At 69.2% G+C, this 56,532-nt stretch carries 55 protein-coding genes (1 of these 55 only partly in view); 31 read left to right on the top strand and 24 right to left on the bottom strand.

Features of this window, described 5'->3' with window-relative positions:
- The 3 genes from AC0662_RS12555 to AC0662_RS12545 form a co-directional block, all read left to right on the top strand.
- Nucleotides 1–842: the 3' portion of a phosphotransferase family protein gene (locus AC0662_RS12555; protein WP_452204148.1), read on the top strand. 115 nt of this gene lie to the left of the window's left edge; 842 of the gene's 957 nt are visible here — the last part of the coding sequence; its start codon lies off the left edge, out of view; the stop codon is at nt 840–842.
- 304 nt (nt 843–1,146) lie between these two features.
- Complete coding sequence (mgrA, locus tag AC0662_RS12550; protein WP_478300424.1) at nt 1,147–2,184, top strand: L-glyceraldehyde 3-phosphate reductase; 1,038 nt, start codon at nt 1,147–1,149, stop codon at nt 2,182–2,184.
- Nucleotides 2,185–2,376: 192 nt separating this feature from the next.
- Nucleotides 2,377–3,030 (top strand): hypothetical protein, encoded by a 654-nt coding sequence (locus AC0662_RS12545; RefSeq protein ID WP_452204150.1) that lies wholly within the window; start codon nt 2,377–2,379, stop codon nt 3,028–3,030.
- Between the two features lie 226 nt (nt 3,031–3,256).
- Here the strand turns inward: AC0662_RS12545 and AC0662_RS12540 are convergent, their stop codons facing one another.
- On the bottom strand, nt 3,257–4,234 hold the full coding sequence (locus AC0662_RS12540) for a TAXI family TRAP transporter solute-binding subunit (RefSeq protein WP_478300422.1): 978 nt from the start codon (nt 4,232–4,234) through the stop codon (nt 3,257–3,259).
- Nucleotides 4,231–6,231 (bottom strand): TRAP transporter permease, encoded by a 2,001-nt coding sequence (locus tag AC0662_RS12535; protein WP_452204152.1) that lies wholly within the window; start codon nt 6,229–6,231, stop codon nt 4,231–4,233. The genes AC0662_RS12540 and AC0662_RS12535 overlap by 4 nt, the downstream gene beginning before the upstream one ends.
- Nucleotides 6,232–6,349: 118 nt before the next feature.
- Here AC0662_RS12535 and AC0662_RS12530 point away from each other — a divergent pair, with 118 nt between their 5' ends.
- Nucleotides 6,350–7,015 carry a response regulator transcription factor gene (locus AC0662_RS12530; RefSeq protein ID WP_012918592.1) on the top strand — a complete coding sequence of 222 codons (666 nt, stop codon included), beginning with the start codon at nt 6,350–6,352 and terminating at the stop codon, nt 7,013–7,015.
- Between the two features lie 36 nt (nt 7,016–7,051).
- Nucleotides 7,052–8,392, top strand: a complete 1,341-nt coding sequence (locus AC0662_RS12525) for a sensor histidine kinase (RefSeq protein WP_478300418.1) — start codon at nt 7,052–7,054, stop codon at nt 8,390–8,392.
- A gap of 22 nt (nt 8,393–8,414) precedes the next feature.
- Here AC0662_RS12525 and AC0662_RS12520 read toward each other — a convergent pair whose 3' ends face one another.
- Nucleotides 8,415–9,455 (bottom strand): TAXI family TRAP transporter solute-binding subunit, encoded by a 1,041-nt coding sequence (locus AC0662_RS12520; protein WP_478300416.1) that lies wholly within the window; start codon nt 9,453–9,455, stop codon nt 8,415–8,417.
- Between the two features lie 192 nt (nt 9,456–9,647).
- Here AC0662_RS12520 and AC0662_RS12515 point away from each other — a divergent pair, with 192 nt between their 5' ends.
- A complete protein-coding gene (locus AC0662_RS12515; RefSeq protein ID WP_478300414.1) occupies nt 9,648–12,662 on the top strand; it encodes an alpha-mannosidase in 3,015 nt (1,004 codons plus the stop codon).
- A gap of 63 nt (nt 12,663–12,725) precedes the next feature.
- Here the strand turns inward: AC0662_RS12515 and AC0662_RS12510 are convergent, their stop codons facing one another.
- Entirely contained in the window at nt 12,726–13,529 is an 804-nt protein-coding gene (locus tag AC0662_RS12510) for an SGNH/GDSL hydrolase family protein (RefSeq protein WP_478301913.1), read from the bottom strand.
- A gap of 131 nt (nt 13,530–13,660) precedes the next feature.
- Between AC0662_RS12510 and AC0662_RS12505 the strand changes: the two genes are divergently transcribed.
- From AC0662_RS12505 to AC0662_RS12495, 3 genes are read left to right on the top strand one after another with little or no spacing between them, the layout of a single operon-like run.
- Nucleotides 13,661–14,530 carry an RsbRD N-terminal domain-containing protein gene (locus AC0662_RS12505; RefSeq protein WP_478300412.1) on the top strand — a complete coding sequence of 290 codons (870 nt, stop codon included), beginning with the start codon at nt 13,661–13,663 and terminating at the stop codon, nt 14,528–14,530.
- Entirely contained in the window at nt 14,523–14,879 is a 357-nt protein-coding gene (locus AC0662_RS12500) for a PucR family transcriptional regulator (RefSeq protein ID WP_478300410.1), read from the top strand. Before AC0662_RS12505 ends, AC0662_RS12500 begins: the two co-directional genes overlap by 8 nt.
- 14 nt (nt 14,880–14,893) lie before the next feature.
- Nucleotides 14,894–16,219 (top strand): cytochrome P450, encoded by a 1,326-nt coding sequence (locus tag AC0662_RS12495; protein ID WP_452204158.1) that lies wholly within the window; start codon nt 14,894–14,896, stop codon nt 16,217–16,219.
- Nucleotides 16,220–16,275: 56 nt separating this feature from the next.
- Here the strand turns inward: AC0662_RS12495 and AC0662_RS12490 are convergent, their stop codons facing one another.
- Nucleotides 16,276–16,779 carry a DUF5709 domain-containing protein gene (locus AC0662_RS12490; RefSeq protein ID WP_452204159.1) on the bottom strand — a complete coding sequence of 168 codons (504 nt, stop codon included), beginning with the start codon at nt 16,777–16,779 and terminating at the stop codon, nt 16,276–16,278.
- A 57-nt stretch (nt 16,780–16,836) separates the two neighbouring features.
- Between AC0662_RS12490 and AC0662_RS12485 the strand changes: the two genes are divergently transcribed.
- Entirely contained in the window at nt 16,837–17,991 is a 1,155-nt protein-coding gene (locus AC0662_RS12485) for an FUSC family protein (protein ID WP_478300408.1), read from the top strand.
- A 59-nt stretch (nt 17,992–18,050) separates the two neighbouring features.
- Nucleotides 18,051–18,173: a hypothetical protein gene (locus tag AC0662_RS12480; RefSeq protein ID WP_452204161.1), complete on the top strand. Its 123-nt coding sequence runs from the start codon at nt 18,051–18,053 to the stop codon at nt 18,171–18,173.
- A 221-nt stretch (nt 18,174–18,394) separates the two neighbouring features.
- Here AC0662_RS12480 and AC0662_RS12475 read toward each other — a convergent pair whose 3' ends face one another.
- Both AC0662_RS12475 and AC0662_RS12470 read right to left on the bottom strand, forming a co-directional pair.
- Nucleotides 18,395–18,844: an OsmC family protein gene (locus tag AC0662_RS12475; RefSeq protein ID WP_452197362.1), complete on the bottom strand. Its 450-nt coding sequence runs from the start codon at nt 18,842–18,844 to the stop codon at nt 18,395–18,397.
- Nucleotides 18,845–18,847: 3 nt separating this feature from the next.
- Nucleotides 18,848–19,996: a phosphatidylinositol-specific phospholipase C1-like protein gene (locus AC0662_RS12470; protein WP_478300406.1), complete on the bottom strand. Its 1,149-nt coding sequence runs from the start codon at nt 19,994–19,996 to the stop codon at nt 18,848–18,850.
- A gap of 84 nt (nt 19,997–20,080) precedes the next feature.
- On the opposite strand from AC0662_RS12470, the gene AC0662_RS12465 reads away from it, so the two are divergent.
- Nucleotides 20,081–20,698, top strand: a complete 618-nt coding sequence (locus AC0662_RS12465) for a TetR/AcrR family transcriptional regulator (protein ID WP_452197360.1) — start codon at nt 20,081–20,083, stop codon at nt 20,696–20,698.
- A 29-nt stretch (nt 20,699–20,727) separates the two neighbouring features.
- Here AC0662_RS12465 and AC0662_RS12460 read toward each other — a convergent pair whose 3' ends face one another.
- Nucleotides 20,728–21,126: a hypothetical protein gene (locus tag AC0662_RS12460; protein ID WP_452197359.1), complete on the bottom strand. Its 399-nt coding sequence runs from the start codon at nt 21,124–21,126 to the stop codon at nt 20,728–20,730.
- Nucleotides 21,127–21,318: 192 nt separating this feature from the next.
- Nucleotides 21,319–23,193 (bottom strand): DUF5107 domain-containing protein, encoded by a 1,875-nt coding sequence (locus AC0662_RS12455; RefSeq protein ID WP_478300404.1) that lies wholly within the window; start codon nt 23,191–23,193, stop codon nt 21,319–21,321.
- Between the two features lie 36 nt (nt 23,194–23,229).
- Between AC0662_RS12455 and AC0662_RS12450 the strand changes: the two genes are divergently transcribed.
- A complete protein-coding gene (locus AC0662_RS12450) occupies nt 23,230–24,885 on the top strand; it encodes an FAD-binding dehydrogenase (RefSeq protein WP_478300401.1) in 1,656 nt (551 codons plus the stop codon).
- A 75-nt stretch (nt 24,886–24,960) separates the two neighbouring features.
- A complete protein-coding gene (locus AC0662_RS12445) occupies nt 24,961–26,139 on the top strand; it encodes an alpha/beta hydrolase family protein (RefSeq protein ID WP_478300399.1) in 1,179 nt (392 codons plus the stop codon).
- On the opposite strand, the gene AC0662_RS12440 is transcribed toward AC0662_RS12445, so the two are convergent.
- The gene (locus AC0662_RS12440) at nt 26,123–27,046 is read right to left on the bottom strand and encodes a serine protein kinase RIO (protein WP_452197355.1); all 924 of its coding nucleotides are present in this window, start codon (nt 27,044–27,046) and stop codon (nt 26,123–26,125) included. The two genes, AC0662_RS12445 and AC0662_RS12440, sit on opposite strands and share 17 nt — an antisense overlap.
- A gap of 149 nt (nt 27,047–27,195) precedes the next feature.
- Nucleotides 27,196–27,909: an NIPSNAP family protein gene (locus AC0662_RS12435; protein ID WP_452197354.1), complete on the bottom strand. Its 714-nt coding sequence runs from the start codon at nt 27,907–27,909 to the stop codon at nt 27,196–27,198.
- A gap of 167 nt (nt 27,910–28,076) precedes the next feature.
- Here AC0662_RS12435 and AC0662_RS12430 point away from each other — a divergent pair, with 167 nt between their 5' ends.
- The 3 genes from AC0662_RS12430 to AC0662_RS12420 all read left to right on the top strand — a co-directional run bounded on the left by AC0662_RS12430 (nt 28,077) and on the right by AC0662_RS12420 (nt 30,559).
- Nucleotides 28,077–28,865 (top strand): sigma-70 family RNA polymerase sigma factor, encoded by a 789-nt coding sequence (locus AC0662_RS12430; RefSeq protein ID WP_478300397.1) that lies wholly within the window; start codon nt 28,077–28,079, stop codon nt 28,863–28,865.
- A gap of 86 nt (nt 28,866–28,951) precedes the next feature.
- The gene (locus tag AC0662_RS12425; RefSeq protein ID WP_478300395.1) at nt 28,952–29,809 is read left to right on the top strand and encodes a hypothetical protein; all 858 of its coding nucleotides are present in this window, start codon (nt 28,952–28,954) and stop codon (nt 29,807–29,809) included.
- Between the two features lie 24 nt (nt 29,810–29,833).
- Entirely contained in the window at nt 29,834–30,559 is a 726-nt protein-coding gene (locus tag AC0662_RS12420; RefSeq protein ID WP_452197351.1) for a TSUP family transporter, read from the top strand.
- Here the strand turns inward: AC0662_RS12420 and AC0662_RS12415 are convergent.
- Nucleotides 30,528–31,193, bottom strand: coding sequence for a hypothetical protein (locus tag AC0662_RS12415; protein ID WP_478300393.1), 666 nt, complete (start codon nt 31,191–31,193; stop codon nt 30,528–30,530). The genes AC0662_RS12420 and AC0662_RS12415 overlap by 32 nt on opposite strands.
- Nucleotides 31,194–31,365: 172 nt before the next feature.
- Between AC0662_RS12415 and AC0662_RS12410 the strand changes: the two genes are divergently transcribed.
- The gene (locus tag AC0662_RS12410; RefSeq protein WP_478300391.1) at nt 31,366–33,456 is read left to right on the top strand and encodes a thiamine pyrophosphate-dependent enzyme; all 2,091 of its coding nucleotides are present in this window, start codon (nt 31,366–31,368) and stop codon (nt 33,454–33,456) included.
- Here the strand turns inward: AC0662_RS12410 and AC0662_RS12405 are convergent.
- Complete coding sequence (locus tag AC0662_RS12405) at nt 33,449–33,928, bottom strand: DnaJ family domain-containing protein (RefSeq protein WP_478300389.1); 480 nt, start codon at nt 33,926–33,928, stop codon at nt 33,449–33,451. The genes AC0662_RS12410 and AC0662_RS12405 overlap by 8 nt on opposite strands.
- A gap of 88 nt (nt 33,929–34,016) precedes the next feature.
- Between AC0662_RS12405 and AC0662_RS12400 the strand changes: the two genes are divergently transcribed.
- The 4 genes from AC0662_RS12400 to AC0662_RS12385 are packed head-to-tail and all read left to right on the top strand — an operon-like array spanning nt 34,017 to nt 38,349.
- Nucleotides 34,017–34,598, top strand: a complete 582-nt coding sequence (locus tag AC0662_RS12400; protein ID WP_452197347.1) for a hypothetical protein — start codon at nt 34,017–34,019, stop codon at nt 34,596–34,598.
- A 60-nt stretch (nt 34,599–34,658) separates the two neighbouring features.
- Nucleotides 34,659–36,203, top strand: coding sequence for an aldehyde dehydrogenase family protein (locus AC0662_RS12395; RefSeq protein ID WP_478300387.1), 1,545 nt, complete (start codon nt 34,659–34,661; stop codon nt 36,201–36,203).
- Nucleotides 36,203–37,369: an NAD(P)/FAD-dependent oxidoreductase gene (locus AC0662_RS12390; RefSeq protein WP_478300385.1), complete on the top strand. Its 1,167-nt coding sequence runs from the start codon at nt 36,203–36,205 to the stop codon at nt 37,367–37,369. Before AC0662_RS12395 ends, AC0662_RS12390 begins: the two co-directional genes overlap by 1 nt.
- Nucleotides 37,369–38,349, top strand: coding sequence for an ornithine cyclodeaminase family protein (locus AC0662_RS12385; RefSeq protein WP_478300383.1), 981 nt, complete (start codon nt 37,369–37,371; stop codon nt 38,347–38,349). The genes AC0662_RS12390 and AC0662_RS12385 overlap by 1 nt, the downstream gene beginning before the upstream one ends.
- 54 nt (nt 38,350–38,403) lie before the next feature.
- Here the strand turns inward: AC0662_RS12385 and AC0662_RS12380 are convergent, their stop codons facing one another.
- The 4 genes from AC0662_RS12380 to AC0662_RS12365 are packed head-to-tail and all read right to left on the bottom strand — an operon-like array spanning nt 38,404 to nt 40,644.
- Nucleotides 38,404–39,147: an SDR family NAD(P)-dependent oxidoreductase gene (locus AC0662_RS12380; RefSeq protein WP_452197343.1), complete on the bottom strand. Its 744-nt coding sequence runs from the start codon at nt 39,145–39,147 to the stop codon at nt 38,404–38,406.
- The gene (locus AC0662_RS12375; RefSeq protein ID WP_452197342.1) at nt 39,147–39,623 is read right to left on the bottom strand and encodes an SRPBCC domain-containing protein; all 477 of its coding nucleotides are present in this window, start codon (nt 39,621–39,623) and stop codon (nt 39,147–39,149) included. Before AC0662_RS12375 ends, AC0662_RS12380 begins: the two co-directional genes overlap by 1 nt.
- Entirely contained in the window at nt 39,620–39,967 is a 348-nt protein-coding gene (locus AC0662_RS12370; protein ID WP_478300381.1) for an ArsR/SmtB family transcription factor, read from the bottom strand. Before AC0662_RS12370 ends, AC0662_RS12375 begins: the two co-directional genes overlap by 4 nt.
- Nucleotides 39,968–40,011: 44 nt before the next feature.
- The gene (locus tag AC0662_RS12365) at nt 40,012–40,644 is read right to left on the bottom strand and encodes a hypothetical protein (protein ID WP_478300379.1); all 633 of its coding nucleotides are present in this window, start codon (nt 40,642–40,644) and stop codon (nt 40,012–40,014) included.
- 205 nt (nt 40,645–40,849) lie between these two features.
- Between AC0662_RS12365 and AC0662_RS12360 the strand changes: the two genes are divergently transcribed.
- On the top strand, nt 40,850–41,896 hold the full coding sequence (locus tag AC0662_RS12360) for an iron-siderophore ABC transporter substrate-binding protein (RefSeq protein ID WP_478300377.1): 1,047 nt from the start codon (nt 40,850–40,852) through the stop codon (nt 41,894–41,896).
- On the opposite strand, the gene AC0662_RS12355 is transcribed toward AC0662_RS12360, so the two are convergent.
- Together AC0662_RS12355 and AC0662_RS12350 are read right to left on the bottom strand one after the other, a co-directional pair.
- On the bottom strand, nt 41,893–43,227 hold the full coding sequence (locus AC0662_RS12355; RefSeq protein WP_478300375.1) for an aromatic amino acid lyase: 1,335 nt from the start codon (nt 43,225–43,227) through the stop codon (nt 41,893–41,895). The genes AC0662_RS12360 and AC0662_RS12355 overlap by 4 nt on opposite strands.
- Entirely contained in the window at nt 43,227–44,240 is a 1,014-nt protein-coding gene (locus AC0662_RS12350) for an ornithine cyclodeaminase family protein (protein WP_478300373.1), read from the bottom strand. Before AC0662_RS12350 ends, AC0662_RS12355 begins: the two co-directional genes overlap by 1 nt.
- A 63-nt stretch (nt 44,241–44,303) precedes the next feature.
- On the opposite strand from AC0662_RS12350, the gene AC0662_RS12345 reads away from it, so the two are divergent.
- Nucleotides 44,304–45,011 carry a YqeB family protein gene (locus AC0662_RS12345; RefSeq protein WP_478300371.1) on the top strand — a complete coding sequence of 236 codons (708 nt, stop codon included), beginning with the start codon at nt 44,304–44,306 and terminating at the stop codon, nt 45,009–45,011.
- Here the strand turns inward: AC0662_RS12345 and AC0662_RS12340 are convergent.
- The 3 genes from AC0662_RS12340 to AC0662_RS12330 all read right to left on the bottom strand — a co-directional run bounded on the left by AC0662_RS12340 (nt 45,008) and on the right by AC0662_RS12330 (nt 46,671).
- Entirely contained in the window at nt 45,008–45,394 is a 387-nt protein-coding gene (locus tag AC0662_RS12340; RefSeq protein WP_452197335.1) for a pilus assembly protein CpaE, read from the bottom strand. The two genes, AC0662_RS12345 and AC0662_RS12340, sit on opposite strands and share 4 nt — an antisense overlap.
- Before the next feature lie 152 nt (nt 45,395–45,546).
- The gene (locus AC0662_RS12335; RefSeq protein ID WP_452197334.1) at nt 45,547–45,921 is read right to left on the bottom strand and encodes a hypothetical protein; all 375 of its coding nucleotides are present in this window, start codon (nt 45,919–45,921) and stop codon (nt 45,547–45,549) included.
- An 18-nt stretch (nt 45,922–45,939) separates the two neighbouring features.
- Complete coding sequence (locus AC0662_RS12330; RefSeq protein WP_452197333.1) at nt 45,940–46,671, bottom strand: M15 family metallopeptidase; 732 nt, start codon at nt 46,669–46,671, stop codon at nt 45,940–45,942.
- Nucleotides 46,672–46,848: 177 nt separating this feature from the next.
- On the opposite strand from AC0662_RS12330, the gene AC0662_RS12325 reads away from it, so the two are divergent.
- Both AC0662_RS12325 and AC0662_RS12320 read left to right on the top strand, forming a co-directional pair.
- A complete protein-coding gene (locus AC0662_RS12325) occupies nt 46,849–48,207 on the top strand; it encodes a sensor histidine kinase (RefSeq protein WP_452197332.1) in 1,359 nt (452 codons plus the stop codon).
- Nucleotides 48,186–48,980, top strand: coding sequence for a response regulator (locus AC0662_RS12320; protein ID WP_452197331.1), 795 nt, complete (start codon nt 48,186–48,188; stop codon nt 48,978–48,980). The genes AC0662_RS12325 and AC0662_RS12320 overlap by 22 nt, the downstream gene beginning before the upstream one ends.
- Before the next feature lie 253 nt (nt 48,981–49,233).
- Here the strand turns inward: AC0662_RS12320 and AC0662_RS12315 are convergent, their stop codons facing one another.
- Nucleotides 49,234–49,575: an MmcQ/YjbR family DNA-binding protein gene (locus AC0662_RS12315; protein ID WP_452197330.1), complete on the bottom strand. Its 342-nt coding sequence runs from the start codon at nt 49,573–49,575 to the stop codon at nt 49,234–49,236.
- Nucleotides 49,576–49,639: 64 nt separating this feature from the next.
- On the opposite strand from AC0662_RS12315, the gene AC0662_RS12310 reads away from it, so the two are divergent.
- The 5 genes from AC0662_RS12310 (at nt 49,640) to AC0662_RS12290 (ending at nt 55,941) form a co-directional block, all read left to right on the top strand.
- Nucleotides 49,640–50,716: an alpha/beta hydrolase gene (locus AC0662_RS12310; RefSeq protein WP_478300369.1), complete on the top strand. Its 1,077-nt coding sequence runs from the start codon at nt 49,640–49,642 to the stop codon at nt 50,714–50,716.
- Nucleotides 50,676–51,422: an esterase family protein gene (locus AC0662_RS12305; RefSeq protein WP_452197328.1), complete on the top strand. Its 747-nt coding sequence runs from the start codon at nt 50,676–50,678 to the stop codon at nt 51,420–51,422. Before AC0662_RS12310 ends, AC0662_RS12305 begins: the two co-directional genes overlap by 41 nt.
- 8 nt (nt 51,423–51,430) lie before the next feature.
- Entirely contained in the window at nt 51,431–52,666 is a 1,236-nt protein-coding gene (locus AC0662_RS12300) for an ATP-grasp domain-containing protein (protein ID WP_478300367.1), read from the top strand.
- A 5-nt stretch (nt 52,667–52,671) separates the two neighbouring features.
- Entirely contained in the window at nt 52,672–53,538 is an 867-nt protein-coding gene (locus AC0662_RS12295; protein WP_478300365.1) for an amidohydrolase family protein, read from the top strand.
- A gap of 99 nt (nt 53,539–53,637) precedes the next feature.
- Complete coding sequence (locus AC0662_RS12290; protein WP_478300363.1) at nt 53,638–55,941, top strand: HNH endonuclease; 2,304 nt, start codon at nt 53,638–53,640, stop codon at nt 55,939–55,941.
- Nucleotides 55,942–56,134: 193 nt separating this feature from the next.
- On the opposite strand, the gene AC0662_RS12285 is transcribed toward AC0662_RS12290, so the two are convergent.
- On the bottom strand, nt 56,135–56,532 hold a 398-nt coding region (locus AC0662_RS12285; RefSeq protein WP_478300361.1), incomplete at its 5' end, for a hypothetical protein.

Below are 56,532 nucleotides of genomic sequence, written 5' to 3'. Positions count from 1 at the left end.
TCGGCGAGGAGCTGTTCCTGCGGGTGTCGCGGCCGGGATACGAGGCCGATCTGCTGAAGGAGACCCACGTCGTACCAGCCGCCCGTTCCGTCGGGGTACTGACCCCGGCGATCATCGAGTACGACGACAGCAGGCGCCTCGTCGACTCGCGATACGTGGTGATGGAGCGCGTACACGGCACCGAGCCCACCGACGCACCAACCGGGCTGGCCGAACAACTCGCCCGACTGCACCAGATCGAGCGGAAGCCGGCAGCGGACGGCAGGGCTCGGCGCCCAGCGGAGATCCCAGGACCGGCAGCAGACGGCGGTGCCCGGCTCGCGGCGGAGATCCCGGGGGTGCCGGAGGACGGCTGGGGTGATCCTTGGCGGACGGTCGACGAGCTGGCGACCGGTGGGTATGTGGATGCGGGGACGGCGAAGTGGCTGAGCGGATGGTTCAGTCGGCTCGCGGAGCGGATCGACGACAGCGAGCCGAAGGTGCTGATCCACGGGGACGTTGCCGGCCACAACCTTCTCGCCGGACCGGCGAACGAGCTCCGCGCGTTGATCGACTGGGGTGACGCCGCGTGGGCGCCGCGCGCGATGGAGTTCGCCAAGCTGCCGCTGATCCAGGTCGCCGGGCTCGTCCCGGAGTACGTCGGGCACGCAGCGTCACGCGAGTCGGAGGAGCAGCTGTGCGCCGCTGTCCTCTGGTTCCACCTCGCCTGGGCCGTCGGGAAGGTCACCGCCGACCCGTGGCCCGGTCAGCGGCACTGGACGGCCCCGCCCGCCAGCCGGCTGCTCAGCATCCTGCACTTCTTCACCACCAACCCGCCGGCGCCCTGGTCCGGCCTCACCTAGCGAGCCGGCGATCTCACCCGAACCGGGGATCACGCTCGAGCCGGGGACCGCACCCGAGCCGGGATCTCGCCCAAGCCGGGATCTCGCTCGAGCTGGGGATCTCACCCGGGGCCGGGTGATCTCGCCCCGGGCCGGGCATCTCACCCGAGCCGGGAACCTCGCCCGAGCCGGGAACCTCGCTCGGGCCGGGGATGCCGACCGCGCCCCGGATCAAGAAGGTCAGGCTCTTGGTGTCAGTGCTGGGGTTTCTGCTGGAAAACAAGGGGGTTTGCACTTGTTGTGACATGCGGCAGACTGGGGTTCCGTGACTGATTATGTGGCGGCTGAGAACCGGTACGACGACCAGATGAGCTACCGGCGGACCGGGCGGAGCGGGCTGAAACTGCCGGCGATCTCGCTCGGGCTGTGGCACAACTTCGGCGACGACAAGCCGTTCGCGACGCAGCGCGACATCCTGCGGCGGGCGTTCGACCTCGGCGTCACGCACTTCGACCTGGCGAACAACTACGGCCCGCCGTACGGGTCGGCCGAGACGAACTTCGGGACGCACTTCGCGCGCGATTTCAAGCCGTACCGCGACGAGCTGATCATCTCGAGCAAGGCCGGGTACGACATGTGGCCGGGCCCGTACGGTCAGGGCGGCGGCTCGCGGAAGTACGTGCTCGCCTCGCTCGACCAGTCGCTGAGCCGGATGGGCCTGGACTACGTCGACATCTTCTACTCGCACCGTTTCGACCCCGACACCCCGCTCGAGGAGACGATGGGTGCGCTCGACACGGCGGTCCGCTCGGGCAAGGCGCTGTACGCCGGCATCTCGTCGTACTCCGCCGATCGGACCCGGGAGGCGGCGCGGATCCTGGCGGAGATGGGTACGCCGCTGCTCATCCACCAGCCGTCGTACTCGATGCTGAACCGGTGGATCGAGGAGGACCTGCTGGACGCCGTCGGTGACCTCGGCGTCGGCGTGATCGCGTTCTCGCCGCTGGCGCAGGGCGTGCTCACCAACCGGTACCTGGACGGCAGCATCCCGGCCGACTCGCGGGCCGCGCAGGGCAAGTCGCTGAACCCGGACTCGCTCACCGAGGACACCCTCAAGCACGTCCGCGCGCTGGCCGAGATCGCGAAGCAGCGCGGCCAGTCCGTGGCGCAGCTTGCGCTCGCCTGGACGCTGCGCGACGACCGCGTGACCAGCGCGCTGATCGGCGCCTCCAGCGTCGCCCAGCTCGAGGACAACCTGGCCACGGTCCGGAACCTGAAGTTCTCCGAGGAGGAGCTCGAGGCCATCGACGCCGACGCGGTCGAGGCCGGGATCAACCTCTGGAAGAAGAGCTCGGACAGCTGACCCGCACGCACCCGCCGTTCTGAGGCGCCCGCCACGACCTGTGGCGGGCGCCTCCGCGTCTGCGGGGCCATGACCGCCTGCGGGGCCATGACCGTCTGCGGGCTATGACCGGAGGATTACGGAGCGCGGTGAGGTGGTTGCGGACCGCCCGGGATGGGCACACGCTGGGAATAACCCCAGGAGGTGGTTGCCATGACCGCTTCGACGCTCGAACTGGCCCTGACTTACGAACACGCCCGGATCCGCGAGCTGGCCGGGCCGGCGCACCACCCGGATGCCGTGCATCCCGCTCAGCGGCATCAGACCGACTGGTTCTACGCCATCGCCGCGCAGCACCTGGCCGCCGCGGAAGACGTGCTCCTCCCGCACGTCCGGCACCTCCCCGACGGCGAGTTCCTGGTCACCAGGTACGTCGGCAACGCCAAGGAACTGGAACGCCTGCTGCGCTACCTCAAGGGACGGCAGTACGGCGACAGCAGGTTCCTGCATCTCCATCACGCCGACCTGTGGCAGCACATCGACAAGCTGCTCGCCGAGCACGAGACGATGGAAGCGGCGTACAGCCGGGACATCTCCGAGCAGCTCGACGGCTCCGACGTGAACGCGCTGACCGAGGACCTGCTGGAGGCCGAGGAGATCGCGCCGACCCGCACGCACCCGTCCTCACCGCACACCGGCATGGCCGGTCGGATGGCGCACCGGATGTGGCGGATGGCCGACAACGCCTGGGACAGCGCCGAGGGACGCGTCGTACCGATCAAGTACCACGCGCACCCGAAGCGGGACTCCGCACTGTCGCACTACCTGTACGGCACCCCGATGCCGCGCGAGGAGGAACCGCACTAGACAAGGACTCGGCCCCGGCGGATGCCTCCGCCGGGGCCGGGCCCGTTCTGCCGGCTCTCACTGCGCCTGGATGTGGGGCCGGCGTGGGTCCCGCCGCCGCTGCGCCTGGTGTGCGGAGGCGGGCCCTTCGTCCTCCCCCGCTGCGCCTGGTGTGCGAGAGAGGACGGTCTGGGTGCTGGTCACCGATCGGCCCGTTTACCCGGTACCCATGCGATAACCCTGTCGATCAGCGCAAGCCGTCGATCGCCTTCTTCGCGCCCGGGTGCAACGGCACCGGATCGGTCTGGTCGGCATTCTCCAGCGTGATGCCCTTCGCGGCCGCGTTCACCGCGACCAGAGCGTCCTTGTTGTCGTAGATGGTCTTCGTCAACTGCTCCGCCAGCTCGTCCTTCATGTCCTTGCGGACCAGCAGGACGTTCGGCACGACGATCGTCGCGACATCGGCCGGCTGCTTGTACGTCGCCGCCGGGATCGGTGCCTGGGCATAGATCGTGCCGTACCTCTCCTGCATTTTGGGCAGCAGATCGGCGAGCGGCAAGAGTTTCACGCCCTTGCCCATGCTGGTGACCAGGTCGGTGATGCCGCCGGTCGGCAGCCCGCCGGACCAGACCAGCGCGTCGATCGAGCCGGACTTCATCGCGTCCACCGACTCCGGCAGCCCGAGCCGCTGCGCCGTCACGTCCTTCGCCGGGTCCAGTCCCGCCGACTCGAGCAGCCGGTGCGCGATCACCTCGGTGCCGGAGTTCGGCGAACCGGTCGAGACCCGTTTGCCCTTCAGGTCCGCGATCGAGTTGATCCCGGCGGACGTCCGGACCGCGACCTGCGTGTAGTTGTTGTACAGCCGGGTCAGCGCCACCACGTCCTGCTTCGCCTTGAAGCTGTTCTCACCCTTGACCGCGTCCGAGGCCGAGTCGCCGAGCGAGAACGCGATGTCGTAGTTGCCCGCGACCAGTCCTTGGATGTTCTGCACCGAGGCACCGGTCTCGCTGGCCGTCGCGCGGTACCCGGAGACCTTCTGCGAGATCACCGAGGCCAGCGCGCCGCCGAGCTGGTAGTACACGCCGGTCGTGTTGCCGGTGGCGATCGTCAGCCGGCCACCGGAGGCCGATCCGGATCCGGACGGTTCGCGCTGACCACCACAGGCGGTCAGGGCGGCGACGGCGACGAGCGCCACCGCGGCGGTCGGGAGGCGACGGAATCTCATCCAGCGGTTCCTTCCTCGGCAACGGTCTGGCGTTGCCGCCGGACCAGGTTGATGACGACGGCGACAAGTAGCAAACAGATTCCGGCCGTGATGGTTACGGGCGCGAGGTAGAGCAGCAACGCGGCGGCCGGTACGCAGACCGCGCGTTCGACCCAGGTCGCCCGGACGAAGACCCAGCCACCGGTCACCACGGCGAGCGCGGCGACGGCCAGCATCGACACCAGCGTCGTCCACACCATCCCGACGAACGATCCCTGACCGAGCAGGTGCGACCCGTTGTCGGTGAGCACGAACGCGAACGGCACCAGGAACGCGGGCAGCGTGTACTTCCACGCTTGCCACATCGTCGGCATCACCTTGCCACCAGTGATCGCGGCAGTCGCGACCGCGGCCAGCGCGGTCGGCGGCGACACCTCGGACAGCACGGCGTAGTAGAAGATGAACATGTACGCCTCGGGCTGCGTGACCCCGAGGTTCACCAGCGCCGGCGAGATGATCACCGCCGCGATGATGAACGAGGCGGTCACCGGCACCGCGAGTCCGAGGATCAGCACCGCGAGCGCGGACAGCACCACGGTCAGGATCAGCACCACGGTGTGGTTGTCGGTCAGCCCCTTCGCCGCGTTGACGATGATCTCGGCGAGGTTCAGCCCGAGCCCGGTCTGCGTGGTGACCGCGACGATCACGCCCGCGGTCGCGCAGGTCGCGGCCACCGGCAGCACCGAACGGGTGCCCTGGGCAAGCGCCTTGAACAGCGGCCGGCCGGTCAGCCGGTGCTCCTTGTCCAGGAACGACAGACCGAACTGGATGATCACCGCGTAGACGACGGCCTTGAACGGCGGTACGTCGACCGCCATGAACGCGATGATCACGAACAGCGAGAGGAAGTGGTACCCGAACCGCACGAACAACCGCCACGCGGACTGCTGCGAGGTCTCCGCCGACGTCGTCCCGTGCTTGCGGGCGTCGATCTCGATCGCGAGCAGGATCCCGAGGTAGTAGAGGATCGTCGGGATCACCGCGAACCCGAGGACCTTCAGGTACGACACCTGCAGGAACTCCGCGATGATGAACGCAGCCGCGCCGAGCGTCGGCGGCGACAGGATCGCCCCGATCCCGGACGCGGCAAGCATTCCGCCTGCCGGTTCGGGCGGATAGCCTGCGCGGCGCAGGATCGGCCACGACACGGTGCCGAGCGACACCGCGGTCGCCGTACCGGATCCCGACACGCTGCCGAGCAGGAAGCCCGCCAGCGTGACCGTCCGGCCGGGCGCCGTACGGCTGCGTTTGAAGGCCGCGAACGACAGTTCGATGAAGAACTTGCCGGCGCCCGAGTAGTCGAGCACCGCGCCGTAGATGGTGAACAGCACGATGTACGACGCCGCAACGCTCAACGGTGTCCCGTAGAACCCCGCCGTACCCATCGTGAACTGGGCGATGATCGCGTCGAAGTTGAACCCTTGGTGGGCCAGCGACCAGGTGTAGGGCAGGTAGCCGCCGTAGTACGCGTACGCGATGAACACCAGGCTGAACACCGGCAAGACCCAGCCAGTGGTGCGACGGCATGCCTCGAGCAGCAGGACGAGCAGGATCGCCCCCGCGACGACGTCCAACGCGGTCGGGGCCTGCCGGCGCTCGAGAAAGCCGTCGAAGTCGAACAGCGGGTAGACGCACACCGCCAGCGCGAGCGCGGCGAGGACCCAGTCGAGGACGCCCGGATCGTCATGGGCGCGCCGGCGGCCCGGGATACCGCGATAGCACAGCAAGGTGATCGGCAGAACCGCTGCGAGAAAGATCACCAGGTAGAACTGGGTGCCTTGTGGTAATGGGAAAAACACCTGCGCGAGGACGCCGACGCTGATGATTGCGCACCAGACCGAAATCACCAGGTCCAGGGCAGGCCGAAGCCGCCGAGCGGGCCGTTCCTGCTCGTACTCGGCCAGCTCTTCCTCGGAGGGCGCGGCTGCACCACCCCCGCCATCAACACCCACAGTCATCTAGCGGTTCCCTCCTGTGTCCGGAAGGCTAATGATGCCGAACACTGGGTGGAGTCGTGTGATTACGTCTTTACCAAGATCTGACACATCTGGTCGTGACCTGGCCTACGATCACCGCATGAGTGGCGCGGTGCGGATTCTGCTGGTCGAGGACGATCTCGATATCGCCAATGCCCTGATACCCGCCTTGCGGCGCTACGGCCTGATGGTCACGCACGTCAGGACGGCCGCGGACGCCCTGGCGGCGGACCCCGGCGACCTGGTCCTGCTGGACCTCGGGCTGCCGGACGGGGACGGCATCAACGTGTGCCGGCAGATCCGTACGGTGTCCGACGTCCCGGTGATCGCGGTGACCGCGCGGGGCGAGGCGGCCGACCGGGTGCGCGGGCTGCGCAGCGGCGCCGACGACTACGTGGTGAAACCGTTCGCGATTTCCGAGCTGCTGGCCCGCATCGATGCTGTACTTCGTCGTACCGGTCTCCTCCAACCCCGCCCCCGGGTGACTGTCGGCGACCTGACCGTCGATATCGAGGCCCGGACGGTGCAGGTGGCGGACAAGCCCATCAGCCTGACCCGCAAGGAGTTCGACGTGCTCGCAGTGCTGGCCGCTCACCACGGCCGGGTGGTCCCCCGTGAACAGGTCGCGCTGTACGCCTGGCAGTCGGTCTTCGAGGCGTCCTCGCGCACCATGGACGTCCACGTCGCCAGCCTGCGGGCCAAGCTCGGCCGCCCCGAACTGGTGCAGACCATCCGCGGCGTCGGCTACCGCCTCGGTTCGGACTGACCGTTGCGCCGTCGACTACTGCAGCCCCTCGTCCCGATGGTCGTCGCCCTGGCGATCGTCGCCGTGATCCCGCTGGCGAACTTCATCGCCACGAGTACGTCGCGAACCCTCTTCCTGTCCCGCAGCAACGACGCGGACTGGTTCGCCACGATGGCGGAGTCCCCGTTGCAGACCGGCGACATCGCGAACCTGCGTGAGCTCGCGGTCCGGTACCAGGAGCTCTACAACACCCCTGTCTTCGTCGTCGACGTCGACTCCCGCGTCATCGCCACCTCGGTGTCCGGTGTCGACGTCAAGGAAGAGGACATCGCCGCGGCCCTGCACAGCACGCTGGCCGGCCGGCTGCCACCCGAGCCGCCGGCGCTGTGGCCGTGGCGCTCGGGCGAGATGATCGTCTCCCGCCCGGTCGTGAACAACGGCAGCGTGCTCGGTGCCGCCGTACTGCGGGTGCCGACGGACAGCGCCCGCGACCAGGTGCAGCGGGGCCTACTGCTGCTGCTGGGCGGCCTGCTGATCAGCATCGGCGCGATCATCGTCGGTATCGTCCGGCCGATCACCCGCTGGGTGCTGCGGCCGCTGCAGGACCTCGACAACGCCACCCACCAGATCACCCGCGGCGCCCTCGACACCCGGGTGTCGACCGACGGCCGCGCGCCGGAGCTGCGCCGGCTCGGCGACAGCTTCAACTCGATGGCGCTCAGCCTGCACCAGGCCCGGCAGCGTGAGCGGGAGTTCGTCGCGGACGCGTCGCACCAGCTGCGGACGCCGCTGACCTCGGCCCGGATCCACATCGAGGGCCTGTCCCGGCTGTCGCCGACCGCGCGGTTCGCGCTCAGCGACATCGACCGGCTGGGCCGGATCGTCCAGCGGCTGTCCCGGCTGGCCGGCTCGGACCGCCCGTCGGCCGATGCCGAAGGCAACGAAGCGCCGCTGGACCTCGCGCAGGCGGTCAAGGAGCGGCTGGTCGGCTGGAAGGCCGTGTACGCCGCCGACGACCTGGAGCTGATCATCGGCGAGATGGTCCCGGGTGGGGTCGCGCCCGAGCTCGAGGTCGACGACATCCTCGATGTACTGCTCGACAACGCGTCCAAGTACGGCGCGCCGCCGGTGGAGGTCTCGGTCACCCGGGACGGCACCGAAGTGGTGATGTCGGTGCGCGACCACGGTCTGGGACTCGGCTCGCGGGACCTGAAGAAGGTCGGCGAGCGGTTCTGGCGCAGCGCGCACCACCGGGAGATGCCGGGCACCGGTCTCGGGCTCGCGATCGTCCGCTCGGAGGCCGCGCGGGTCGGCGGCCGGGTGGTGGCCCGCCCACCGATCGGTGGCGGCCTGGTGATCGAGGTCCGCGTCCCGCTGATCGACGACTACGACGTCTGAGCGGCGGGTCCCCGGACCCGCTTCAGATGTGGTTCTGGCGGTACCAGCGTGCCGCCGCGGGGTGCAGCGGGACCGGCATCGTGGCGATCGCCGACCGCGGGTCCAGCGCACCCGCTTCCGGGTGGTCCTTGATCAGGTCGTTCTGCCGGCGGAACAGGGTGTTGACCGTCCACCAGGCCCACGAGTCCGACAACTTCGGCGTCGCGATCAGATAGTTCGGCACCGCCAGCGTCGGCACCGAGCTGGCCAGCCCGTACTGCGACGGCGGGATCGACGACACCACGAACCCGCCGAACTCCTTCAGCGCGATCTTCTGGGCCACGTTCCCGATGTCCAGCAACCGGAACCCGATCGTGCTCTGCAGCGCGGCGATCGGCTTGGTCGGGATGCCGCCGCTCCAGATGAACGCGTCGATCGCGCCACGGGTGGCGCCCTCCTTGGGGATCAGCGCGGCCACCGACTGCTCCAGCGTCAGGTTGACGCGTTTCACGTCCACCCCGGCGGTGTCCAGGATCCGGTCCGCGACGACCTGCGTCCCGGAGTGCGGCGGTCCGACGCTGACGACCATCTTCTGGCCGGTCTGGTCCTTCGGGTCCGGGTTCAGGTCCGAGAGGCTCTTCGCCTTCGACGCCATCGGGACCACGACGTGCACGTAGTTGTCGTACACCCGGGCCAGCGCGGTGAACTTCCGCGGTCCGTTGCTGAACGCGCCGCTGCCCTCGTACGCCGCCAGCGCGGTGTCCGACGTACAGAAGCCGAGGTCCGCGGCGCCGGCGGCGACCTTCACCAGGTTGTCCACCGAGCCGTTGCTGGCCACTGGCTTCAGCTCCATGCCCGTGACTTCGCTCACCAGCCCGCACAGCGCCGTACCGAACTCGTCGTAGACGCCGTTCAGGTTGCCGGTCACGAAGGTGCCGGCGGCGGCCGGAGCGGGCTCGTCGGCGCGGCCACGGGAGCAGCCGGGCAGCAGCAGGCCGGACGTCGCGGCGGCACCGAGACCGAGGATGCTGCGCCGCGTCATCCCGGTCGTCCGGGCAGGGGTCAGCAGGCGGGGGCGTTCCATGCAGGACAACCTAGACAACAACCGGGCCTCGGGGGTAGCCGCGCGGGCAGCCCGCAATCGAACCGCTACCCACAGGTAAGGCCCGGGATCATGGTGAAACTGCGTCTGGACGGGTGTGGGGTCGGTGTGACAGCGTTGTCATCCGTGCGGCCGTAGCGGCCGCGTGAGGAACCTTTCCCGGAGGATGATTTCGTGCACGACGACCGTCAACTCATCGAGGAGCGGCTCAAGCGCGCCCTGCGGGAGCGGCTCCGCCCCGCGATCTACGGCGCGGCCGTCCCGCTGGACATCGAGGTGTGGCACGCACCCGGTGAGCCGGTGTCCCCCGCCGAGGCCCTGTCCCAGACCTTCGAGAAGGCCGAGATCGGCCTGCCGTGGGGTCCGGCCTGGGGTACCGCGTGGTTCAAGTTCAGCGGCCAGGTGCCGGCCGAGTGGGCAGGTCGCGAGATCGAGGCCGTCATCGACCTCGGCTTCAGCGGCGGCCCGGGCTTCTCCGCCGAGGGCCTGGTGCACACCACCTCCGGCAAGCCGCTGAAGGGCCTGCACCCGCGGCAGACCTACGCCCCGCTGTCGATCCTCGGCCCGGACGGTACGGCGGCCACGCCGGGCGACCGGATCGAGTTCTACGTCGAGGGCGCGGCGAACCCGGAGATCCCGCTCGACAACGCCTACGCCAAGGTCGACATCGGCGCCAAGCTCGGTGAGACCCCGATCTACCAGCTCACCCGCGCCGACCTGGCGGTCTTCAACGCCGAGGTGTGGGACCTGATCCTGGACCTCGAGTCGCTCGACGGCCTGCAGAAGGAGCTGTCCCCGCAGGAGCCGCGCCGCCGCGAGATCCTCCGCGCGCTGAGCCGCGCGCTGGACGCCCTGGACTACGAGAACGTGGCCGGCACCGCCGCGGACGCCCGCGCGCAGCTGACCGACGTACTCAGCCGTCCGGCGCACGCCAGCGCGCACCAGCTGTCCGCGGTCGGGCACGCGCACATCGACTCGGCGTGGCTGTGGCCGCTGCGCGAGACCCGCCGCAAGGTGGCCCGCACGGTGTCGAACGTCGCCACCCTGGCCGAGGAGTACCCGGAGCTGGTCTTCGCGTTCTCGCAGGCCCAGCAGCACGCCTGGGTGAAGGACAACTACCCGGAGGTCTGGGAGCGGCTGAAGAAGGCCGTCGCCGAGGGCACCATCGTCCCGGTGGGCGGCATGTGGGTCGAGTCCGACACCAACCTGCCCGGCAGCGAGGCGCTGGCCCGGCAGTTCGTGCACGGCAAGAAGTTCTTCCTGGACGAGTACGGGATCGACACCCAGGAAGTCTGGCTGCCGGACTCGTTCGGCTACACCGCGGCGCTGCCGCAGCTGGTGAAGCTGTCCGGCTCGAAGTGGTTCCTGACCCAGAAGATCTCCTGGAACAAGGAGAACAAGTTCCCGCACCACACGTTCTGGTGGGAGGGTCTCGACGGCACCCGGGTGTTCACGCACTTCCCGCCGATCGACACCTACAACTCCGACCTGTCGGGTCGTGAGCTGGCGCACGCGCAGCGGAACTTCCAGGAGAACGGCGCCGCGACCCGCTCGCTGGTCCCGTTCGGGTACGGCGACGGCGGTGGCGGCCCCACCCGCGAGTTCGTCGCGACCGCCCGCCGAGTGGCGAACCTGGAGTCCTCGCCGAAGGTGACCATCGAGTCCCCGACCGAGTTCTTCAGCGCCGCCGAGGAGGAGTACAGCGAGCACGCGCCGGTCTGGTCCGGTGAGCTGTACCTGGAGATCCACCGGGCGACGTACACCTCGCAGGCCAAGACCAAGCAGGGCAACCGGCGCACCGAGCACCTGCTCCGCGAGGCCGAGCTGTGGAGCGCCGCGGCGGTCGTCGCGGGCAAGCTCGACGCCTACCCGTACGAGGACCTGGACCGGCTGTGGAAGGTGGCGCTGCTGCACCAGTTCCACGACATCCTGCCGGGCTCCTCGATCTCGTGGGTGCACCGCGAGGCGGAGCGGACGTACGCGAAGATCGCCGACGAACTGGACGCGATCATCTCCCGCGCACAGCAGGCGCTGGCCGGCGAGGGCTCGGAGCAGATCGTCTTCAACGCCGCGCCGCACGGCCGCAACGGCATCGCCGGTCTCGGCGCGGGCGTCGCGACCACCGCGGGCCAGGCGGTCACCGTCGAGAACGGCGTCATCGACAACGGCCTGATCCGGGTCACCATCGACGAGCGCGGTCTGATCACCTCGCTGTACGACGTCGAGGCGCAGCGCGAGGTCATCGCACCAGGTGCCGCGGGCAACCTTCTGCAGCTGCACGTGGACACCCCGAACCACTGGGACGCGTGGGACGTCGACTCGTTCTACAAGAACAACGTCCGCGACGTCACCGAGGTCGACAGCGTCGACTTCAGCACCGCTGACGACGAGGCGGTCGTGGTGGTGAAGCGGTCCTTCGGCCGGTCCACCGTCACGCAGACGCTGCGGGTGCTTCCGGGCACCAAGCGGGTCGACATCGAGACCGAGATGGACTGGCACGAGACCGAGAAGTTCCTCAAGGCGGCGTACCCGGTCGACGTGCACGCGGACCGTTCGGCGTCCGAGACGCAGTTCGGGCACATCTTCCGGCCGACCCACCAGAACACCTCGTGGGACGCGGCGAAGTTCGAGATCGCGGCGCACCGCTGGGTGCACGTCGCCGAGGCGGGGTACGGCGTGGCCGTGGTCAACGACTCGACGTACGGGCACGACATCAACCGGACCGCGCGCGAGGACGGTGGCACCACGACCACCATCCGCACGTCGCTGATCCGGGCGCCGCGGTTCCCCGACCCGCAGACCGACCAGGGCGTGCACGTGGTGAACCACGCGCTCGTCGTCGGTGCCGGGATCGGCGAGGCGATCGAGGAGGGCTACCGGATCAACCTGCCGGAGCGCCTCGTCACCGGTGCCGAGGGCGTCGCGCCGATCGTTGCTGTCGACAACGACAACGTGATCGTCGAGGCGCTGAAGCTGGCCGACGACCAGTCGGGTGACGTCGTCGTCCGCCTGTACGAGTCGAGCGGCGGCCGCTCCCGCGCCACCGTCACGCCGTCCTTCCAGGCGGCGTCGGTGACCGAGGTCGACCTGCTCGAGCGGCAGCTGGCCGACCGTGAGCTGACGGACAACGGTGTGAGCTTCGAGCTCCGGCCGTTCCAGATCCTGACGCTGCGGTTCAAGCGCTCCTGATACACCCACCGAGGACCTCGGACAGGCAATTGCCTGTCCGAGGTCCTCGTCTGTTGTTAGGGGTCAGCGAGCTGCGGAGGCCACGAGGGCGCCGAAGGCCTGCATGCCGCGGGCGCTGGGGTGGAGTGGCGCGGCGGCCGAGGTGGGGACCAGACCTTCCAGCCAGCGTTGGCTGATCGGGGCGCAGGCGTCATGGCCGACGCTCGGGGAGCGAAGGTCGACGTACTGCGCACCGTGTGCGGCCGCCTGGGTGGCGAGCATGGTGTTGAGGCGGTCGATGGTGGACTGCAGGTAGTTGGCGTCGACCGGCCAGACGGGGATCTGCGGGTAGCAGCCGTTCGGGCGGATGTAGGTGCCGTAGCCGGTCACCAGGACGCGCGCATGCGGCGCCAGTTCGCGGATCCGGTCCAGCGCCTGACCGAACGTCGCGGCGGTCGCGTCGATGCGAGCAGCCAACTGGTCCTGCCCGCCGGCCGTGAACCGTGCCTTGCAGGACGTGCCGGCCGGTGGCGGGAGCAGGTTGAGACAACTCAGCGCCGCGGACACCAGCCCGGTGTCGTTCCCGCCGATGGCGACCGTCACCAGGTCGGTCGTCGGCTTCAGAGCGTCGTACTGCGGTGGCTCGAACCCGAACTGCTTCCCGGTGAAGTCCGGGATGACCGCACCGGAGCAGGTCACGTCCGAGAGCCGGGCACCGAGCTGCGCGGCCGCGATGTGTGGATAGTTCACGCCGGAACGCAGGCACGGTACGTCGACCTGCGGCGGGATCAGTGGCCCGGCCGCGGACGAGTCGCCGAGTGCGACGTACTCCAACGGCCCGTCTGCCTGCGCCGTGGCCGGGCCGCTCACCAACCCTGTCAAGAGCACCCCTAGTGCCAGCAGGACACCTCGTCTCATCCGTCATTACCCTTCGCTGCCGATCGGTCACTACCTTTGAGTAGTAATGTTCGGCCCCAAAGCACCTGCCGGTCGCTAGGGCGAGGCCCAGACTTCGAGGGGTGATCGTTGTGACGGATCACAAGGAGCTGCGATCCGGCGGTGTTCCGGTGCACCAGATCCTGCGCGCCGACCTCGGTCCGCTGGTCGACGCCGTACTGCGCCGGCTGGTCGCGGACATCCCGCTCTACGCGCAATTGCCCGACGAAGAGCTGCAGGGCGACATCCGGCGGATCACCGAGCGGACGCTGCGCGCGTTCGGAGAGACCTTCCGGACCGGTGTGGTTCCGACCGGAGACGCGCTTGATCCGTTGCGGGAGTCGGCGACGCGGCGGGCCGAGGAAGGCGTTCCGCTGGAGGCGTTGCTCGCGGCGTACCACCTGGGCGGGCGGGTCTGCGCGGATCACGTGGCGACGACGTTCCGGCCGGACGAACTGGCGGACGCGATCGCACTCAACCGGCTGATCCTGGACTTCCTGCAGCGCGTCACCGCCGTGGTGTCGGCCAGCTATTTCGAGGAACGCCAGTCGATCGCGGGCGAGGACCAGGCCACCCGCCAGTCAGTCCTCGCGGCGTTGCTAGACGGTCGCCCGATCGACGAGTCCGCCGGGCTCGCGGGCGTGCGACTACCACCGGAGTACGTCGTCCTCGGTCTCGCGATCGGGCCGCATCCCGATGAGAGCCGCCCCGGCGTCGACCCTCAGATCGTTGCCCGCCGCAAGCTCCGGCGGATCCGGATGGAAACTGGACCGCCTCGCCGGCGCCCTGTCGACGCTGTCTCCCGACGGCGGTGTGGCGCTGCTACCGACAACCTCTGCAAACCTGGACGATCTGCGTGGGCGGTTGAGTCGGGTGGCCGGTGTCGACATCACGGTCGCCGCGACGAACGTCGTACCTCGCGAGGTGCCTGCAGGCGTCGGGCTGGTGCGTGAACTGCTGGACGTCGTACGGACGCATCGACGCCCGCCTGGGGTGTACGAGCTGGACGATCTCTTGCTGGAGTACCAACTGAGCCGCCCCGGCCCGGCGCGCGACCGGTTGGCGACCATGCTCGCGCCGCTCGCGGATCGCCAGGACCTGATGGCCACGCTGCGGTGCTACCTCGGGAACGCACGCAACCGCCGGCAGACTGCCGCCGACCTGCACGTCCACACCAACACCGTCGACTACCGGCTCCGTCAGGTCGGCCGGCTGACCGGGCTCGATCCGGTGCGCGATGACCAGCTGCCGCGGATCGTCGCGGCCCTTGTCGCGTTCGATGCCCGGTGTTCACCCGGCTGACGTAGCGTGCGGACATGGCTCCGACACCTTTGCTCGGTTCCCGGACGCTGGACCGGCAGACGGCGCGCACGCTGCCGCCCGGGCCGAAGCTCCCGACGCTCGCCCAGACGGTGCTGTTCGCGAGTCACCGCCGGACGTTCTTCCCCCGGATGCGGGAGAAGTACGGCGACGTGTTCACGATCCGTCTGGTGCCGTCGAGTCGCGTGTGCGTCGTGCTGAGCCGGCCGGACCACATCCGCGAGGTGTTCGGCAGCCCGCCGGCGGTGATGCACGCCGGTGAGGGCAACACGGTGCTGGAGCCGATCATGGGCTCGCACTCGTTGCTGCTGCTCGACGACGAGGACCACGTCCGGATGCGCAAGCAGCTGATGCCGGCGTTCTCCGGCGCGGCCCTGCGTGGGTACGCCGGGATGGTGCACGAACTCGCCCGCGCCGAGGTGGCGAAGTGGCCGGTCAACGAACCGTTCAAGGTGCACGAGCGGATGCGGAACCTGACGCTGGAGATCATCCTGCAGGTGATCTTCGGCGTCACCGACGCCGACCGGCTGAACACCCTGCGCCCGCTGCTGGACAAGATCGTCTCGGTGTCACCGGTGATCATGCTCGGCGGCTTCTACCCGGCGCTGCTCCGGGTCCGGCCGTGGAAGACGTACCTGGACACCCAGCGCAAGGTCGACGAGATCCTGTACGACGAGATCGCGCAACGCCGCGAGACGTTTGCCGGACGCAACGACGTACTGTCGCGACTGCTTGCTGCTGGCAACTGGTCGGACGTGGAGCTACGGGACCAGCTGGTCACGTTGCTGCTGGCGGGCCACGAGACGACGGCGACGGGGCTGGCGTGGGCGTTCCACGAGCTGGCGCGACGGCCGGCGGACCTGGAGTTCGGGCAGCGTGCGGCGGACGCCGGGGCGGACGAGGAGCTTGAGGCGATCGTCAAGGAGGCGCTGCGCCTGCACCCGGTCGTGTACCAGGTCGGTCGTCGGCTGACCGAGACGGCCGACGTCGCCGGGTATCGCCTGCCGCGCGGTACGACGATCATGGCGGCGATCGGACTCGTCCATCGCGACGGTGAGCACTTCCCGCTGCCGACGGAGTTCCGCCCGCAGCGGTTCCTGTCCGACGATCCGCCGGCCCCCGGCACGTGGATGCCGTTCGGCGGTGGCGCCCGGCGGTGCATCGGCGCGGGCTTCTCGCTGATGGAGGGCACCGAGATCCTTCGGGCCGCGCTGGCCGAGTACGACGTCCAGGCGCCGCACCCGAAGCCGGAGCCTCCGCAGGCCAAGAACGTCACGCTGGTCCCACGGCACGGCGCGGAAATCACCGTCACCAAACGGTAGGGGACACGGCCGGTATAGACCGCAGGGGTGAGCGTGGCTCACCCCTGCCGAAAAGCTCAGTCCTCCGCGTCGCCGACGTCGCCCAGGTCGACGTTCTCGTAGCTCTCGAGGTTCTCCTCGTCGTCGTCCTCGAGCTCGAAGTTCTCGTCGTCGTCGACGACGTGCACCGCCGCCTCCTCCGCGCCCGCGGCGGCACCGTCGATGCCGACGTCCTCCGCGTACAGCTCACTGTCGTCGTCACTGTGCGCACCCTCGTCGGAGGCGACCAGGCGGCCGGAGCGTTCGGCGCCGACCTGCGGCCCGCCGACGTCCTCCCCCTGCTCCGCGTAGGGGTCGACGTCCGGGACCTCCTGGGAGACCCGCTGGTCCAGCGACTCCCCCTGCAGGGCCTCGTCGGCGGTCGTCCCGAATCCTTCGCCCGCGGACCACTTCTCCGGCGGCGAGTACCCCTCGTCGAGCAGATCCTCGACACCCCGGTCGTTCAGGGTGTCCTCCGCCTGCAGCTGGTCCTCGTCGTCGACGCTGTAGCTGCCGTAGTCCTCGCGGTTGTTGTCGGTCATGAGCCAACCTTGGCGCGTCGCGAGCGGTGGAATCAAGCTCGACGGAGAATGGGGCCCGTGGATCCGGTCAGGCTGACGTTGGACCAACTGCGGGAGCTGCGCGACGACATCGCGCCGCGGGCCGCGCGGCGGTCACGCGCCTCGTTCCGCCGCCGGACCGAGCGCTGGCGCAGCCGGGCCTTCTTCATCGCCCAGTGCGCGCTCGCGGCCGGCGTCGCCTGGGCGATCGGCCGGTACGTCGTCGGTCACAAGCAGCCGTTCTTCGCGCCGGTCGCGGCGATGGTCTGTCTCGGGTTCAGCTTCGGGCAGCGGCTGCGCCGGGTCGCCGAGGTGATGGTCGGCGTGGCGGTCGGGGTCGGCGTCGGTGACCTGTTCGTGCGCGTCTTCGGCACCGGTATCCCGCAGATCATCTTCGTGATCGCGCTCGCGATGAGTGTCGCCGTACTGCTCGGGGCCGGCACGTTGATGACCACACAGGCTGGTGTCCAGGCCGCGATCGTCACCACCCTGCTGCCGGACCCGGGCGCCGGTTTCAGCCGCTGGCTGGACGCGGTGCTCGGTGGGGTGGTTGCGCTGGCCGCTGCCACGATCGCCCCGGCCGCCGCGATCCGACGGCCGCGGCAACAAGCGTCCGGCGTACTGAACGAGCTGGCCGAGATCCTGATCGAGACCGCCGACGGGCTGCGTTCCCGCGACGAGGACGCAGTCACCGACGCGCTCCGCCGCGCCCGGGCCAGCGAGTCCCAGCTCGACGACCTGCGCAGCGCGGCCGACGAGGGCGTCGCGGTCGTCCGGCTGTCCCCGTTCCGCCGGCGGCACCGGGGGCGAGTCCAGGAGATCGCCGATCTCGTCGTACCGCTGGACCGCGCGATCCGGAACATCCGGGTCCTGGTACGCCGCTGCGCGGTGTCGGTCTGGCGGGACGAGAAGATGCCGTCGGAGTACCCGATGCTTCTCGACCGGCTCGCCGACGGCACCCGGCTGATCGGCGAGTCCCTGTTCGAGCCGGCCGCGGACGTCGCCGCGCACCGCGTACTCGGCGAGCTCGGCCGCCGGACCGCGGAGATGCCGCTACCGGTCGGACTGTCCGCGGTCGTCGTCCTCGGGCAGCTCCGCTCCACGATCGTCGACCTCCTCGAACTCACCGGCACGTCGTACGACGACGCCCGCAAACTGGTCCCGCTCCGTCTGGACGGACTCGACGAGAAGTAGTGACTCAGGTCACATCGCGGATCTCCGTCATACCTGGGGACCGGCGCCGTCTCACTGGCATGACGATCCACCGACTGATGAGCACGATGGCCACCGAGCAGGTTCGCCAGCTCGAGGACCTGCTGGCCGTCGACCTCCCCCAGACCACTGACGACCGGAGCGACGCCGCCGCCGAGCAGTAAAGGCGCCACCGGACGAACGGATCCAGGCGGCGCACCGGACGGTCTTGCCCACCGAGCTAGACCGCACGGACGTCGCACACCAAACGCAGAGGCGCCCTAGTGCGCGGCGCCGCCGGATCCGTTACCCAGGTGCACGGCCACAGACGTGCACCGAGAACCACCCGCCGGTCTGTCCTGACGCCGCTTGCGCGAGGCTCAGGCCAGACCGGCGGGTGGTTTCTTTACTTGCTGGAAGCAACCGTGATCTCGGTGGTCACCGAGTTCGCGATGAAGCACTCCTGGTGGGCACGGTGGTGGATCCGCTCGATCGTCGCGGCGTCCGGCTCCTCGCCGGCCCAGACGATCGTCGGGTGCAGCGTCACCTCGGTGATCGCCACCCGGCCGGCCGCGTTCTTCGCCATCACGCCGACCGCGTGGTCGTCGTACGACTCCACGACCAGGCGCTTGCGGGCCGCGATCGCCAGGAAGGTGAGCATGTGGCAGGACGACAGCGACGCCACGAACGCCTCCTCCGGATCGACCGGCCCCGGATTCCCCAGGTACTTCGGGTTCGCCGAGCCGGGCACCGTGATGCCGCCGTCGAAGTGCCACTGGTGGTCGCGGTTGTAGGTGTCGTAGGTGAACTCGTGCTCACCACGGCTCCAGCTCACATCGACCACGTGCTCCGACATGTCCTACCTCTCCGAAACGGCCGCCTTCGCGGGTGCGGTGACGGGATTGCATCGTACGGGAGTGTGCCCCGGCAGCTTGGCGACGTAGTCGCTGTCGTACCGGGCCGCCATCCCGGCGACCGGGAAGTCCGTCGTCACCCACTGTGCGCCACTGGCCAGAGCGATCCCGAGCCGGGTGTAGTCCTTGTCGCGGATCGTCGCCATCGGCTCGTCCGACCGGGTGCGAACCAGGTAGCCCTTCGTCACCAGTCGCTGGATCTCGGCCTGGTTCGCGCCGCGCGGGTCGTTCACCTCGGTGACCGCGGCGTCCGGCGCGCCCTCGGGACCGCGGGTGAAGACCGCCCGGCCCTCCAGGTTCGGCTTACCCGCCGTGTAGGTGTCGCGGATCTCGCCGGGTCCACCGTTGTCGAAGTAGAACATCACCTGGCCGCGAACGCTGTTCAGCCTCGGCCAGCCCTTGGTGAGCACGGACTGCTCGAGGGTCAGACCGGGCTTGCGGACGTCGTCCGGCGTGACGATCTCGTTCTCGGCGAACACCGACCGGATCTCGGTGTCGACGCTGTCCAGGTTGGCGGCGTCCCACGGCGGCGCCTTCACGCCTCCGGCGGCGACCACGTTCGGGTCGGACTGCTTGAGCTCGAGGTTGATCGCGATCGGCACGTGGTTCGGGTGCGTGTCGGACCAGGTCTTCACCTGCTGCAGGCACACCACGAACGTGGCGCAGTTCGTGTTGTAGTCGAAGTCCGGGACGTGCATGACCTTGATCCCGGGCTTGGCCATCGCCGGGTCGGTCAGCGGACCCTGCCCGGTCAGCTTCCGGATCAGCGGGTAGGTGTACAACCCGCCCTGCGGATCCGGGAACAGGTCCAGCTCGAGCGAGCGGACGTTCTGGTCCTCCAGCTGCTGCGTGATCGGGGCGTGCGAGTACCACAGGTCCACCGAGCCGGCGTTCTGCTGCTGCTGGACCTTCTGCTCGTTCGGGCTGAGCTCCCGGTGATAGGAGTTGTGCGAGCCGACGACCTGCATCTGGTTCAGCCGCAGGCCGTCACCGGCCGCGTGCGAGTCCTGCCGAGCGACCGCCGTACCGGCGACACCGGACGCCGCGAGCGCCACCGATGCGAGGCCTGCGACCGCTGATCTGCTGATGCGCATACGAAGTTCCCCTCCTCGTGATTGACGGCAATCTGTCACATACGGGTGGCAACGGTGTCCCCCCGATGCGTGGACAATGAGTGAATGGTGACTTCGGGGGCGTATCCGCTGCGCCGGACGCCGACCCAGGACCGGGCGAGCCGGCAGGTCGAGCGGATCCTGGACGCGGCCTGTGCCGAGGTGGTCGAGCGCGGGTACGACGCGGCGTCGACGAGCGGGATCGCGAAGCGGGCCGAGATCGCGGTCGGCAGCGTGTACCGCTACTTCCCCGACAAGCGCAGCCTGATCCAGGCGATCGAGCGCCGGAACCAGGCGCGCTACACCGACGCGGTCAGCGAACGGCTGGCCGGTGTCACCAGTTGGCGCGGGGCGGTCGATGTCACGCTGGACACCTTCCGGGACATGCACCGGACCGACCCGGGATTCAAAGCGGTCGTGCTGAGCGGTCTCGGGGACCCGGAGCTGGAAGCGAAGCCGGGCGAGTTCGACGACCAGCACGCCGGCGAGTTCGCGGAATTGCTGGTGGCGCGGTTCGGCGCGCGCGAATCACAGGACTTCCGGTTGGCGGTGACGCTGAGCATCACGATGGGCGAGGCGCTGGCGCACCTGGCGGACCGGTTGGCCGCGGACGAAGCGAAGTACGTCCTGGATCAGGGCCGGCCGGTGCTGTACAACCTGCTCGCCCCACATCTGCCTGCTTGAGCCGAGGAGCGGCTCAAGCAGGTGAACCGTCAGGCTGCTGGGGCCGCGGAGTACGGGCCCAGCGTCGGCCAGTGGCTGACCCGGCCGGCCAGGCGAGCCCGGCGCGGCGAGCGGACGTCGTACGCGACGATCACCCGATCACCCTTGGCGTAGGTCAGCCGGCTCCCGACCGGGAACTTGCGAGCGACCTCGTACGGTCCCTCACCCCGGCGGGTGTAGTACTCGACGATGACCTCGGTGTACACCGCCGGGGCACCGCTCTCCAGTTGGCCGCGGACCGGGCCTCGCACCCGGATCACTCGTCCCGCGGTCTTCTCTTCCGTGCCGGTGGGGAGCCGGTCCCGCCGGATTCCGGCCAGGACGTCGGTCACGATGAAAGCCGCAACCACCAGCACCAGGCCGAAACCTAGAACAACGATCGTCAACATGGCACTCACCCCCGACGCGCCACCCGCGAGTGACGCGGTCGTTGTCGAAACTGCCTTGCGCGGCCCTTGCCGCACACCGGTGAGACGCCACCGGATTTCACTTGGTTCCAGGTAAGTACAAAATCTTTTCTACATGAACATAGTAGAACCCGGTGGAGCGGTGTTGCTAGGGGTGTAGTTGACCTGAAGTTGTCAGTTTCCGCCCATCCCGAACTGGTACTGCGGTGGAACTGGCCGGTGGGTGCCAAGCGCCTCCTCGGCCGCCAGCCAGTACTCGGTGAGCGGATTCGCGCCTTCCCGGACTGTCGCGAGCTGGATTCCGGCCGCCAGCAGTTCGTGGGCCGCTGCCGGGTTTCCGGTCTCCAATGCGTGCCTGACCTGCAGCAATTGGATCCGGGGATCGTCCGGAGCGTGCTCCAGCATCCGCTCCGCACGGGTCACGTCGGTGTCGAGCGCGGCGGCCACCGCCTCCACCACCAACGGCACCAGATCGGGCCGGAGTTCGACCGCGCGCTCGTAGTACACCGATTCTCCCGTGACTACACCGAGGTTGCGTAGAGCCCAGGCGTTGTCGCCGGACTGCCGCCACGCGGCGATCGCGCCGTCGACATCACCGTCGTAGTGCCGCGCGACGCCCCGGTGGTACCAGACCAGCCAGTTGTCCTCGGCGGCCTCCAGCAACTCCCGCCACGCCACCAACGTCCCATCCGGTACGTCGTCCTCCGCCGGCAACTGTCCGTCGAGCAACGGGAGCCACGCCCGCTCGCGCGACGTCATCGTGTCCGGAGCGAACGGCGTACCGTCCGACACTGTCCAACTGGTGCGGGCCAGCTCCAGCGCGCCCCATCCGGAGCCGACCGCGAGGCTCTCCGCCGGTACTGCGTCGACGATGCCGAGCCACGCCTCTTCGCGGGCGGGCAGTGCCTCGAGCAGCGGACTCAACGCGGCGGCGCCGGCGCGACGAGCCGTGCGCCAGTCGTCGGAGTGCGCGGCGCTCGGGTCCACGGACATCCGGCCGTACGCCTCCAGCCAGTGCCAGTTCGTTCCGGCCGGCAGCTTCAGGTGCTCCATCTGGGTCCGGGCGAGACCCGCCTGAATCTCGGCGTACCCGTCGCCTTCGAGTCCTGGTGACAGCCACTCCTGCCAGCGGTGGCCGCCGTCGCCCTGGCCCCAGACGAACAGCTTCCGGCCCTGCAGCCGCTCGGTCGACGCCTGCACCAGACCGGCACCGGCGCCGTCGACGGAGGCGATCCACGAGTCCTCGTCCGCCAGTGGCTCGAAGAAGAAGTCGACCGCCCGCGGGTGCCGCGTCGGGTAGGTCAGATCGGCGCCTTCATAGAGAGGTACGTCGACCAGGTCGAGGCGACTGCCGTACCCGAACCGCCAGGCCTGGTCAGCCGGGACGAGCACCCGCCGGTCCGCCGACTCCGGGACCGCGATGTTCGACCACCAGTACGCCGGGACGTCGGTGTCGGACGGGTTCTGCAGGCGCACACCGACGTACAGGAACTCGGAGTCGTCGGGGAGCCAGAAGTCGAGTTGGGTGACGAGGTTCCGGGTGCGTTCGAGCTCCCACAGCCGGAGCACCGGAGTACCGTCCGGGCCTTCGACGCGGGCGGCGTGCATCGGCGCGCAGGTGCCGGTCCAGTGGCCGGTGCTGCCGACGTTCCACTCGACGCCGCCGGCGAACCAGGCATTGCGGAGCGCGAGGTTCGCGGGCTGGAAGACTGGGTTGCGGTAGAGCAGCTCCTCGCCGGTCGCCTTGTGGACGAGTGAGTAGAGCCGGCCGCCGAGGCTCGGCAGGACGGTCGCCCGGACGTGGTCGTTCTCCAGCACCAGCGCGGGGAGCGGCGCCTCCACCAGCCTGCGGTCGTAGCCGTCCTGGTTGAGGCACGGCAGGGGGCTGTGCAGGCGCCCGTACTCGATGTTCTCCCGGAGGTCCGCGGGCAGCTCAGCGATGTTCTCGACGTGGTGCGGCTCGCGCTGCGTGCGCAGCGGGGCGAGCGGGTTCTCCGAACCGAGCGAAGCTGCGGGAAGTACGACGTTTTGCGCAGAAAGAATCGTCACGCACTCATCTTCGCAAGTGCGCTATACATGGTCGACATGGACGCTGATGTGATCGTCGTCGGGGCGGGACTGGCCGGGCTGGCCGCGACCGCCGAACTGGCCGACGCCGGCCGGAAGGTGCTGCTGCTCGACCAGGAACCCGAGGCCTCGCTCGGCGGCCAGGCGTTCTGGTCGTTCGGCGGCCTGCTGTTCGTCGACTCCCCCGAGCAGCGCCGGATGGGGATCAAGGACTCCCGCGACCTCGCGCTGCAGGACTGGCTCGGCTCGGCCGGTTTCGACCGGCTCAACGACGAGGACAAATGGGCGCGCCAATGGGCCGAGGCGTACGTCGACTGGGCGGCCGGCGAGAAGCGTCCGTGGCTGCACGCCCAGGGCGTCCGGTTCTTCCCGGTGGTCGGCTGGGCCGAGCGCGGCGGGTACAACGCGGACGGCCACGGGAACTCGGTGCCGCGCTTCCACATCACGTGGGGCACCGGCCCGGGTCTGGTCGCGCCGTTCGAGCGGCGCGTGCGCGAGGCGGTCGCGAAAGGACTGGTCGAGTTCCGGTTCCGGCACCGCGTCGACGAGTTGACCGTGACGGGTGGAGTGGTCGACGGTGTCGCGGGCAAGGTACTCGAGCCCAGCGACGTACGGCGTGGTGAATCGAGCTCACGCGTCGAGGTCGGTGACTTCGCACTGACAGCGCAGGCCGTGATCGTCACGTCGGGTGGGATCGGCGGAAACCACGACCTGGTGCGCGCGCAGTGGCCGGAGCGGATGGGGACACCGCCGAAGCGGATGATCAGCGGAGTGCCGGCGCACGTCGACGGCCGGATGCTCGCGATCACCGAGCAGGCCGGCGGCCGGTACGTGAACCGGGACCGGATGTGGCACTACACCGAAGGCATCCAGAACTGGGACCCGATCTGGCCACTGCACGGGATCCGGATCCTGCCCGGACCGTCGTCGCTCTGGTTCGATGCCACCGGCAAGCGACTGCCGGTGCCGCTGTTCCCCGGGTTCGACACGCTCGGCACCCTCGAGCACATCATGCGGACCGGACACGACTACACGTGGTTCGTGCTCACCCAGAAGATCATCGAGAAGGAGTTCGCGCTCTCCGGTCAGGAGCAGAACCCGGACCTGACGAACAAGGACGTCAAGGGCGTCCTCGGCCGGGCCCGCGGCGGCGCGACCGCACCGGTCCGGGCGTTCATGGACAAGGGTGCCGACTTCGTTGTGCGCGGCAACCTTCCGGACCTGGTCCGCGGTATGAACGACCTCACCGGCGAGAACCTGATCGACCTCGACGACCTGGAGCGCCAGATCGTGGCGCGGGACCGCGAGCTGACCAACACCTTCACCAAGGATCTGCAGGTGACCGCGCTCCGCGGCGCCCGGAACTATCGCGGCGACAAGCTGATCCGGGTCGCGTCCCCGCACCGCATCCTCGACCCGAAGGCCGGCCCGCTGATCGCCGTCCGGCTGAACATCCTGACCCGCAAGTCGCTCGGCGGCCTGCAGACCGATCTGGACTCCCGCGTCCTGCGCACCGATGGCACTCCGCTCCCCGGCGTCTACGCGGCCGGCGAGGTCGCGGGCTTCGGTGGCGGCGGCGTCCACGGTTACCGCTCGCTGGAAGGCACCTTCGTCGGCGGCTGTCTCTTCACCGGCCGTACGGCGGGACGCGCGGCCGCGAAGGCGGTGTCCTGAGGGACCACCGCGGGGCCCGTGGTTATGTGCTGCGATCCGATGTCCGAGCAGAAAGGCGACTCCTAGCGTGACGCCATGCGCCGTCTCCTCGCCCTCGTCACCTCAACCGTCACTTCAACCGTCCTGCTCGCCGGAGTGACCGTGCCGGCTGATGCCCATCGTTCGGTCCGCGTCCCCGACGCGGAGCACCAGGAGGTCGCCCGGCTCGACGACCTGACCACAGCGGGCACCGTGAAGTCCGGGCACACCAACCCGGCCGACTACGCGGGTCTGACCCATGCGGGGCTGCCCGCGCATTCCGGCGTACCCGGGGTGCAGATCGACGGGTATTTCCGGGACAACTCGCACACCAACACGAACCATGGGTGGAACCACGACTCGCAGTTCGTGATCCGGCTACCCGAGCACTGGAACGGCGGTCTGGTGGTGTCGGGGTCGCCCGGCGTACGGGCGCAGTACGCGAACGATGTCGCGATCTCGGACTATGTGCTCTCGCTGGGGTACGCGTACGCCGCGACCGACAAGGGCAACACCGGCGCGGAGTTCTACAAGGACGGCGTGCGCCCCGGGGACGCGATCGTCGAATGGAACGTGCGGATGACGCAGCTCGCGCGAGCAGCCCGCGCCACGGTCGCGCAGTACTACGATCAGCGGCCGCGCGAGGTGGTCGCGGCCGGGATCTCGAACGGCGGTTACCTGGTCCGCTGGCAGCTCGAGAACCATCCCGAGCTGTACACCCGCGGCGTCGACCTCGAAGGCACGCTCTGGACCGTCGACGGGCCGAACCTGTTCACGTACTTGCCGCAGGCAATCAAAGGCTACGAGCTGAAGAACCCGGCGCTGATCACCGCCGCCGGCTTCGACCCGAAGTCCGACTTCCTGTGGGATTACCACTACACCGTGTACTGGAAGCTGACCCAGCGCATCTACGCCGCCGAGCTGGACCCGACATACACGGGCAGTGAGTCCGACTACGACTACGCACTCAGGCCTGAAGCACACAAGGCGATCAAGCGGATCGCGCTGACCGGGAAGATCCGGAAGCCGCTGGTCACCATCCACGGCACCTACGACAGCCTGCTCCCGATCACCCAGGACTCCGACGTGTACGCCGAGATGGCGCGGCACACCGGCCTGCACAGGTACCAGCGGGTCGAGGCAGGCAATCACGTCGACGGTCTCGTCGACACCTACCCCGACCGGCTGGTCCCGCTCGTCCCCCGGTTCCAGGAAGCGATCAGAACACCATGGTGAGCAGGTCGGCGAACATTTCCTGTTCGTCGATCTCCAGCCCGCGGTTGGTGAACCAGGTCGCCATGTTGTGGCAGTCGCGCATCAGGAAGTCCATACCCTTCGGGTTGCCGACGATGTCGACCACCTGCGGGAGGTCGATCATCACGATCCGCTCCCCCTGGGCGAGGACGTTGTACGGCGAGAGGTCCCCGTGCGCGAGTCCGGCGCGGGCCAGCTCACGCATCCCGCCGCGGAGCTGCTCGAAGTACTGACCGAGCAGTTCCTTCGACGGCCGGACCTGGGCGAGCCGGGGCGCGGCGCCGCCCTCTCCGTCGTCGATGAACTCCATCAAGAGCTCGGTGCCGTCCACCTGGACGGGGTACGGCACCGGGACGCCGGCCGTCCACAGCCGGTTGAGGGCATCCCATTCGGCGTAGGCCCACTGCCCGGCCGCGACGCTCCGGCCGTGCGAGGACTTCTTCGCCATCGCCCGGCTGTCCCGGCTGTTGCGGGTACGGCGCCCCTCGACGTACGCCGTACTGCGGTGGAAGGACCGGTGTTCCTCGGTGCGGTACCGCTTCGCGGCGAGCAGCGAGGACTTCGCCGGGTTGTCGCCGATCGCGACGACGGCCCGTTCGAGCAGGAAGACGTCGGCTTCCTTACCGGTTTTGAGGACGCCGAGCTCGGTGTCGATCGCAGCCTGTTCCGTCACAACCCAGTCGGGTCGTGGTTCCGGGCCGCGAGAGCCGCGCTCGACGTCCAGCCAGGTGGACCACCGCTGATCCGGGCCCAGTTGCTCGTCGACCGAATGGAACTGGAAGACGTAGGCGTCGGCCGGATCGGGTTGGGACTCATCATTGGTGAATTCGGCCCAGCGGGAGTCGAGATCTGCGTAAGAGGTATCAGAGATGCGGTATTTCGAAGACAACTGGTGTGCTCCTGAACGAAGAAGAGAATCTGACGCGGACATGCCGCAGCACAGCGATGGCCATCCGTCAGCCCTCCTTAGGTCCAGGCAGCGTCTACCGCCGCTCGGTGAGATCAGGATGCCTGCCCGCCAGGCACCCCGCAACGTATTTATCGGAACTGCGATCGCGCGGTCGGCCGGAGCCGCAGTTCCTGCGCTGGCTTCGCCGACCGGCAGACCAGTTCGGGCAGCACCCGCTGCTGCCACACCCTCGACGCCGCGAGCAGCCGGCGATGCTCGTCGTACGCCGTGTCGTCGGTGAACCGCGCGAACCAGGCGAGCACCACCTCGTCCCGCAACGGCAACTGTGGAAAGTTGTTCTCGGCAACCAGACTCTCGAACACCGCGACCGGCTCGGCGCCGGTCCCGGCCAGCACCGGAGCGACCTGATCGGTGAAGAACTCGACAAACCCGTCGTCCTCCGCGCCCCGGTGATAGACAGCACCCGCGACCACCGAGTCCGCCGGCTCGTCCTTCCGCACCACGTCGAGCGCCGGGTACGCCGTACCGAGCCGGACCGGCCTGAGCAACAGTGCATTGTCCGAGTCGATCATCGTCGCGTTCGCGGCCGCGGAGTGCGCGTGCCAGATCGGGCCGTAGTAGAAGGCGTTCAGTGCGTCCGCCCGCGCGGGCAGATCACGGAAGCCGCGCAGCCAGACGAACCGGTCCGGGTGATCGAGGTCACGGAACTGACCGGCGATGTGCATCCCGGTCTGTTCCTGTCCCTCGACGAAGTACGTGTCGAAGAGGTCGATCAGGGTGTCCCGTCGCCCGGGGTGCAGCGTGTACTGGCGCAAATCGACGGCGGCGCAGCATTCGTTCATACGCGTCAGCGAACCATCGAAACCTGACAGTTACTGTCAGGCGACAGTCGTTTCAAACACTCGTAACAGCCCGGTACTTGAAAGCTCTGGCCGAGTTTGGTCTGGTGGAACCAGTGGTTGAGCCCCCTGCCACCAGACTTGCACGACGACACGACGAGGTATCTCCCGTGACGATCGCAGCTGCCGAAGAGAAGCAAACCATTGCCGATGCCACCCACGACCTGCTGCTGGAGGCGGACAGCGTCCCGGATCCCCGCCACCAGGCGTGCCTCGACGAGGTCGTGCTGCTGAACGCTCCGGTGGCGAGGTCGATCGCCTCCCGCTACCGCAGCAAGGGAGTGGACGCCGACGACCTCGAGCAGGTCGCGTACCTGGGTCTGGTGAAGGCGGCCAACGGCTACCGCCTGGACGCCTCGACCGCTTTCCTGTCGTACGCCGTACCGACGATCCGCGGTGAGCTGAAGCGGTACTTCCGCGACTGCGCCTGGACGATCCGGCCGCCGCGCCGGGTCCAGGAGATGCAGGGCAACATCGCCGCGGCCGAGCCGGAGCTGATCCAGCGGCTCGGGCACGTGCCGACCGACGCGGAGACCGCCGCGGCGCTCGGCACCGACCCGTCCGAGGTGGCCGAGGCCACCTCGGTGCGCGGCTGTTTCAGCACGCTGTCACTGGACGCCCCGGGCGCGACGGAAGCCGGCACCAGCCTGCTCGACACGGTCGCGGACGCCGAGAACGGCTACGACCTGGTCGAGGACGTGCACACCCTCACCCCGGCGGTCGCGAACCTCGGCGACCGGGACAAGCGGATCCTCCAGCTGCGGTTCTGCAGCGGCTTCACCCAGGAGGAGATCGGCAACGAGCTCGGGGTCAGCCAGATGCAGGTGTCCCGGCTGCTCCGCGGGATCCTGGAGAAGCTGCGCTCCGAACTGGCCAGTCAGGTACCGAAGAACGGGTAGTGGTGGTCCGCACGGGACCGAGATGAGCCGGCGGGCGCCGCGCAAGCCGACCTTTACCCGCTGGTCGGTACGGTAGCGTCGCTTGCGTGGACTTCGACGAGGCGGCGGACACGCTCTACGCGGCGCCGGCCGCCGAGTTCATTGCCACCCGCAATGAGCTGGCCAAGCAGCTGAAGGCCGACGGCGACCCGCTCGGGTCGACCCGGCTGAAGGCGCTGCGCAAGCCGACGGTCGCTGCCTGGGTCACCAACCTGGTGTCCCGCAAGCTCCCGGACGAGCTCGACGACCTGCTCGCGCTCGGTGACGAGTTCCGCGAGGCGACCGCCGACCTCGACGGCGACCGGCTGCGCGACCTGACGCCCAAGCGCCACAAACTCCTGGACACGTTGGCCAAGCAGGCGGCCAAGTTGGCCGGGGACGAGGGCCAGAAGATCAGCCCGGACGTCGGCCAGAAGCTCCGCGAGACCCTCGACGCCGCGCTGGTGGATCCGGCCGCCGGCGACGCGGTGCGGGAAGGCCGGTTGAGCAGTGCGCTGCGGCACGTCGGCTTCGGCGTCATCGACGAGAACGGCGAACCGTCCAATGTCACGCCGCTCACCGACGAACGCCGCCAGGCAGCGCGCGATCGCCGCAAGGCGCAGCAGCAGACCGAGACGGACACCGCCAAGGAGAAGCACGACGCGGCCGCCCGTGAGCAGGAGGAACGCGAGGCCGCCGAGCGCGCCAAGGCCAAGCAGGCCCTCGAGGACGCGGTCGCCGCGGCCCAGGAGGCCGAGGCCACGGTCGAAGATCTCGACACCCAACTCGACAACGCCCGCGAAGCGCTCTCCGAGGCCCAGGCCCTGGTCCACCGCCTCGGTTCCGAACTCGACGAAGCCCGCCGCACCGCCCGCGACGCCCAGAAGGAGAGCCGCGAGGCGCGCAAGCGGTACAACCGCCTCTGACCTGACCGATTAGGGTCTATCGCCGTGGGTGGACTTCTGCTGGGCGGCGTCGTGGTGTTGGGGGCTTCGGTCCAGTGGATGACCGGGATGGGTTTCGCCCTGGTGGCGGTGCCGGCATTGGTGCTGGTGCTCGGGGCGCAGGACGGTGTCGCGCTGGCCAACTGTGCGGCCGGAGTGATCTCGCTGGCCGGTCTGTCGGAGGGCTGGCGGCGGGTTCGGCTGCGCTCGATGGTGCCGTTGATCGTCGCCGCGGCGTGCACGGTGCCGGTCGGCGGCTGGTTCGCGCGGCGGCTGCCCGAGCCCGTTCTCCTGGTCACGATGGGTGCCTTGGTGACGGTGGCCGTACTGCTCCTGCTTCGCGGGCTGCGGCTCCGCGCGCTGAGTGGTGTCGGCGGAGCCGTGGGCGCCGGCGCGGTCGGCGGTTTCATGAACGCGGCAGCGGGCCTCGGCGGACCGCCGGTCTCGCTGTACGCCGTGAACGCGGGCTGGACAATGCGCGAGTTCGTCCCGAACGCACTGTTCTACGGCACCATCGTCAACGTCTTCTCGGTGGCCGCGGGCGGACTGCCTGACCTCAGCTCGGTCCAGTGGGTCGTCGCAGCGACCGGACTGGCGATCGGGGCGGTGGCCGGGCGCACGCTGGCCGGGCGGGTGTCCGAGCCGCGGGCGCGGTTGCTCGTGCTGATGCTGGCATTGGTCGGCGGGGCGACCACGGTGCTCAAAGGCGTGTGGGGCCTTCTCCCGGCGTAGGCAGCAGGTACCGGCTGGGATTCGCCGGGGCGCCGGCGTCGAGCCAGCGGTGGAAGCCATCCGGGTTGCGTCGTTCGAACTCGTCGAGGCAGATCCGCCGTACCTCGGCAACTGCCTGGCGGTCTCGGAGCCCGGCGTCGTGGGCGAGCTGCGTCACCGTCTCCGACCAGACGCCGCAGAGTTCCTCGATGCTGAGCGGGCACTGCAGCGATGCGATCAGCTGCTCGTCCTCAACCAGCTGAGTCTCGGACCACCGGCTCAGCCTGCGTTCCTTGCGGACCGCCCGCCGCGACGGCCGATCGGGTACGGCGAGGTCGATCAGCACGAACAACGCGGCCAGGACCAGCGCCGCAGTCACACCGAGTCCACCCCAGGCGAGCAGTCGAACCAGCCCGGGCAGGGCCAGCACCCCGGCCGCTGCCGTCGCCGCGACCAGCACCGCCGAGCCGTACGGCGCGTCGTCCGTCACGTGCCGGACCACCGCCGCCAGCGGCCAGACCAGCGCGAACACCACGGCAAGCAGGATCGCAGCGGCCACCGGACCGAGCAGCAGAACACCGGCGAGCGCCCCGGCGGTCCCGACCCCGAGACCGGCCGCGAGCCCCATCCGCCGTAGCACCCCGGACTGCCGCATCACTCACTCACCGTCACCCAGCACACCCCACAGAGTCCCTCCCCCGAAGAACGAACAACACCTGAGCACGGTTCCCCAGCCGGCTCCCGCGCAATCCACCGCGTCATCCGCTGGCGTGTTCACGGTGTGGTCGGCGCTGTGGTCCGGACCGTCTTCGCGGATGATGTATCAGATGAGGACCTTCGCCGAACGCGTCCGCGGCCTCGCCCCGGCCCCGTGGGAGCACGACGCAGAGCTGCTCCGCGGCCTGTTCGACGCTCAGCTCGGCAGCCGGCACGCGGACCTCGCCGCCCGCTGGATGCAGTCCCAGGGCACCGGCTTCTACACGATCGGCTCGGCCGGTCACGAGGGCAACGCGGCCGTCGCCGCCGCTCTGGAGCCGACCGACCCGGCGCTGCTGCACTACCGCTCCGGCGCCTTCTACCTGACCCGGGCCGCCCAGTGCGGCTCCAAGGACGGCCTGCGGGACATCCTGCTCGGCGTCGCGGCAGCGACCAGCGAGCCGATCGCGGGCGGCCGGCACAAGGTGTTCGGCCGCGCCGAGCTGGCGGTCATCCCGCAGACGTCGACGATCGCGTCGCACCTGCCGCGGGCGATGGGGGTCGCGTTCTCACTCGCCCGGGCGGCGAAGCTCGGCGTACCGTCGCCGTGGCCGGACGACGCGATCGTCGTGACCAGCTTCGGGGACGCGTCCGCGAACCACTCGACCGCGACCGGCGCGATCAACGCCGCGCTGCACGCGTCGTACCAGGGGCTGCCGATGCCGTTGCTGCTGGTCTGCGAGGACAACGGGATCGGGATCAGCGTGCGCACCCCGGACGGCTGGATCCGGCAGGCCTACGGATCGCGCCCCGGCCTGCGGTACTTCGACGCGGACGGCACCGACCTGGACGCGGCCCTGTCGATGGCGACCGAGGCGGCGACGTTCGTCCGGCGGAACCGGCGGCCGGCGTTCCTGCGGCTGCGGACCGTACGGCTGCTCGGCCACGCGGGTTCGGACGTCGAGACGGCGTACCGATCGCCCGCCGAGCTGGCCGCGGACGAGGAGCGCGACCCGCTGATCGGGACGGCGCGGTACCTGCTCGGCGCCGGCTACACCGCCGACGAGATCATCGAGCTCTACGAGGACAAGCACGCCGACGCGCTCCGGATCGCGGCCGAGGTCGCCGGCCTCCCCCAGCTCACCTCGGCCGAGGCCGTCGCCGCGCCTTTGCGCTTCCCGGCACCGGAGGCGGTCGCCGACGCGTTGCCGCAGCGCACCGCGTCCACGGAGCTCCTGACGCTCAGCCAATCCATCAACCGCGCCCTGAGTGACGTACTGGCGTCCTACCCGGAGGCGATGGTCTTCGGCGAGGACGTCGGCCGCAAGGGCGGTGTGTACGGCGTGACGCGCGGACTGCAGAAGGCGTTCGGACCGGCGCGGGTGTTCGACACCCTGCTGGACGAGCAGTCGATCCTCGGACTCGGGCTCGGCGCGGGAGTCTCCGGGCTGCTGCCGATCCCGGAGATCCAGTACCTCGCCTACCTGCACAACGCCGAGGACCAGCTCCGCGGCGAGGCGGCGTCGCTGAAGTTCTTCTCGCAGGAGCAGTACGCGAACCCGATGGTCCTGCGGATCGCCGGGTACGGGTACCAGAAGGGCTTCGGCGGCCACTTCCACAACGACGACGCGATTGGCGTACTGCGGGACATCCCGGGCGTCGTCATCGCATCTCCGTCCCGACCGGACGACGCGGCCGCGATGCTGCATGCGTGCACGGCCGCAGCGCGCTCGTCCGGGACGGTCAGCGTGTTCCTCGAGCCGATCGCGCTCTACCACCGGCGTGACCTGTACGAAGACGGTGACGAGCAGTGGCTGGCGCCGTACCCCTCCGAGGCGGTGCCCATCGGGCGGGGCCGGACGTACGGCGACGGCGATGCGCTGACGATCGTCACGTTCGGGAACGGCGTACCGATGAGTCTTCGGGTGGCGGCGCGCGTCCCCGGGGTGCGGGTGCTCGACCTGCGCTGGCTGGCGCCGCTGCCGGTCGAGGATCTGTTGCGCGAGGCAACCGCTACCGGTCGGGTGCTGGTCGCCGACGAGACCCGGAAGTCCGGTGGGGTGTCCGAGGGCATCCTCGCCACGCTGATCGACCACGGGTACGCCGGGCGGCTGGCGCGGGTGACGAGCTACGACTCGTACGTCCCGCTCGGCGCGGCCGCGCACGAGGTCCTGCTCGACGAGCAGACCATCGAGCGCGCGGCCCGCGAACTGCTCAGCTGAACAGCCGCTGCCAGATCGGCTTCTTCCGGGCCGGCCGGTGCTGCTCGGACTGCTGCGCACGGGGCTCGCGCGCGGGGCGGTCCATCCGCCACTGGGCGATGACCACTTCCTCGTTCACCGGGCCGGTCGGCACGACGGGGCCAGTGGTGTCGCGGATGCTGACCCGGATCCGCTTGTTCAGATCCGACAGGTACTCGCGGACCTCGGACTCGCGCCGCATGCCACGGACCTTCTCGTGGACGTGCTCCTTCTCCTTGCGGAGCTGGACCGCCGGCGGCAGCAACGCCTCGGTCTCGACGTCCTCGCGGCGGATGAAGTCCTTGACCCACCAGTCGGGGTCGTGCTGGTCGGCGAGCTTCAGTGGTTTGCCGGCGCCGGGCAGGTTCTCGAATTCGCCCTGGTTCTGGGCCAGCTTGATCTGCGACTCGACCCATTCCTGGTTGCTCATACCCGGCGGTCTGCGCTTGGTCATGGCCACACCTCGTCTGTCGTCGTCGACAGTAGCTTCGGAGGAACATCCTACTAGCTTGTGAATGCAATCACAAGGCATACTCGAAGACGTGCGACTGACCGACGAAGAGATCGCGGCGATGACGCCGGCCGAGCGGCGGGAGCTGATCCTGCGGCTTGCCCCGCGGCCGGGCGGCTTGCCGTCCCGGCAGACGATCGAGCGGATCCGCAAGTGGCGGACCGTGCTGATCCTGGTGTGTGTGGCGGTCCTGGTCCCGTGGACGGTGTACCTGGCGATCACCCTGCCCAACCACTACGTCGCCCGGAACTGGGTCGCGACCTGGGTCGGGTTCGACATCCTGCTGCTCACGATGCTGGTGCTGACCGCGATCGGCGGCTGGAAACGCAAGCAGTTCGTGTTCCCGACCGCGTTCGCGTCCGGCGTCCTGCTGCTCTGCGACGCCTGGGTCGACGTGATGACCAGCCAGCGCGGCGGCGACCTCACCCAGGCGCTGCTCAGCGCGCTCCTGGTCGAGCTCCCGCTGGCGTTCGTGCTGATCGCCGGCCCGCTGCGCCTGCTGCGGATCATCGCGATCCGGCACGGCATGGTGCACCCCGACTCGCACCTGTGGCGGATGCCGATCCCGATCCCGGACCTCTACTCCGACCACAAGGTGCCGCCCGCGATCTAAGGTGGCCATCCATGACCAACGGGGCTGTCAGGCTGACAAGGACTGAGGAGAGGATGCCGCATGGCCGGTGAGGTGCTGTCCGTTGTCGGTGGCGAGCGGGTCGCGGAGACGGTACGGCGTACCGCGTCGACCAATCCCGCGCGGCTGAGTGAGGTCGTCGGGACGATCGGGAGCGCCGGGCCGGAGGTGTTCGTCCGGGCGGCCGCGGCGGCGCACGCCGCGCAGCCGGCCTGGGCCGCGACGCCGGCGCCGCAGCGCGGTCAGGTGATCTCGAACGTCGGCCGGCTGATGACCGCCAACAAGGAACGGCTCGCCGCGCTGGTCACCCGGGAGATCGGGAAGCCGCTCGCCGAGGCGCTCGGCGAGGTGCAGGAGATCATCGACACCTGCGACTTCTTCCTCGGCGAGGGCCGCCGGCTGTACGGGCAGACGGTGCCGTCGGAAATGCCGGACAAGCAGTTGTTCACGTTCCGGCGCCCGGTCGGAACGGTTTCCGTGATCACCGCCGGAAACTTTCCGGTCGCCGTTCCGTCCTGGTACATCGTGCCGGCGCTGCTGTGCGGAAACACAGTGGTCTGGAAACCGGCGGAGTACTCCGCGGTCGTTTCCGACGCGTTCTACGAGATCTTCGCGCATTCCGGCGTACCGGCCGGGGTGTTCAACGTGGTGTACGCCGACGGGCCGGACACGTTCACGGGTCTCGAGCAGGCGTTGGAGGCGGGTCTGATCAACAAGGTCGGATTCACCGGGTCGAGTGCGGTCGGGACGCGGATCGGTGAGCTGTGCGGCCGGCACCTGCAGAACCCCTGCCTCGAGCTCGGCGGCAAGAACCCGATGGTGATCACCGAGGACGCGGACCTGGACCTGGCCGTCGAAGGCGCCCTGTTCTCCGGCTTCGGTACGGCGGGCCAGCGCTGCACGTCCCTCGGGACGGCGATCGTGCACCGGTCCGTGTACGACGAGTTCCTCGACCGTTTCGCCCGCGCCACCGCGGCGGCGGCGATGGGCGACCCGACCGAGGACGTGCTGCTCGGGCCGTTGCTGGACGAGAAGTTCGCGGCCGGCTTCGAGAAGACCCTGGGCTGGATCAGCGCGCACCACCGGGTGATCGGCGCGACCGGGCGGGTCACGGCGGACAACCCACGCGCCGGGTTCGTCGGTGATCCGGCCGCCGGGCTCTTCTACCACCCGATGATCGTGGCCGGGGTCCGGCCGGATGACGAGCTGTTCCTGAACGAGACCTTCGGTCCGATCGTCGGCGTCACGGCGTACTCCGAGCTGGACGAAGCGATTGCGCTGGGCAACAAGTCGGGGTACGGGCTGTCGAGTTCGATCTACACCACGGATCCGAACAAGGCGTTCCGGTTCGCGCAGGGGATCTCAGCGGGAATGGTCAGCGTCAACAACTCGACGTCCGGGGCGGAGGCGCATCTGCCGTTCGGCGGGAACGGGAAGTCCGGCAACGGCTCGCGGCAGAGCGGGATGTGGGTGCTGGACCAGTTCACCCGCTGGCAGTCGCTGAACTGGGACTACTCGGGCAAGCTCCAGAAGGCCCAGATGGACACCGAGACCGTGGAGGCCGACTTCTTGTTCCAGCTGCCCTGATGGCGACGCCGGTCCCGGAAACCGCCGATGTGGTGATCATCGGCGGCGGCGTGATGGGCACGAGCATCGCCTTCCACCTGGCCGAGGCCGGAGTGCGGGACGTCGTACTGCTGGAGATGAACGAACTCGGCTCGGGCTCGACCTGTAAGGCCGCCGGCGGCGTCCGCGCGGACTTCTCCGACGCGGTGAACGTCGCGCTGGGCGCGCGCAGTCTGGAGGCGTTCGCGCGGTTCGGCGAGCGGCCCGGGCAGGAGATCGATCTGCATCGGGTCGGGTATCTGTTTCTCCTGGAGACCGCCGAGCAGGTCGAGCATTTCCGCGAGAGCACCGAGCTGCAGAACCGGCTGCAAGAAACTGGCGGGCTACCTACGCGGATGATTTCCGTCGACGAGGCCGTCGCGCTCGCGCCGATCGTCGTACCGGACGGGCTGGTCGGTGCGTGCTTCTCGCCGACCGCGGGGCACTGCACGCCGGAGTCCGTCGTACTCGGGTATGCGTCGGCGGCGCGGCGGCTGGGCTCATCGCTGGTCACCGGCTGCGAGGTTCTCGGGATCGATGCTTCGGGCAACCAGGTGACCGGCGTACGGACGAGTCGTGGCGTGGTTCGGACCCGAACGGTGATCTGTGCGGCGGGGGCGTGGTCGGCGGAGCTTGCGGCGATGGTCGGGGTCAAGCTGCCGGTCGTCCCGCTGCGGCGGCAGATCGCCGTGACCGAGGCGATCGCGAGTCTGCCGGACATGCTGCCGATGACGATCGACTTCACGAGCACGTTCTACTTCCATCGCGAGGGGCCTGGGTTGCTCGTCGGGATGTCGGACCCGGATGAGGTGCCCGGGTTCCACCTGGGTCGGACCGATGCGTGGATCCCCCGGCTCACCGAGGCGATGGCACGGCGGGCGCCCGCGCTGCTCGATGTCGGGCTGACGGGTGGCTGGGCCGGGTTGTACGAGGTGACACCTGATCACAACGCATTGATCGGCGAGGCTGACGGAACCTCGCGATTCCTTTATGCGACAGGGTTTTCGGGACACGGTTTCCTGCAGGGGCCGGCGGTCGGTGAGGTGATCCGCGACCTGTACCTGGGCCGTACTCCGGTCGTCGACGTCAGCCCGCTCGACGCGCGCCGGTTCCAGTCGGGCAGCCGAGCTGAACGGAACATCGTCTGATGACAGCTCTGTTGACGCGCTCGGACATCCTGCGGTCCCTCCACGTGCCCGACGTACTGGACTCTCTGCGCAGCGGTTTCCTGCAGTCGGCGGAGGTCGAGCCGTTGCGCATCCGCACCGACCTTCCAGGACCCGGTACGGCGACTGCGCTGTTGCCCGGGTTGATTCCGGGCATTCCGGCGTACACGGTGAAGGTCAACGCGAAGTTCCCCGGTGCGACGCCGGCGCTGCGCGGTGTGGTCTGCCTTCACGACCTGACCGACGGCACGCTCCTCGCGCTCCTGGACAGCGCCACCATCACCGCCTGGCGCACCGGTCTGGCCGCGGCCTTGGCCACAGACGCCTTGGCCCGACCAACTAGCGCGACCTGGGGAGGATCCTGCGCCCAGATCGGGCACAAGATCCTCCCCAGCTCGGGTCAGGCAGTTGGAGTGGTGGGCGCTGGGGCGCAGGCCGCGATGACGTTGGCGGGCATTGCTGCGTTACGACCCATCGATCGTCTCGTCGTGCATGACCTGGATCCAGGGCGGGCCGCGGATTTCCTTGATAAGCAAGGGATTCCGGGAGAGGTGGTGAACACTCCGCGGGAGGTGGCTGCGGCGGCGGATGTCGTGGTGCTGGCGACGTGGTCCCGGGCACCGTTGCTCACTGCGGCTGATCTTCGGCCGGGGCTGCATCTCACGACGTTGGGCGCGGACGAGCCGGGGAAGGTGGAACTGTCGCGGGATCTGCTGGAGGCCTCGCGAGTCGTCGTGGACGATCGGGCGCTCGCCGTACAGATGGGTGCTCTGGGCAACGTTGGACTGACGGCGGACAGGCTTCACACGCTGACCGAGGTGCTGACCGGCGCTGCTGCAGGACGCCGGTCAGCGGAGGAGGTCACCGTCTACGCGCCCGTGGGACTCCCCTGGCAGGATCTCGCCATGGCCTGGCCCCTCCACCAGGCCACGCACGGGCGCACGATCGACTTCCTCAGCTAGATGACGACAGTCTCAGCTAGATGAACAGCCTCAGTTAGGTGACGACAGCCTCGGCTAGTTGACGACGGCGCCGGCGGTCAGGTTGATCGCGGTGCCGGTGACGGAGCGGGCCAGGTCCGAGGCAGCGAAGGTCGCGATGGCGCCGACGTCGGCCAGGGTCGCGGCGCGGTTCAGCATCGTCTGGGCCGCGGTGTGCTCGGCGACCTCGCGCCGGAAGTCCTCGGGGTAGGTCTCCGGGTTCGACTCCGGAATACCGTTCGTCTGCAAGGTGATCACGCGGATGCCGTGCGGCCCGAGCTCGCAGGCGAGGCTGCGCCGCAGCGCCTCCACCGCGCCGAACCCGGTCTGGAAACTCCCGAGGTTCGCCGCCGGGTCGCCGTACCCGCCGAAGGTGAGGATGACGCCGGAGCCCTGCTCGACCATGCGCCGGGCGGCGGCGCGGGAGGTGAGGTAGAAGGTGCGCAGCATGTTCCGCACCGGTTCTTCGACGTCCGCGAGGGACATGTCGATCAGCGGCGTCCCGAAGTACTGCTTGTGGCCGATCAGGTTGAACGAGATGTCGATCCGGGCGAGCGTCTCGGCGTGCTGGTCGACCGAGCGTTCGTCGAGCGCGTCGACGACCGCGGTCTCGGCCTTGCCGCCGCTCGCGCGGATCTCGTCCGCGACCCGTTCGAGGGTTTCCGCCGTCCGCCCGGCCAGGTGCACCGTCGCACCTTCGGCGGCGAACGCCTTCGCGACCGCGCCGCCGATCGGGCCGGCCGCGCCGTACACAACTGCCTGTTTGTCGTTGAGCATCATCAGGTGGCCTCCTCGGCCAGTTCGGTGACGAGGTCGTCGAGTTGTTGCATCGACGCGCGGATCCCGCGCTCCATGCCGCCGGCGACGTACAGGTCGCGATCCTCGACCGCGAAGAAGACGGTGTTCTGGGTCAGCGTGGTGACCCCGTCGGCCTCGTCGAAGGTGATCAGATTCAGGTAGACGGTCCCGGGCGCCTGGTCGAATTCGTACGTCTGCACGATCCGCTCCTGCGTCGGTTCCCCGTGGTACAGCCCGTGGAAGACGTAGCCCTTGCCGTCGCCGTCGTAGTGCGTCCAGCGCCAGCGACCGCCGTGCCGCGGGTCGAGCTGGTTCACGATCAGCTCGAGCCCGGCCGGACCCAGCCAGCGCGGCACCAGATCGGGTTCGGTGTACGCGCGGAACAGCAGCTCGCGCGGTGCGTTGAACGTCCGGATGATGACGACCTGCGGTACGCCGGGCTCCGCGATGACCTTCACGACTGCTCCTTCAGGTCGTCGAGCAGATCGTCGAGGCGGTCGAAACTCTCCGCCCAGTAGGCGCGGTAGTCCATCAGCCAGCCGACGGCCGCACGGAGCGGCTCGGCCTCGAGATGGCTGAGCCGGGCCGTGGCGCGTTGCGACCGGCTGATCAGACCGGCCGCCTCGAGCACCTTCAGGTGCTTGGACACCGCCGGTTGCGACATGCTGAACGGCGCCGCCAGCTCGGCGACGGTCGCGTCGCCGTGCTGGAGCTGGGTCAGGATCGCCCGCCGGGTCGGGTCCGCGAGGGCCGCGAACACGCCGGTCAACGTGTCTTCATAACCAGATGGTTTCAGAACCATGTGGTTAAGGATGCGGACTGGACCGCCCTGCTGTCAACCGGTCGTCACGGATGCCGCGGCGACTGCCAGTTGTCCGGGTCGCAAAAGGCCGGGTCGATCCCGCGCTGGACGCAGTACTGCCGGAGGAGTTCTTCCCGGGTCGACGGACGACTGCTCGGCCGCGGTTTCTTCGTGGTCGTCGTCGTCCGGGTCGGTTTGGGATCCGGGGTCGATTCGGTCCGCGTGGTGCTCCTGGTCGCGGTCGGCTTCCGGGTCGGCCGTTGGGTCGGCACCTGGGTCGGGGTCGGGTGGGTTGGCACCTGGGTCGGCGTGACGGTCTTCGGCACTCGCGGCGGCGTGACCGTCGGCGACGGTACGTCGGGAGTCGCGGAACTCGTGGCGTCGTCCTGAAGGAACTTCACGGCCGCCGTGTCATCGGAGCCCCCGAAAACACTGATCGAGGAAGCCACGACGCCCACGATCAGAAGAGCCACCGCGGCACCGGCGTACACGACCCGGCGGGACGGAGCGGCGTACTGGCCGAGCGGGCCGCGGACCGGCTTGCCCTTGCCGTCGACCCAGAACACCCAGCCCTCCGGCGCCGGCGGCCAGGACGGATCGGGGCGCCAGGTCTTCGGCGGCACCCAGCTGCGCCGGGGTGGGGTCGGCCAGTTCGGCGGGGCCACGAACCGCTTCAAGGGAACTCCTCCACTCCACCGGGACTCACCCAGGCCAACGACACAGACCAGATGCAGGCTACTTGCGGCGCGGGACCAGTTGCTTTGCGGCTCCGCCCAGTTCCGCGTGTCGGCGTGCTTTTTCGATCAACCCCCACCATCGGAGCCCTTTTAATCAGGTTAGGCTCACCTAAACCTGACGCCCTTTTCGGAGGAACCATCCGCCATGGCCTTGTCCCGAATCCGGTCCGTCGCGGCCGCCGCGATCGCCGTACTGACGCTCGGCGCCGGCCTCACCGCCTGCGGCCAGGACGACACCCAGAACTCCCCTGCGAGTACCGGTGACACCGCCGGCTTCCCGGTGACCATCGACCACCTCTACGGCTCGACGACGATCAAGGCCAAGCCGGAGCGCGTGGTGACGCTCGGCGGTGGCGATCTGGAGGCCTCGATCGCGCTCGGCGTCGTGCCGGTCGCGGGCGCCGACTGGTTCGGGAACCCGAACCTGCGCGGCTGGGTGAAGTCCGCGCTCGGCGACCGCCCGGCACCGAAACTGATCGACTCCTCGGAGCCGAAGTACGAGGAGATCGCGGCGCTGCGGCCGGACCTGATCGTCTATATCAACAGCGTCAACGACAAGTTGCAGTTCGACACCCTGAACGCGATCGCGCCGACGATCGCGGCGCCGGTCGGGACCAAGAACGTGTACGGCGTCGCGTGGCAGGACCAGGTCCGCGAGATCGCGAAGGCGACCGGAACGACACCTGCGGGCGAGCAGGTCGTGAAGGACACCGAGACGCTGCTGACCGACGCCGCGAAGGCGAACCCGGGGTTCGCCGGGAAGGTCATCACGGCGGGCGTGTACTCGGCGAACAGCCTGAACGCGTGGCTGCCGTCCGACCCGCGGATGCGGCTGCTGACGGCGCTCGGGTTCAAGACCAACCCACAGGTCGACGCGATGGAGAACGGTGACTTCTACGTGAAGATCTCGCCGGAGCTGACCGAGAAGCTGAACGCCGACGTGATCTTCATGGCTGCGCTCGACGGCGCCGGCAAGCTCGATCCGGCGGTGGTCAACGACAAGCTGTTCAACGCGGTGCCCGCGGTGCAGGCGAAGCACGTCGCGTATTGGGGCGGTGCGCCGGTGATCAACACGCCGACCCCGAGCGGCGAGTTCTCCAGCGCGATGTCGATCGGCGGTCCGCTCGGCATCAAGTACGCGCTCCCGAAGCTGGTCCCGATGCTGCAGGACGCCCTCGCCGGAAAGGGTTAGAGAACGTCGTCGAGGAGCCGGGTCAGGTCCTCGCCGAACGGGCGGTCGCCGTCGATCGGAGGTACGACGTCGTCGACCGCCCGCAACAGTTCTTGGAGACCGGGCGGCACCGGACGCGCCGACAGCGCGAAGGCCTGGCGTACCGCGAGCAGCTCGCAGGCGGCCGTACCGCGGGTGAGGCGGATCGCGTCGCCGAGGTTCCCGACCGCTTCCCAGGAGAACGTCTGGACGTCCTCCTGACCGTTCGACGTCTCCGCCGTACTGATTGCTGTGGGCAACGTCAGTCGGCGCAACTGGTGGGCGGTGGCGACTGCTCGTTTGTGCACGGCGACGAGGCCCGCCTGTGGACCGGGCTCGCGCGCGAGCTGCGCGGTCAGCCCGGTCACGGCAGGATCCAGTAGCCTGTGAAGTCGCGCCACCGAGACCTCGGCCGCGTGCGCGAGCGCCGCCGTCAGGTGATCGCAATGCGCGGCCAGGTCGATCCCGTGGAACCCGGCCGTTCCGACGAACTCCCCGTCCAGGTACGCCGGTGAGTCGGTGACGCCGGTGAACGCCCGCTCGACCGCGTCGTCGAGCTGCTGCAGAGTCCGTCGTACATGGGCGACCACCTGGCCCGCGACCCGGAACGAAACGGGGGCCTGCAGGCTCCGCGGCTCGTCCTCGGGACCTGCCAGCTCCCGCAGCCGCGCCAGTTCGGACGCCAGTACGGCGTCTCCGCGGCCGACCGCCGGGCGGTACGGATCCCGGTTCGCGCCCACGACCGCGATGGCCCCGGCAGCGATGGCACTGAGCATGCCGGCCAGCCGGTGAACCGCGTGCGCGTGGAAAGCGGCCCGGCCGGTCGCGCCGGGGATGCCGGCCAGCAGCGCGATGCCTTCCTTGGGACCGGGATCCAGCGAGGCGAACGCGTGGGACAGCGGGATGATCTCGCCGGCCGATCCCGCACCCTCGGCGGGGATGTCCGGGAGCTCGCCACTGTTGATCAGGGCCACCAGCGCCTGGATCAGCTCGACGGAGACGGCGGCGTCGCCGGTCAGGAAGGTTCGCAACCGGCCGATCAGAACCGCGCGGGCTTCCTCGGGAGGCAGCCACGGTAGGCCGCCGACCGCGCGGCCGCGGAGCAGGTTGCGCTGGTGGACGCGCTGCTCGTCCTCGGTGAGGCGGACCTTGCTGAGGTTGCCCATGCCGGTGTTCACGCCGTACACAGGCCGGCCCGACTCGAGCGTGCGGAGGGCGGCGGCCCGCGTCGCGGCGAGTCGGTCGAGCAGGGCGGGTGCGAGCTCGATCGGATCGGGGCTCGCCGGGTCCAGGTCGGCGGGATCCTCGATCATCAGTGGAACCGGAGCATCGTGCCGGCGCCGGCGGCCTCGGCGCGGCGCAGGATCAGGTGCGCGATCGCGACGTCCAGCAGCGACAGCCCGCGATGCCAGAAGAGGTTGCGCTCGGCATCGTTCTCACGGCCGGGTGTGCGGCCCGCGACGATCTCGCCGATCTCGGCGTACAGCGCCTCCGGCGACAGCCGCCCGGTGTCCACGTGCCGCCGGAGCGAACCGAAGCGGCCCGACTGCGCTTCCCGCCAGTCGTCCACGACGACCTTGTCCATCACGTCGAGCAGGTCCAGCTCGACCGCGGACACCGTGCCGTACGGTACGACGAAGGCTCCGGGCCGGACCGCCGCCGTACGCAGCAACGGCTCGGGCTCCGTGAGCCGGGTCGCCTCGACGAGGACATCGGCGCCGTCGAAGGCCTCTTCCGCGGTCGCGCACACCCGGATCGGCGTGGACAGCTCGGCGGCGAGGTCCGCGGCGAACTTCTCCCGGGACTCCGGTCGCCGCGACGTCACCCGGATCTCGTCGAGGTCGAGCAGGTCGTCGAGCATCGTGACGTTCCACCACGCCGTACCCCGGGCTCCGGCGTGCGCGAGGATCTTGCTATCTCGCCGGGCCAGGTGCCGGGCGCCGACCGTCGTCATCGCGCCGGTCCGGGCCGCGGTGATCATCGTCGCGTCGAGAACCGCCAGCGGTACGCCGGTGGTCGGGTCGAACAGCGTCGCCATCGCGAGCTCACTCGGCAGCCCCCGCTGGTAGTTCGGGACGAAGTCGCCGACCACCTTCACGCCGCTGATCCCGTGCTCGCCGAGCCCGTCGAGATGACCGCGGAGGATGTTGAAGTGACCGATCCCGCCGTTGTCCGGGGTGAGGTGGACCCGCGGCTCGAAACTCGTCCGGCCCTCGCCGTGCTCGCGGACCGCTTCCTCGACGGCGTCCACGATCTCCAGCCGGGTCAGCCCCAGCGCGTCGATGTCCGGGCCGCTCAGGAAACGCAGCCAGATCCCGTCCGTCACGTGGCTCCTTCGGTTGCCGTCGGTCGATACTTTAGTTTCACGCCGTGACGCTACGTTCGGGACATGGGGTCGACGACTGGAACACCGGAACGCACCGTCATCGGGCACTCGACCGGTGACAAGGTGATGCTGTTCGGCGGGCTGCCGCTGGTCGGGCTGGTGCTCGGGTTCTTCCTGCCGCGGATCGCGAACTGGGCCGCCGACCGGCAGTGGGTGCCGTTCCAGGGGCCGCTCAAGCTGATCGCCGCGTGGGACAGTTGGTGGGTCGTGGTGATCTGCGTGCTGGTCGGCCTGGTCGCCGGTGTGGTGCTCGCCGGGATGGCGCTCGACGACACCCTCAAGGTGACGATCACCGACCGGTCGGTCGAGTTCTCGAAGAACCAGAAGACGGTGACGGTGCCGCGGGAGAAGGTCGCGGTCGCGTTCCTGGACGGGAAGGAGATCGTCCTCCAGGACGCCACGTCCCGCGAACTGGCCCGCGAGAAGCACGACCAGCTGAAGTCCGAGACCAAGCAGATCCCGGGCGCCTTCCGGGCGCACGGGTACCCGTGGTCGGACGCGGGCGATCCGCACGAGTCCGCGTTCCGCCGCTGGATCGAGGACGACCCGGATCTGCCGCCCGCGGTGAACGCCGTCCTCAAGGTCCGTTCGAAGGCGTTCGACGACGGGGACAAGGGCAAGGCCGACCTGCGAGAGCTGCGCACCGAGCTGACCAACCTCGGCTACACGGTCAAGGACAGGGACAAGAAGCAGTACTGGCGCGCGTTTTAGGCACCGAGTAGATGCATCACGGCCGCCGCGTACGCCTGCTCGGCGTCGGCGGAGGTGTGGGTGCTGTCGGTCAGGGTGACCTGCCAGCCGTCGGGGGTCGACTCGAGGGATCGGAAATGCGGTCCGAGGAGCGCACGGAGCTGCTCCTCACGGGGTAACCAGATGACTTCGCGCTGCTCGATGCTGTCCAGCGCCCATTCCGTGGTGCCGTTGAAGCCGATCACCTTGCTGCCCTGGTAATCGTGCACCTCGACGGTCATGTCGCTCACCACGAACACGTCCTCGTCCATGTCCCGGTCCGGTACGACGAAACGATCTCCGGCACCGGGGCTCCACAGCACCCCGGCCTTGCGCAGTCGTCCGGCCTGCTCGATCGTAATCACCCTTCCATCCTCCCCACGGCGGGCAAACGCCGCAGGTCCGCGCGAGCCGCAGCCACCGAGACACGGCTCGCGCGAAGGACCCTCGGTCAGCGTTCGAGGGACCTGTGGTCAGCGTTCGAGGGACCTCAGGTCAGCGCGAAAGGGGACTGGGGTCAGCGCGCGAGGGCGCTGCGCAACTCCTCGGCGCGGTGGGCGATCCGGTCCCGGCACTCGGTGGTCAGCGGCAGGTCGAGGAGCGCAGACGCCTGCAGGTGACTGAGCGCGAACCGGTCCCGCAGCCGGCGGACGGCGATCGCGCGGTCCGGCGCGGTCCGCAGTACCGCGGCAACCTCGTGGCGACGCTCGAACGCGGACAGGACGCCGTCGTAGATCTCCAGCTGCGTGAACGCGGACCGGTCCGGCTCCGGCGGCATCGCGTGCTCGGACTTGTCACCGGTCCGGATCACCTGCCGCCACAGGGCGGGTACGGCGAGCCGGGCGCGGGTGTAGCGCCGCCGGGTCAGGGGCTGCGCGTAGGTCATGGTCATGAGATATCCCCCTAGTGATCAATCTGTCTTGGCCACCGCGTGCGGTTCCCGCGGTGGGCACTTCTTCCCGGGCGTCGTGAGCGCCTCGAAGTGCCAGGGTTCGTTGTCGTACCGGCGGCACACGCCGTACCGCCAGCCGTTCGTGTTCAGCCACGTCATGGCGGCTGTCGGACCGATGTCCACGGCCTTGCCCTGCACGTGGGCGGAGTACTTCGGCGGCAGCACCCACCGGGTCGCCACCTTGTAGGAGCCGTACTTCTCGACCGCCTCGTCGAGCAGCCGCTGCTGCTTGGTCGCGCTGCGCCGAGCGGATGTGATCCGGATCGTCACACCGTCCTTCCTCGCCGCCGCGATCGCCTTCTTCAGGCGGGTCCGCAGCTTCGGCGAGAGGCCCTCGATGCTCTCCTCGCGGACCCCCGTCGACGGCTTCTTCGTCGCCTTCTTGGACGGTGTCGTCTTCGGAGTCACCGGCGTCGTGGACGGGGTCTTCGACGGCGTGTGCGTCGGCCGGCTGGTCGGCTCGGGCGTGGTGGTGACGAGGGTGGTCGCCGGCGGTGCCCCCACCGCCGGCGCGCTCACGGTCGACACGACCGGCTCCTTGTCCGCGGCCAGGCCGAGGACCTCACCCACCTGCGCGTGCCACAGCAGCAGCGCACCGACCACCGTCCCGGCCCCCACCACACCGATCACGGACAGCAACTTTGTCCGTACCCCACCGTGCGGGCGTGGCGGGCGGCGGTCGTGACTCATGGGGTACAGCCTTTCTGATCGGGACAGGGCGGCGCATCGGTCCCAGGGACCGTCCTCGCGTCCCATCTGTAGCCCCTGAGTATCAGTTCGGACGCCGAGCCTCCTCCAAAAGTTGGAGAGACCGCCCCTCCGGTCAGATGAAGCTTCGGCAAACACAAGCTGACTACGCTGGGCGACGTGAAGGGACTCTGGCGGAGATTGTCGCAGGGGCAGCAGGATCTGCTGCTCGCCGCGGTGATCGGCGTGGTCTGGTTCGGGGCGCTGAACCTGATCAACGGGACCGGCCTGCGCCCGCGCAACCCCGCGGTCTCGGTGGTGACCGGGGTCTTCCTGGTCGCCACGGTCGCCTTCGCCCGCCGAACGCCGCGCACGATGCTGCTCGTCGTCTCGGTCCTCTACCCGTTCATGTACGCCGCGGTCGGCACCGGGCTCGCCGCTCAGCTCGGGCTGACGATCTTCGGTCAGCCGGAGATCAGCGACGCCGCGCTGCAGTCCGAGATCCATCTCGTCCCGCTGCTCGTCGTCGGGTACCTGGCCGCCGCGGCCGGGGTCCGGCGCTTCACGTGTCTGTTCTTCACCATGGGCAGCCTGGCGGGCCTGATGATCGGTCTGCCGACGGTCGTCGCGATCGTCCTCGGGCGCGTGAACCGCGACATCCTGCTCGGCGACCGCTACCAGAGCCTGCCGCGGAACGTGGCCAGCCTGTACTCCTACATCGACGTCTCACTGTTCGTGTTCGCCGAGGCCCTGATCTGCGGCATGGTGCTGCTCGGCGCGGACGCCCGGCGGCGCCGGAAGTCGGTCGCGCTGCTCGAGCAGCGCAACGCGGAGCTGATCCGGTTGCGCGCCGTCGAGGCCGAGCGGGCGGCGGTCGCGGAACGGACCCGGATCGCCCGCGACCTGCACGACGTGATCTCGCACCACGTGAGCGCGGTGGTGATCCGGGCGCAGGCCGCGGACCGGGTCGCCGACCAGCGGCCCGAGGTCCTCCGGGAGGCGATCCGCTGGATCATTGCCAGCGGCAAGGAGGCGCTGACCGCGATGCGGGAGACCGTCCGGGTGCTGAACACCGCCTCGCCGCAGGTCGCCGGCGACACCGGCTCCGGCGGCGGGACCGCGCCGGTGCCCGACCTGGCGGACGTCGCGCGGATGGGCGAACGGCTGAAAGCGGTCGGGATCGACGTGACGATGGACCTCCCGCCACGGCAGCGGCAGCTCACGTCGGCGACCGACCTGACCGCGGTGCGGATCATCCAGGAGGCGCTGACCAACGTGATGGTGCACGCGAAGGCGACCGCGGCGCGGGTGACCTGGCAGAGTGGGCCACAGGGAGAGCTGCTGACCATCGACGACAACGGGAACGGTGGCCCGCCACCGGTGAACGTGCTGGAGACCGCGCGGCGGAACGAGAGCGGCCGCGGCAACGGCTTGATCGGGATGCGGGAACGGGCCACCGCGGTCGGCGGCACCCTCGCCGTCGCGGCCGGGCCCCTGGGTGGATGGAGAGTGCAGGCATGGTTGCCCCCGCAGAACTGAGCCCCGGCGGCCCCGATGGCCCCGGCCCGGGCCAGAGCGAGCCGATCCGGATCCTGGTCGCCGACGACCAGGGCGTGATCCGGATGGGGCTGGCGATGATCCTCGACCACGAGCCGGACCTGACCACGGTCGCCCAGGCCGAGAACGGCGCGGAGGCGCTCCGGCTGATCGACCAGTACGACCCCGACGTGGTGCTGATGGACATCCGGATGCCGGTGATGGACGGTCTGGTCGCCACCGAGCGGATCACCTCCGCGAACCGGGCGGCCGGTCGCGCGCGTCCCGCCGTACTGGTGCTGACGACGTTCGACGACGAGGCGTATGTGCTGGCGGCGGTGCGGGCCGGGGCATCCGGGTTCCTGCTGAAGGACACTGATCCGGACCTGCTGGTGTCGGCCGTGCGGGCGGTGTACCGCGGCGACTCGCTGGTCGACCCGGCCTCGACGCGGGTGCTGCTGGAGCGCTGCATGGAGCTCGAGCGCCAGGTCGACGGCGGTACGGCGCCCGCGGCGCCGGCGCAACCGGATCCGCGATGGGTCGGACTGCTCGGTCAGCTGAGTGAGCGGGAGCGCGAGATCCTGGTCTGGATGGCGCGCGGGCTGTCGAACCGCGACCTCGCGGCGAAGCTGTTCGTCAGCGAGACCACGATCAAGACCCACGTCAGCTCGGTGCTGTCGAAGCTCGGGCTGTCCAGCCGGGTGCAGGCGGTCGTCGTCGCGTACGAGGCCGGGGTGGTCCGGCCGGGCGAAGCTGACGTGCGCTGGGACTCCTAGTCGCTAGAGGAACAGCCAGACCCCCAGGGCCACGACGGCGAGCAGGATCAGAACGGTTACGGCTTGGCTCAGCGCCGACGCCTGGCGGCGTCGGGGTAGGAAGTCCCCAGTCATGCTTCCAGAGTCGCTCGCGGAACCGCCGCACCCATCGGCCGTCAGGATGGTTCCGGTCTACTACCTGAGGATGAGCTGGTTGCCTGGAGCCCCTGCTTCCGTCGGTCCCCGGTTGCGCCCCGGTCGTCCTCAGGCGTCCTCAGGTGCCGAAGTATTCGGCGCGGACCTTCTTCGGGACGCACATCGACCAGGCCTCCAGGATCAGCTCGCGGAGCTCGGCGTGGTCCAGGGCGGCCAGCCGGACCTGGATCCAGCGGAAGCGCTCGTCGGACGGGCGGGGCGGGAAGAACTTGTCCGGCTCGGCGGCCAGTGCGGCGGCGCGCTCCTCGCGCGGGAACCCGATGCCGATCGTCTGCTCGTCCGGAGCGACCGCGAGGTACACGATCTGGCCGACCCGGAACTTGATCTGGTCCCGGACCAGAACCTCGTAGCTGCGCGGCAGGTCCGCGGTGATGGCGCGGATATCGGTGAGATCGACCACGCTCCCACGATAGACAGCGAATCCTGACAGCTGATGTCAGTGTTTTCGTCGGTACCGTGGTCTGATGCCTGCAGTCGTGAGCGCGGTCGAAGGTGCCGAGGTGGTGTTCCGCCTCGGTGACGCCGCGCATGCCTTCACCGGCGTCCGGCTGTGGCAGGAGCTCGGGTTGCCTGCCGAGGTGCTGGAGTTCAAGCCGGTCGACTTCGGGTGGGAGCTGCGGCTGCCACGGCCGGCGGTGCACCGGATGGAGTACCTGTTCGACATCGCCGACCTCGGGATGCGGACCGATCCGACGAACCCGCGGGTGGTCGGCGGGGCGTTCGGCGACCACTCGTGGCTGCCGCTGCCCGGGTACGTCGAGCCCGCGTGGATCGCCGTACCGCCTATCGCGGCCACGCTGACGCCGCTGACCGTGGATTCCCCGGTCGGCGCGGTCGACGTGCAGGTGTGGGCGCCGGAGGGGATCGCGCCGGGGTTCGAGCTGCCGTTGCTGCTGTCGCACGACGGTCCCGAGTTCGCGACGTACGCCGGGCTCACGCATTACGCGGGGGCGATGATCGCTGGCGGTTCGCTCCCGCCGTTCCGGTTGGCGCTGATCCGGCCGACCTCGCGGAACCTCTGGTACGCCGCGAATCCGCAGTACGCCGAGGCGCTGACGCAGTACGTGCTGCCTGCTGTGCAGACGGCGTACCGGAGTCGGCGGCCGGTGATTATGGGCGCCAGCCTGGGCGCGCTCGCGGCGCTGCACGCGGAATGGAATTTTCCGAACACGTTTTCCGGGCTGTTCCTGCAGTCGGGGTCGTTCTTCACGCCGGAGACCGATCCGCAGGAGTCGAAGTTCGAGTACTTCGCCGCGGTGACCGGGTTCGTCGAGCAGGTGCTGACGGCAACCGCGGCGCCGAGTACGCCGCCGGTCGGGATGACCGCCGGGACCACCGAGGAGAACGTGCACAACAACCGGGTGCTGGCCGCGCGGCTGGCCGAGCTCGGGTTCGCCGTACGGTTCGACGAAACTCCGGACATGCACAACTTCACAGCCTGGCGGGATGTGCTGGATCCTGATCTGACGGAACTACTGCGGCAGACCTGGGGTGGGGCTGATGGAACGGGAGCAGGTCGAGTTGGAGGCGCCGGGGCTTGACCGCCCCGGCACCCTGATCCGGTACGGGCACTTCGGCCGCCCGGTGCTGGTCTTCCCGAGCGAGCAGGGCCGCGCCTGGGACTACGAGAACAACGGCATGGTCGACGCCGTCGCGGACCTGATCGAGGCCGGCCGGGTGAAGCTGTACTGCGTCGACTCCTACGACCACGTCAGCTGGTCGGACCGCAGCATCCAGCTCGAGGTCCGCGCGCGGCGGCACGAGCTGTACGAGTCCTGGATCGTGAACCAGGTCGTGCCGACGATCAGCTCGGACTCCCCCGGTGTCGCCGACATCATCACGACCGGGTGCAGCCTGGGCGCCTTCCACGCGCTGAACTTCGCGTTCAAGCGGGCCGACCTGTTCCCGATCGCGATCTGCCAGTCGGGCAACTACGACGCAGCCAGCTGGCACGCGTGGGGCGAGCGCGGCGACGCGACGTACTTCAACAACCCGGCCGACTATCTGCCGAACCTCTCCGGCGAGCATCTCGACTGGCTGCGGCAGCGGCTGTTCCTGCTGCTCACGGTCGGCCAGGGCGACTGGGAGACGCATCCGACCGGCTCGTTGCCGTCGGCCCGCGCGACCGCCGCCGTACTCGAGTCCAAAGGCATCCCGCATGAGCTGGACGTGTGGGGGTACGACGTAGCTCATGACTGGCCGTGGTGGCAGCGACAGCTCGCTCACCACCTGCCCCGATTCTGTTAGGAGCACCTATGTCTGACCGCTCACGGCATCTGATCGGGTTGTTGCTCGGGGCCGAGGAGGACTGGCCGCGAGCCTTCGAGGCGCTGCTGCAGCGCCTCGGTCCGGTGACCATCGACGGGCGCGAGCACGAGTTCGGCTCCCGGCGGCTCACCATCGAGCCGTTCGACCTGAACGACCCGGTGCGGGTCGGGCTGGTGATCGACCGGCTCGCGTACTGGTACTACCATCCGCGCGAGTGGCTGAAGAAGGCCGCGCTGATGAACGGGACGTACCTGCTGAACTCGCCGTTCACGTTCCAGTCGATGGAGAAGCACTCGGCGTACTGCGCGATGCTCCGCCTCGGGCTGAAGATCCCGCGGACCGTGCTCGTGCCGTACAAGAACCCGGTGGACAACGTCCGCTGGGCGTACACGTCGGCGAAGTACAACCAGTCCTTCGACCTGGACGCCATCGCCGACGACCTCGGATACCCGCTGTACATGAAGCCCTTCGACGGCGGCGGCTGGCGGGGCGTCTCGCGGATCCGGGATCGTGCCGACCTGCACCGGGCGTACGACGAGTCCGGCGAGATGCTGATGCACCTGCAGGCCACCATCGACTACGACAAGTTCGCCCGCGCGCTCTCGATCGGCGCCGAGACGATGGTGATGGACTTCCGCCCGGACGAGCCGATGCACAACCGGTACGCCGTCTCGCACGACTTCCTGTCGCCGTCGGCCGGTCACCAGGCGGTGGCGATCAGCCGGATCGTGAACGCGTTCTTCGGCTGGGAGTTCAACTCCTGCGAAATGCTGGTGCAGGGCGACTCGGTCCATCCGATCGACTACGCCAACGCCTGCCCGGACGTCGCGGTGACCTCGCTGCACTACTACTTCCCGTGGGCGCTGAGCGCGCTGGTGAAGTGGTCGGTGTTCTGCCTGGCGACGGGCCGGCGCTCGTCGGTCGACCTGCGCACCGAGCGGTACTTCGAGATCGCGGACGACGAGACGCTCGACTACGACGCCAAGCTCGAGGCGTACCTGACGCTCGCGGACGAGCACTTCGAAACCGCGAAGTACCACGAATGGTGTGCCGCGCACCTGGGCGACTTCGACCTGCGCGTCCGCGACTGGGTGGCCGGACCCGACTTCGAGCGCCTGCTGCGGGACACCGTCGCGGCGACCTATCCCGCGCACGAACAGGACAGGTTCCTCGCCCATTTCAAGGGCCTGACCGACCTCTGGCTGGCCGATCAGGCAGGCTAGAGGGCGTGCGTGACTCCGAAGTACCGGCATGGTGGCAGCGACTAGGGCTCGACGGGCTGGTGGACATCCACGTCCACTTCCTGCCGGACCGGATGCTGAACGCGGTCTGGTCGTACTTCGACCAGGCCTCGCAGCACTACGGGACCGAGTGGCCGATCACCTACCGCACGTCGGTCGAGGAGCGGCTGAAGACCCTGGATGCGCTGGGGGTGCGGGCGTTTCCGGCGCTGGTGTACCCGCACAAGCCTGGCATGGCCTCTTCGCTCAACGAGTGGGCGCGCGACTTCGCTGCGGGCACCCCTGGCTGTGTGCCCAGCGGCACGTTCTATCCGGAGCCTGAGGCGTCGGATTACGTCCGGGAGGCGTTGGAGCTCGGGACGCGGATCTTCAAGGTGCACGTCCAGGTCGGCGACTACGATCCGCGGTCGGGCGAGTTGGACGATGTTTGGGGGCAGTTGGCGGAGGCCGGCGTACCCGTTGTGGTGCACTGCGGCTCGGGTCCGATTCCGGGGCGCCATACCGGGCCTGGTCCGATGGGTGCGGTTCTGCGGCGGCATCCCCGGTTGACTGCGGTGATTGCTCACCTGGGAATGCCCGAGTATGCCGAGCATCTGGCGCTCACGTCGTACCCGAATGTTCATCTGGACACGACTATGGCGCTGACTCCTTTCACGGAGAAGCTGATGCCGTTCCCGCGCGACCTGGTTCCGCGGCTTGGTGATCTGCAGGAGCGGATCGTGCTGGGGACGGACTTTCCGAACATTCCTTACGAGTATGCGGTTCAGCTCTCTGCGCTGGAGGAGCTGGGGCTCGGGGACGAGTGGCTGCGCGCGGTGTGCTGGGACAACGGCGCTCGACTGCTGGGCGTTTAGTTGCTCTTGGCAAGATCCACAGGTGTGGACAAGAATTTCCCTTGAAAATAAGGGGTTCTGGGTTTGGGAAGTGCCGGTGGGTGTGCCTAGAGTTGGTGCATGGAGACACTGGGTGAGCGACCGGTCTGGTCAATGAGTGGCAGCGAGATGCTGGACACCATCGATCAGCTCGACGCCGAGCTCGCGCGCCTGGAAACGTACCGCCTGCAGGTCATCGCAGGTCTCGACGCCGTCGGGTACGCGAAGGAAATCGGGGCGCAGGACACGACCCAACTCCTCGAGTACCGCTTCCTGCTGGACCACGTTCGCGCCCGCCGCGACGTACGCCTCGCACTAGCCCTCCCGAAATACCCCGCCGTCGCGAACGCCCTCCCAACCGTCGACTCGCGTGACCCCGGCGCCGACCCGGCCGACGACACGCCTGACTCGGACGCCGCCGACTCTGGTGCCGCCGACGCCGACTCTCGTGACCCCGGCGCCGACTCGCCTGACTCCGGGACCGACTCGCCTGGCTCCTGGGCCGATCCGGCCGACGACTCGGGTGACTCCGTCGACTCTCGTGACGAGGACGTGCCACGTCTGCGGCCTGCGCAGGCCGAGGCGATCGTGTCCGCGCTCGAACAGGTCCCTTCGACCGTCCCCGTCGAGGATCTCGAGGTCGTCGAGCGCGAACTCGTCGGCCTGGCCCGCCACCTCTGCCCCGCCGAGCTCCGCAAAGCCGGCCAACGAGCCCGCGACATCCTCGACACCGACGGCCCCGAACCCGAGGAACAAAAGGCGTACGCACGCGAGACGCTCACCCTCAGCACCGCAGACCGCGGCGTCAAGTTCCGCGGCTACCTCGCCAACGAGAACGCCGAACTCCTCCGCGCCCTCATCCACGCCGGCGCCCGCCCCCACAAAACCCTCGACGGCCAGCCAGACCCCCGCCCCCACGACAAGCGCCAAGCCGACGCCCTCACCACAGCCCTAACCATCGCCGCCACCACCCTAGACACCCCAACCCCAGCCAACCACCAGTCGAACTCCGCCGATCACGCAAGCGGGCCGACTACCGGTAACCACGCGGGTGAGGCGAACGCTGCTAGTCACGCGAGCGAGGCGAATGCTGGTGCTCACGCGAGCGGGCCGAACACCGCCGGGCACACGCGTGGGGCGACCGCTCCCGGGCGCACGGGTGAGGCGAATGCTGGCGCTCACGCGGGTGAGGCGAACACTGCTGGGCACACGACCGAGGAGAACGCTGGTAGCCACGCGAGCGGCGCGAACGCTGCCGGGCGCACGGGTCAGGCGAATGCTGGTGGTCACGCGGGATGGTCGAAGACTGCTGGGCACGCGCGTGGGGCGAACGTTGCTGGTTACGCGGATGGGTCGAGTGATGGTGGAACTGACGGGCAGGTTCCAGGCTTCGGCGCGAAGGCGAACATCACGGTCACCATCGACCTGGCCGACCTCCAGTCAGCAGCAGCCGACGCAATCGGCGACGTCGTGTACGGCGACGGCATCTCCGCCGCCGCCCTCCGCCTCCTGGCCTGCGACGCGAAAATCATCCCCCTGGTACTCGGCTCGACCTCCGAACCCCTAGACGTAGGCCGCTCCCAACGCCTGGTCACCCGATCGCTCCGCCGCGCCCTGAACGCCCGCGACCGCGGCTGCGTAGTCTGCGGCGCCCCACCCATCATGTGCGACGCCCACCACCTCACTTCCTGGCTCCACGGAGGAGAAACCAAACTCACCAACCTCGCCCTCCTCTGCCGCCGCCACCACCGAGCCCTCCACGCCGGCGAGTGGACCATCACCATCACCAACAACCAGGTCCACGTATCCCGCCCCACCTGGACCACCCCACCCCCTCCCCACGCCATCCACCCAACCCCACCCAACGCCCGACCACCCACAACTCCCACACCGACCCCCGCCACACCCCACACACCCACGCCCACATGCGCACCCACACCCACAACTGCCCGCACGCACACGCCTGCACCCGCAACTGCCCGCACACCTACGCCTGCACCCACCGCAGCTCGGCCACCCACGGCTGCGCACACATCTGCCGCAGCACCCACCTTCACGAATGCGTCGGACCGCCCCACCCCGGCACCACCGTCCGACCACCCAACCCCGGCATTCGGCGCCATCGCCAACCGCTCGGCAATCGGACGGAAGCTGCTCACCAAGCTGGCATCAACCACAGAACCCGGCACCCCAGCCTCCGAGCGTTCCCTCCGCGAAGCCGCATCCCAAGCCATCTGGGGTGAATCCACAACCCCCGACGACCCACAAACCCTCGACAACCCCCACATTCAAACCACCGCGAGCCTCCCCGCCGACCAGCGCGTAGACCCCTGGGCCGATCCCCCAGCCGACGTCCCAGCCTCATCGCCACAATCAGCCGCCTGACCACCCCGCAGCAAACGCGCTCCCCCACGTCTCGATCAACGAGCCAAACCTCGGCCACGTACTCCGTGGCTCACGCGCGCACGTCGACGCACGGCGTGCGTACTCCACCCCGAGCACACCAGCGCGAACACACAGCAGCCGCAGGCCCGACACGAGCATCCGCGAACCCGCAACGACAAGCAGCAAAGCTCCATCACCAACGTCGCCCCAACCAAACGCTCCCTCGGTAGAACTCGCCGACGTTCAACGCGCAGCTCCACCCGACCGCACCCGCACGGACGCACAACAGCCGCAGGCGTAACACGAGCATCCGCGAACCCGCAGCGAGAAGCAGCACAGCTCCATCACCAACGTCGACGCGACCAAGCGCTCCCTCGGTCCCGCCCGCACGCCGACGTACAACGCGCAGCTCCACGCGACCGCACCCGCACGGACGCACGCAGGCCGCCGGGACCGGCAAGAGCACCATCGCGGACCCGGCGGACCCGGGCAGCGCGGGCAGCGCGGGCAGCGCGGGCAGCGCGGGCAGCGCGGGCAGCGCGGGCAGCGCGGGCAGCGCGGGCAGCGCGGGCAGCGCGGGCAGCGCGGGCA

This window comes from Kribbella sp. NPDC043289 (genome assembly GCF_056436705.1).
This window is presented reverse-complemented; position numbering and strand designations above follow the sequence as displayed.

Excerpts from the sequence above, each read along its gene's own strand:
- AC0662_RS12305 (WP_452197328.1), top strand. The coding sequence starts at position 50,676 with ATGGAACGGGAGCAGGTCGAGTTGGAGGCGCCGGGGCTTGACCGCCCC.
- AC0662_RS12390 (WP_478300385.1), top strand. The coding sequence starts at position 36,203 with ATGGCGACGCCGGTCCCGGAAACCGCCGATGTGGTGATCATCGGCGGC.
- AC0662_RS12445 (WP_478300399.1), top strand. The coding sequence starts at position 24,961 with ATGCGCCGTCTCCTCGCCCTCGTCACCTCAACCGTCACTTCAACCGTC.
- AC0662_RS12495 (WP_452204158.1), top strand. The coding sequence starts at position 14,894 with ATGGCTCCGACACCTTTGCTCGGTTCCCGGACGCTGGACCGGCAGACG.
- AC0662_RS12475 (WP_452197362.1), bottom strand. The coding sequence starts at position 18,844 with ATGTCGGAGCACGTGGTCGATGTGAGCTGGAGCCGTGGTGAGCACGAG.
- AC0662_RS12405 (WP_478300389.1), bottom strand. The coding sequence starts at position 33,928 with ATGACCAAGCGCAGACCGCCGGGTATGAGCAACCAGGAATGGGTCGAG.
- AC0662_RS12410 (WP_478300391.1), top strand. The coding sequence starts at position 31,366 with ATGAGGACCTTCGCCGAACGCGTCCGCGGCCTCGCCCCGGCCCCGTGG.
- AC0662_RS12460 (WP_452197359.1), bottom strand. The coding sequence starts at position 21,126 with ATGTTGACGATCGTTGTTCTAGGTTTCGGCCTGGTGCTGGTGGTTGCG.
- AC0662_RS12465 (WP_452197360.1), top strand. The coding sequence starts at position 20,081 with ATGGTGACTTCGGGGGCGTATCCGCTGCGCCGGACGCCGACCCAGGAC.
- AC0662_RS12545 (WP_452204150.1), top strand. The coding sequence starts at position 2,377 with ATGACCGCTTCGACGCTCGAACTGGCCCTGACTTACGAACACGCCCGG.
- AC0662_RS12435 (WP_452197354.1), bottom strand. The coding sequence starts at position 27,909 with ATGAACGAATGCTGCGCCGCCGTCGATTTGCGCCAGTACACGCTGCAC.
- AC0662_RS12415 (WP_478300393.1), bottom strand. The coding sequence starts at position 31,193 with ATGCGGCAGTCCGGGGTGCTACGGCGGATGGGGCTCGCGGCCGGTCTC.
- AC0662_RS12360 (WP_478300377.1), top strand. The coding sequence starts at position 40,850 with ATGGCCTTGTCCCGAATCCGGTCCGTCGCGGCCGCCGCGATCGCCGTA.
- AC0662_RS12370 (WP_478300381.1), bottom strand. The coding sequence starts at position 39,967 with ATGGTTCTGAAACCATCTGGTTATGAAGACACGTTGACCGGCGTGTTC.
- AC0662_RS12535 (WP_452204152.1), bottom strand. The coding sequence starts at position 6,231 with ATGACTGTGGGTGTTGATGGCGGGGGTGGTGCAGCCGCGCCCTCCGAG.
- AC0662_RS12450 (WP_478300401.1), top strand. The coding sequence starts at position 23,230 with ATGGACGCTGATGTGATCGTCGTCGGGGCGGGACTGGCCGGGCTGGCC.
- AC0662_RS12300 (WP_478300367.1), top strand. The coding sequence starts at position 51,431 with ATGTCTGACCGCTCACGGCATCTGATCGGGTTGTTGCTCGGGGCCGAG.
- AC0662_RS12345 (WP_478300371.1), top strand. The coding sequence starts at position 44,304 with ATGGGGTCGACGACTGGAACACCGGAACGCACCGTCATCGGGCACTCG.
- AC0662_RS12490 (WP_452204159.1), bottom strand. The coding sequence starts at position 16,779 with ATGACCGACAACAACCGCGAGGACTACGGCAGCTACAGCGTCGACGAC.
- AC0662_RS12395 (WP_478300387.1), top strand. The coding sequence starts at position 34,659 with ATGGCCGGTGAGGTGCTGTCCGTTGTCGGTGGCGAGCGGGTCGCGGAG.
- AC0662_RS12530 (WP_012918592.1), top strand. The coding sequence starts at position 6,350 with ATGAGTGGCGCGGTGCGGATTCTGCTGGTCGAGGACGATCTCGATATC.
- AC0662_RS12470 (WP_478300406.1), bottom strand. The coding sequence starts at position 19,996 with ATGCGCATCAGCAGATCAGCGGTCGCAGGCCTCGCATCGGTGGCGCTC.
- AC0662_RS12320 (WP_452197331.1), top strand. The coding sequence starts at position 48,186 with ATGGTTGCCCCCGCAGAACTGAGCCCCGGCGGCCCCGATGGCCCCGGC.
- AC0662_RS12380 (WP_452197343.1), bottom strand. The coding sequence starts at position 39,147 with ATGATGCTCAACGACAAACAGGCAGTTGTGTACGGCGCGGCCGGCCCG.
- AC0662_RS12480 (WP_452204161.1), top strand. The coding sequence starts at position 18,051 with ATGACGATCCACCGACTGATGAGCACGATGGCCACCGAGCAGGTTCGC.
- AC0662_RS12520 (WP_478300416.1), bottom strand. The coding sequence starts at position 9,455 with ATGGAACGCCCCCGCCTGCTGACCCCTGCCCGGACGACCGGGATGACG.
- AC0662_RS12310 (WP_478300369.1), top strand. The coding sequence starts at position 49,640 with ATGCCTGCAGTCGTGAGCGCGGTCGAAGGTGCCGAGGTGGTGTTCCGC.
- AC0662_RS12355 (WP_478300375.1), bottom strand. The coding sequence starts at position 43,227 with ATGATCGAGGATCCCGCCGACCTGGACCCGGCGAGCCCCGATCCGATC.
- AC0662_RS12330 (WP_452197333.1), bottom strand. The coding sequence starts at position 46,671 with ATGAGTCACGACCGCCGCCCGCCACGCCCGCACGGTGGGGTACGGACA.
- AC0662_RS12385 (WP_478300383.1), top strand. The coding sequence starts at position 37,369 with ATGACAGCTCTGTTGACGCGCTCGGACATCCTGCGGTCCCTCCACGTG.
- AC0662_RS12290 (WP_478300363.1), top strand. The coding sequence starts at position 53,638 with ATGGAGACACTGGGTGAGCGACCGGTCTGGTCAATGAGTGGCAGCGAG.
- AC0662_RS12540 (WP_478300422.1), bottom strand. The coding sequence starts at position 4,234 with ATGAGATTCCGTCGCCTCCCGACCGCCGCGGTGGCGCTCGTCGCCGTC.
- AC0662_RS12335 (WP_452197334.1), bottom strand. The coding sequence starts at position 45,921 with ATGACCATGACCTACGCGCAGCCCCTGACCCGGCGGCGCTACACCCGC.
- AC0662_RS12525 (WP_478300418.1), top strand. The coding sequence starts at position 7,052 with ATGGTCGTCGCCCTGGCGATCGTCGCCGTGATCCCGCTGGCGAACTTC.